General features: G+C 67.9%; 49 protein-coding genes and 1 other RNA gene (2 of these 50 running past the window's edge). 22 read left to right on the top strand and 28 right to left on the bottom strand.

The features are described 5' to 3' along the window. The 4 genes from MMG85_RS00775 to MMG85_RS00760 all read left to right on the top strand — a co-directional run. Positions 1–201, top strand: partial view of a GNAT family N-acetyltransferase gene (locus tag MMG85_RS00775; protein WP_241044113.1) — the 3' end only. It extends 936 nt beyond the left edge of the window; only the last 201 of its 1137 coding nucleotides appear in the window; its start codon lies off the left edge, out of view; its stop codon occupies positions 199–201. Between the two features lie 33 nt (positions 202–234). Then, positions 235–981, top strand: coding sequence for a leucyl/phenylalanyl-tRNA--protein transferase (gene aat, locus MMG85_RS00770; RefSeq protein WP_241044111.1), 747 nt, complete (start codon positions 235–237; stop codon positions 979–981). A gap of 86 nt (positions 982–1067) precedes the next feature. Next, positions 1068–1286 carry a translation initiation factor IF-1 gene (infA, locus tag MMG85_RS00765; RefSeq protein ID WP_055943174.1) on the top strand — a complete coding sequence of 73 codons (219 nt, stop codon included), beginning with the start codon at positions 1068–1070 and terminating at the stop codon, positions 1284–1286. Between the two features lie 186 nt (positions 1287–1472). Beyond that, entirely contained in the window at positions 1473–1841 is a 369-nt protein-coding gene (locus tag MMG85_RS00760; RefSeq protein WP_241044110.1) for a hypothetical protein, read from the top strand. A gap of 80 nt (positions 1842–1921) precedes the next feature. Here MMG85_RS00760 and clpA read toward each other — a convergent pair whose 3' ends face one another. Both clpA and clpS read right to left on the bottom strand, forming a co-directional pair. After that, entirely contained in the window at positions 1922–4201 is a 2280-nt protein-coding gene (clpA, locus tag MMG85_RS00755) for an ATP-dependent Clp protease ATP-binding subunit ClpA (protein ID WP_241044108.1), read from the bottom strand. A 151-nt stretch (positions 4202–4352) separates the two neighbouring features. Further along, entirely contained in the window at positions 4353–4673 is a 321-nt protein-coding gene (gene clpS / locus MMG85_RS00750) for an ATP-dependent Clp protease adapter ClpS (RefSeq protein ID WP_055943165.1), read from the bottom strand. Between the two features lie 90 nt (positions 4674–4763). Here clpS and MMG85_RS00745 point away from each other — a divergent pair, with 90 nt between their 5' ends. The 4 genes from MMG85_RS00745 to hflD are packed head-to-tail and all read left to right on the top strand — an operon-like array spanning position 4764 to position 7431. Next, the gene (locus MMG85_RS00745) at positions 4764–5246 is read left to right on the top strand and encodes a hypothetical protein (RefSeq protein WP_241044107.1); all 483 of its coding nucleotides are present in this window, start codon (positions 4764–4766) and stop codon (positions 5244–5246) included. Continuing rightward, entirely contained in the window at positions 5247–5708 is a 462-nt protein-coding gene (locus MMG85_RS00740; RefSeq protein ID WP_241044105.1) for an NUDIX hydrolase, read from the top strand. Next, the gene (mnmA, locus tag MMG85_RS00735) at positions 5705–6823 is read left to right on the top strand and encodes a tRNA 2-thiouridine(34) synthase MnmA (RefSeq protein ID WP_241044104.1); all 1119 of its coding nucleotides are present in this window, start codon (positions 5705–5707) and stop codon (positions 6821–6823) included. Before MMG85_RS00740 ends, mnmA begins: the two co-directional genes overlap by 4 nt. After that, positions 6820–7431: a high frequency lysogenization protein HflD gene (gene hflD, locus MMG85_RS00730; RefSeq protein ID WP_241044102.1), complete on the top strand. Its 612-nt coding sequence runs from the start codon at positions 6820–6822 to the stop codon at positions 7429–7431. The genes mnmA and hflD overlap by 4 nt, the downstream gene beginning before the upstream one ends. A 61-nt stretch (positions 7432–7492) precedes the next feature. Here hflD and acnB read toward each other — a convergent pair whose 3' ends face one another. From acnB to MMG85_RS00715, 3 genes are read right to left on the bottom strand one after another with little or no spacing between them, the layout of a single operon-like run. Beyond that, positions 7493–10084, bottom strand: a complete 2592-nt coding sequence (gene acnB, locus MMG85_RS00725; protein ID WP_241044101.1) for a bifunctional aconitate hydratase 2/2-methylisocitrate dehydratase — start codon at positions 10082–10084, stop codon at positions 7493–7495. Between the two features lie 52 nt (positions 10085–10136). After that, positions 10137–10538 carry a type II toxin-antitoxin system VapC family toxin gene (locus MMG85_RS00720; RefSeq protein WP_241044099.1) on the bottom strand — a complete coding sequence of 134 codons (402 nt, stop codon included), beginning with the start codon at positions 10536–10538 and terminating at the stop codon, positions 10137–10139. Further along, entirely contained in the window at positions 10535–10741 is a 207-nt protein-coding gene (locus MMG85_RS00715; RefSeq protein WP_241044284.1) for an AbrB/MazE/SpoVT family DNA-binding domain-containing protein, read from the bottom strand. The genes MMG85_RS00720 and MMG85_RS00715 overlap by 4 nt, the downstream gene beginning before the upstream one ends. Positions 10742–10946: 205 nt before the next feature. Here MMG85_RS00715 and acnA point away from each other — a divergent pair, with 205 nt between their 5' ends. Further along, entirely contained in the window at positions 10947–13712 is a 2766-nt protein-coding gene (gene acnA, locus MMG85_RS00710; protein ID WP_241044098.1) for an aconitate hydratase AcnA, read from the top strand. Between the two features lie 202 nt (positions 13713–13914). Here the strand turns inward: acnA and MMG85_RS00705 are convergent, their stop codons facing one another. Next, positions 13915–16371 (bottom strand): prolyl oligopeptidase family serine peptidase, encoded by a 2457-nt coding sequence (locus MMG85_RS00705; protein WP_241044096.1) that lies wholly within the window; start codon positions 16369–16371, stop codon positions 13915–13917. 189 nt (positions 16372–16560) lie between these two features. Between MMG85_RS00705 and MMG85_RS00700 the strand changes: the two genes are divergently transcribed. Further along, positions 16561–16992: a hypothetical protein gene (locus MMG85_RS00700; protein WP_241044095.1), complete on the top strand. Its 432-nt coding sequence runs from the start codon at positions 16561–16563 to the stop codon at positions 16990–16992. Here the strand turns inward: MMG85_RS00700 and MMG85_RS00695 are convergent, their stop codons facing one another. Further along, on the bottom strand, positions 16993–17412 hold the full coding sequence (locus MMG85_RS00695) for a nuclear transport factor 2 family protein (RefSeq protein WP_241044093.1): 420 nt from the start codon (positions 17410–17412) through the stop codon (positions 16993–16995). A 135-nt stretch (positions 17413–17547) separates the two neighbouring features. Here MMG85_RS00695 and MMG85_RS00690 point away from each other — a divergent pair, with 135 nt between their 5' ends. Both MMG85_RS00690 and MMG85_RS00685 read left to right on the top strand, forming a co-directional pair. Then, on the top strand, positions 17548–19227 hold the full coding sequence (locus MMG85_RS00690) for a long-chain fatty acid--CoA ligase (RefSeq protein ID WP_241044091.1): 1680 nt from the start codon (positions 17548–17550) through the stop codon (positions 19225–19227). Between the two features lie 269 nt (positions 19228–19496). Beyond that, positions 19497–20363 (top strand): crotonase/enoyl-CoA hydratase family protein, encoded by an 867-nt coding sequence (locus MMG85_RS00685; protein WP_055943130.1) that lies wholly within the window; start codon positions 19497–19499, stop codon positions 20361–20363. Positions 20364–20547: 184 nt separating this feature from the next. Here the strand turns inward: MMG85_RS00685 and MMG85_RS00680 are convergent, their stop codons facing one another. The 4 genes from MMG85_RS00680 to prfB all read right to left on the bottom strand — a co-directional run bounded on the left by MMG85_RS00680 (position 20548) and on the right by prfB (position 27007). Continuing rightward, complete coding sequence (locus tag MMG85_RS00680) at positions 20548–22740, bottom strand: ATP-binding protein (protein WP_241044089.1); 2193 nt, start codon at positions 22738–22740, stop codon at positions 20548–20550. Positions 22741–22743: 3 nt separating this feature from the next. Then, positions 22744–23877: a two-component system response regulator gene (locus MMG85_RS00675; RefSeq protein WP_241044088.1), complete on the bottom strand. Its 1134-nt coding sequence runs from the start codon at positions 23875–23877 to the stop codon at positions 22744–22746. A gap of 359 nt (positions 23878–24236) precedes the next feature. Further along, on the bottom strand, positions 24237–25760 hold the full coding sequence (gene lysS, locus MMG85_RS00670; RefSeq protein WP_241044087.1) for a lysine--tRNA ligase: 1524 nt from the start codon (positions 25758–25760) through the stop codon (positions 24237–24239). 121 nt (positions 25761–25881) lie between these two features. Continuing rightward, positions 25882–27007 (bottom strand): peptide chain release factor 2 gene (prfB, locus tag MMG85_RS00665; protein ID WP_241044086.1). Its coding sequence is split into 2 segments (ribosomal slippage): positions 25882–26931 and positions 26933–27007, totalling 1125 coding nucleotides; the frame shifts between segments, so codons are not numbered across the junction. A 128-nt stretch (positions 27008–27135) separates the two neighbouring features. Between prfB and MMG85_RS00660 the strand changes: the two genes are divergently transcribed. After that, positions 27136–29064, top strand: coding sequence for a GGDEF domain-containing protein (locus MMG85_RS00660; RefSeq protein ID WP_241044085.1), 1929 nt, complete (start codon positions 27136–27138; stop codon positions 29062–29064). Here the strand turns inward: MMG85_RS00660 and MMG85_RS00655 are convergent. Continuing rightward, a complete protein-coding gene (locus MMG85_RS00655) occupies positions 29061–29945 on the bottom strand; it encodes a LytTR family DNA-binding domain-containing protein (protein ID WP_241044084.1) in 885 nt (294 codons plus the stop codon). The genes MMG85_RS00660 and MMG85_RS00655 overlap by 4 nt on opposite strands. A gap of 153 nt (positions 29946–30098) precedes the next feature. Here MMG85_RS00655 and MMG85_RS00650 point away from each other — a divergent pair, with 153 nt between their 5' ends. Continuing rightward, on the top strand, positions 30099–31307 hold the full coding sequence (locus MMG85_RS00650; RefSeq protein WP_241044083.1) for an acyltransferase family protein: 1209 nt from the start codon (positions 30099–30101) through the stop codon (positions 31305–31307). Positions 31308–31314: 7 nt separating this feature from the next. Here MMG85_RS00650 and recJ read toward each other — a convergent pair whose 3' ends face one another. The 13 genes from recJ to hrcA form a co-directional block, all read right to left on the bottom strand. Further along, positions 31315–33042 carry a single-stranded-DNA-specific exonuclease RecJ gene (gene recJ / locus MMG85_RS00645; RefSeq protein WP_241044081.1) on the bottom strand — a complete coding sequence of 576 codons (1728 nt, stop codon included), beginning with the start codon at positions 33040–33042 and terminating at the stop codon, positions 31315–31317. Further along, the gene (locus tag MMG85_RS00640; protein WP_241044080.1) at positions 33039–33992 is read right to left on the bottom strand and encodes a phosphoglycerate mutase; all 954 of its coding nucleotides are present in this window, start codon (positions 33990–33992) and stop codon (positions 33039–33041) included. Before MMG85_RS00640 ends, recJ begins: the two co-directional genes overlap by 4 nt. A gap of 7 nt (positions 33993–33999) precedes the next feature. Then, positions 34000–34464: a transcription elongation factor GreA gene (gene greA, locus MMG85_RS00635; RefSeq protein ID WP_200947412.1), complete on the bottom strand. Its 465-nt coding sequence runs from the start codon at positions 34462–34464 to the stop codon at positions 34000–34002. Positions 34465–34472: 8 nt separating this feature from the next. Next, the gene (gene carB / locus MMG85_RS00630; protein WP_241044078.1) at positions 34473–37718 is read right to left on the bottom strand and encodes a carbamoyl-phosphate synthase large subunit; all 3246 of its coding nucleotides are present in this window, start codon (positions 37716–37718) and stop codon (positions 34473–34475) included. Positions 37719–37810: 92 nt separating this feature from the next. After that, entirely contained in the window at positions 37811–38938 is a 1128-nt protein-coding gene (carA, locus tag MMG85_RS00625; protein WP_241044076.1) for a glutamine-hydrolyzing carbamoyl-phosphate synthase small subunit, read from the bottom strand. A gap of 223 nt (positions 38939–39161) precedes the next feature. Then, positions 39162–39881, bottom strand: coding sequence for a 4-hydroxy-tetrahydrodipicolinate reductase (gene dapB / locus MMG85_RS00620; protein ID WP_055943092.1), 720 nt, complete (start codon positions 39879–39881; stop codon positions 39162–39164). A 53-nt stretch (positions 39882–39934) separates the two neighbouring features. Then, the gene (locus MMG85_RS00615; RefSeq protein ID WP_241044074.1) at positions 39935–41245 is read right to left on the bottom strand and encodes an EAL domain-containing protein; all 1311 of its coding nucleotides are present in this window, start codon (positions 41243–41245) and stop codon (positions 39935–39937) included. A 138-nt stretch (positions 41246–41383) separates the two neighbouring features. Then, positions 41384–42541 (bottom strand): prephenate dehydrogenase, encoded by a 1158-nt coding sequence (locus MMG85_RS00610; RefSeq protein ID WP_241044072.1) that lies wholly within the window; start codon positions 42539–42541, stop codon positions 41384–41386. After that, the gene (locus tag MMG85_RS00605) at positions 42531–44426 is read right to left on the bottom strand and encodes a DUF3857 domain-containing protein (protein WP_241044070.1); all 1896 of its coding nucleotides are present in this window, start codon (positions 44424–44426) and stop codon (positions 42531–42533) included. Before MMG85_RS00605 ends, MMG85_RS00610 begins: the two co-directional genes overlap by 11 nt. A 136-nt stretch (positions 44427–44562) precedes the next feature. Further along, positions 44563–45681 carry a molecular chaperone DnaJ gene (gene dnaJ / locus MMG85_RS00600; RefSeq protein ID WP_241044069.1) on the bottom strand — a complete coding sequence of 373 codons (1119 nt, stop codon included), beginning with the start codon at positions 45679–45681 and terminating at the stop codon, positions 44563–44565. A gap of 134 nt (positions 45682–45815) precedes the next feature. Further along, positions 45816–47738, bottom strand: coding sequence for a molecular chaperone DnaK (gene dnaK / locus MMG85_RS00595; protein ID WP_241044067.1), 1923 nt, complete (start codon positions 47736–47738; stop codon positions 45816–45818). A 110-nt stretch (positions 47739–47848) separates the two neighbouring features. Next, complete coding sequence (gene grpE, locus MMG85_RS00590; protein ID WP_241044065.1) at positions 47849–48370, bottom strand: nucleotide exchange factor GrpE; 522 nt, start codon at positions 48368–48370, stop codon at positions 47849–47851. Positions 48371–48411: 41 nt separating this feature from the next. Then, complete coding sequence (gene hrcA / locus MMG85_RS00585) at positions 48412–49461, bottom strand: heat-inducible transcriptional repressor HrcA (protein WP_241044064.1); 1050 nt, start codon at positions 49459–49461, stop codon at positions 48412–48414. A 90-nt stretch (positions 49462–49551) separates the two neighbouring features. Between hrcA and recN the strand changes: the two genes are divergently transcribed. Beyond that, on the top strand, positions 49552–51219 hold the full coding sequence (gene recN, locus MMG85_RS00580) for a DNA repair protein RecN (RefSeq protein WP_241044062.1): 1668 nt from the start codon (positions 49552–49554) through the stop codon (positions 51217–51219). 101 nt (positions 51220–51320) lie between these two features. Here the strand turns inward: recN and fur are convergent, their stop codons facing one another. Then, the gene (gene fur / locus MMG85_RS00575; protein WP_241044061.1) at positions 51321–51725 is read right to left on the bottom strand and encodes a ferric iron uptake transcriptional regulator; all 405 of its coding nucleotides are present in this window, start codon (positions 51723–51725) and stop codon (positions 51321–51323) included. A 103-nt stretch (positions 51726–51828) separates the two neighbouring features. Between fur and bamE the strand changes: the two genes are divergently transcribed. Further along, the gene (gene bamE / locus MMG85_RS00570) at positions 51829–52221 is read left to right on the top strand and encodes an outer membrane protein assembly factor BamE (RefSeq protein ID WP_055943060.1); all 393 of its coding nucleotides are present in this window, start codon (positions 51829–51831) and stop codon (positions 52219–52221) included. 15 nt (positions 52222–52236) lie between these two features. Here bamE and MMG85_RS00565 read toward each other — a convergent pair whose 3' ends face one another. Next, a complete protein-coding gene (locus tag MMG85_RS00565; RefSeq protein WP_241044059.1) occupies positions 52237–52485 on the bottom strand; it encodes an RnfH family protein in 249 nt (82 codons plus the stop codon). 1 nt (position 52486) lies between these two features. Beyond that, complete coding sequence (locus MMG85_RS00560) at positions 52487–52915, bottom strand: type II toxin-antitoxin system RatA family toxin (protein WP_241044058.1); 429 nt, start codon at positions 52913–52915, stop codon at positions 52487–52489. Positions 52916–52956: 41 nt separating this feature from the next. Here MMG85_RS00560 and smpB point away from each other — a divergent pair, with 41 nt between their 5' ends. From smpB to MMG85_RS00530, 6 genes are all read left to right on the top strand, one after another. Next, entirely contained in the window at positions 52957–53445 is a 489-nt protein-coding gene (gene smpB, locus MMG85_RS00555) for an SsrA-binding protein SmpB (RefSeq protein WP_055943054.1), read from the top strand. Positions 53446–53627: 182 nt separating this feature from the next. Next, positions 53628–53981, top strand: a transfer-messenger RNA (tmRNA) gene (gene ssrA / locus MMG85_RS00550). Between the two features lie 129 nt (positions 53982–54110). Further along, positions 54111–54791 carry a DUF3348 family protein gene (locus MMG85_RS00545; protein ID WP_241044057.1) on the top strand — a complete coding sequence of 227 codons (681 nt, stop codon included), beginning with the start codon at positions 54111–54113 and terminating at the stop codon, positions 54789–54791. Then, positions 54788–56875 (top strand): DUF802 domain-containing protein, encoded by a 2088-nt coding sequence (locus tag MMG85_RS00540; RefSeq protein WP_241044056.1) that lies wholly within the window; start codon positions 54788–54790, stop codon positions 56873–56875. Before MMG85_RS00545 ends, MMG85_RS00540 begins: the two co-directional genes overlap by 4 nt. Beyond that, positions 56872–57522 carry an OmpA family protein gene (locus tag MMG85_RS00535; RefSeq protein WP_241044055.1) on the top strand — a complete coding sequence of 217 codons (651 nt, stop codon included), beginning with the start codon at positions 56872–56874 and terminating at the stop codon, positions 57520–57522. The genes MMG85_RS00540 and MMG85_RS00535 overlap by 4 nt, the downstream gene beginning before the upstream one ends. Then, positions 57512–57671, top strand: the 5' end (the start) of a protein-coding gene (locus MMG85_RS00530; protein WP_241044054.1) for a DUF2894 domain-containing protein. It continues 485 nt past the right edge of the window; only the first 160 of its 645 coding nucleotides appear in the window; its start codon is at positions 57512–57514; its stop codon lies beyond the right edge, outside the window. The genes MMG85_RS00535 and MMG85_RS00530 overlap by 11 nt, the downstream gene beginning before the upstream one ends.

The following is a 57671-nucleotide window of genomic DNA, read 5'->3' as shown; positions in this document are numbered from 1 at the left end:
TTCGAGCCGGGCGCGCAGGGCGAGCACAAGATCGCGCGCGGGTTCCTGCCCACCTTCGTGCATTCGCGACACTGGATCGCCCATCCGGAGTTCTCGCAGGCACTGGCGCGCTGGTGCGGCGAGGAAGCCGTGGCCGTGCGTCGATATGCCCGCACCTTGCAAGCCCACACACCGTTCAAGCATCGCGACGGGATCGACTGATCCGCGCCGGGATAGCGCCCGTACAATCGCGACATGCGCCAACGGCCGTTCGTCCTGTCCCCCGACCCCCACGCGCCCTTCCCGCCCGCCGGCACCGCCATGCGCGATCCCGATGGCCTGCTCGCGATCGGCGGCGATCTTTCGCTGCCCCGCCTGCTCAACGCCTACCGGCACGGCATCTTCCCGTGGTTCTCCTCCGGCCAGCCGCCGCTATGGTGGTCGCCGGATCCGCGCATGGTGTTCCGCACCGACGGCGTGCGCCTGTCCTCGCGCTTCCGCCGCCAGTTGAAGCACAGCCATTGGCAGGCGCGCGCGGACACCTGCTTCGAACAGGTGATCACCGCCTGTGCGCAATCGCCGCGACCCGGTCAGCACGGCACGTGGATCACCTCCGGCATGCGCCAGGCGTACATCGACCTGCATCGGCAGGGACACGCGCATTCGATCGAAGTGTTTGAAGGCGACACGCTGGCCGGCGGCATCTACGGCGTCGCCATCGGCCGGATGTTCTTCGGCGAAAGCATGTTCAGTGGCCGCTCCGGCGGCTCCAAGGTGGCGCTGGCAGCGCTGGCGAGGCGCCTGTCCGAATGGGGATGGCCGCTGATCGATGCGCAGGTCGAGAACAGCCACCTGCATTCCCTCGGCGGTCGCCTGATGCCCCGCGAGGCCTTCCTGCAACAGGTCGCCGACCTCGTGGACCTGCCCTCTTCCGAGGGGAGCTGGACGCAGAGATTCGGCGTGCTGCCTGCCGCCTCGCTGTCGCAACCCGTGGTCGCATAACGGAATTTTTGCACCGGGGACCCATCTGACGTACAATGCCCGGCTTCATGGCACCCGCCATCCTTCGCGGCACAGCATAGGCTTACATGTCGAAAGACGATTCCATTGAATTCGAGGGCACCGTTGCTGAAACGCTGCCCAACACCATGTTCCGGGTCAAGCTGGAGAACGGGCACGAAATCATCGCCCACATCTCCGGCCGCATGCGCAAGAACTACATCCGCATCCTGACCGGCGACAAGGTGAAGGTCGAAATGACCCCCTACGACCTCACCAAGGGTCGAATCACCTATCGCATGAAGTAATCTTCATAAGTGGTTGATCGAAAAGCGGCCGATGGCCGCTTTTCGCGTTCTGGGCGTTCCCCCGCCTGCATGACCAAAGGCACCGGGCCGGTGGTCACGCCGACTTCAGGCAGATTCATCCTCGCGACCGCTGCCCCAGCATGGCGAGGCGTCCACTCCCGGGCGCAGACCCCGAAGAGAGCCGCCATGAACTCCCGTCGCCCCACCCGCCTGCTGCTTGCCATGGCATTGGCCAGTGCCCCCATCGCCGCCTTCGCGGGAGACGCCATCACCGGGTGCGTCGACCTGGGCGATGACCAGGAGATCGTGCGTGCCGGCGGAGGGCAGCAGTTCTTCCTCCGCAACGGCAGCGACCACTACCGGGTGTCGTTCCAGCACAGCTGCGACTCCATCCTGACCACGCCCCGCGTCGATATCAGCACCCAGGGCCAGGCCAACCGCCTGTGCGCCGCCGATACGCGCGTGAAGACCAAGCGCGATACCTGCCGCGTCGGGGCCGTGGAAACCATGACCGCCGACGAGTTCGCCGTCCGCAAGAAGCGCGCCTCGCGCTGACGGACAGACCCGGAGGGAAAAGAAAAAGGCGGCCCGCAGGCCGCCTTTTTCGTTGCAGGCGCGATGCCGTGCGCGCCGGGTCACACCGTCGCCGGCAGCAAGCGCTCCGGCTCGGCCTGCGCGTCCACCACCAGTTCGCCATCGCGCACGTCGATGCTGACCCGTCCGCCGTTGACCAGCTTGCCGAACAGCAGTTCGTCGGCCAGCGGGCGCTTGACCTTGTCCTGGATCAGGCGGGCCATCGGGCGGGCGCCCATCAGCGGATCGAAGCCGTGCTGCGCCAGCCAGTCGCGCGCCGCCAGCGTGGCCGACAGGCTGACGTGCTTTTCCTGCAGCAGCATCTCCAGTTCGATGACGAACTTGTCCACCACGCGCAGGATGTGGTCGAAGCCCAACCCCTGGAACTGCACGATGGCGTCCAGGCGGTTACGAAACTCCGGCGTGAAGCTGCGGCGGATCACTTCCATCGCGTCGGTGGAATGGTCCTGCTGCATGAAGCCGATGGTCCGCCGCGACGCCTGCGCCGCGCCCGCATTGGTGGTCATCACCAGGATGACGTTCTTGAAGTTCGCCTCGCGGCCGTTGGTATCGGTCAGCACGCCGCGGTCCATGACCTGCAGCAGGATGTTGAAGATGTCCGGGTGGGCTTTTTCCACTTCGTCCAGCAGCAACACGCAGTGCGGCGTCTTGACGATCTTCTCGGTCAGCAGGCCGCCCTGGTCGAAGCCCACGTAACCGGGGGGCGCACCGATCAGGCGGCTGACCGAATGCGGCTCCATGTACTCGGACATGTCGAAGCGCACCAGTTCGATGCCCAGCTGCAGCGCCAATTGCTTCGTCACTTCGGTCTTGCCCACGCCGGTGGGGCCGGCGAACAGGAAGTTGCCGATCGGCTTTTCCGGATTGGCCAGGCCGCTGCGCGCCAGCTTGATGGACGAAGCCAGCGTCTCGATGGCCGGATCCTGCCCGAAGATGACCATCTTCAGGTTGCGCTCCAGGTGCTGCAGCACGTCCTTGTCGGACGAGGACACCTGCTTGGCCGGAATGCGCGCCATCTTGGCGACGATGGTCTCGATCTCCTCGACGTCGATCAGCTCCTTGCGCGTGCCTTCCGGCAACAGGCGCTGGCGCGCACCGGCCTCGTCGATCACGTCGATCGCCTTGTCCGGCAGCAGGCGGTCGCCGATGTGCTTCACCGACAGGTCCACCGCCGCCTGCAGCGCATCGTCGGCGTACGTCACGCCGTGGTGCGATTCGTACTTGGGCTTGAGGCCCTGCAGGATCTCGTAGGTCTCGCCCACCGTCGGCTCGACGATGTCGATCTTCTGGAAACGGCGCGCCAGCGCCCGGTCCTTCTCGAAGATGCCGCGGTATTCCTGGAACGTGGTGGAGCCGATGCAGCGCAGCTCGCCCGACGCCAGCGCCGGCTTGATCAGGTTGGACGCATCCATCGTGCCGCCGCTGGCCGAGCCGGCGCCGATGATGGTGTGGATCTCGTCGACGAACAGGATGGCGCCGGGGATCTTCTTGATCGCCGCCAGCACGCCCTTCAGCCGCTTCTCGAAGTCGCCGCGGTACTTGGTGCCGGCCACCAGCGCGCCGAGGTCCAGCGAGTAGATGACGGCGTCCAGCAGCACGTCGGGCACTTCGCCCTCGACGATGCGCTTGGCCAGCCCCTCGGCCAGCGCCGTCTTGCCCACCCCGGCCTCGCCGACGTAGAGCGGATTGTTCTTGCGGCGCCGGCACAGGACCTGGATGGTGCGCTCGATCTCGTCGCCGCGGCCGACCAGCGGGTCGATCCGGCCCTGGCGCGCCATGTCGTTCAGGTTGCTGGCGAACTCGGTCAGGGCGTCGCCCTTGCCCTCGCCTTCCGGCCCCTCGGCCTTGCCCTCGCCCTCCGGCTGTCCGCCGGCCTCGTTCTCCTCACCCTGCTTGGCGATGCCGTGGGACAGGTAGTTGACGATGTCGAGGCGGGTGACGTCCTGCTGGTTGAGGAAGTACACCGCGTGCGAGTCCTTCTCGCCGAAGATCGCGACCAGCACGTTGGCGCCGGTGACCTCCTTCTTGCCCGAGGACTGCACGTGGTAGACGGCGCGCTGAAGCACTCGCTGGAAGCCCAGCGTCGGCTGGGTGTCGCGGCCGTCGTCCTCCGCCAGCCGCGAGACCGATGCCTCGATGGCCTGTTCCAGGTCCGCCCGCAGACGGTTGGCGTCCGCGCCGGTCGCCTTCAGGACGGCCTGTGCCGAGGGGTTTTCGAGCAGCGCGAGCAGCAGGTGCTCGACGGTCATGAATTCGTGCCGAGCTTCGCGGGCGCGCTTGTAGCACTGTCCGATGGTCTGCTCGAGGTCTTTGCTGAACATGGTTGCCTCCGGGGCCTATGCCGACAATATGCGGCTTGGCGGGCGGTTTTCCATCACCCTACCGGATTTCAGTGTTCAGGGATCGTTGCCTTGCACATCGCGGCGGCGCCCCCACTCCGTATCCGGCCCGGCATACCCGCGCCGGTCCCCGTCAGGATTTCTCCATCGTGCACAGCAGGGGATGCTGGTTCATACGGGAAAACTCGTTGACCTGGGCCACCTTGGACTCGGCCACCTCGCGGGTGTACACGCCGCAGACGCCGCGGCCGCGGGTATGCACGTGCAGCATCACCTGGGTGGCTTTTTCCAGGTCCATGACGAAGAACTGCTGCAGCACGGTCACCACGAAATCCATGGGCGTGTAGTCGTCGTTGAGCAGCAGCACCTGGTACAGCGGCGGTGGCGCGACCTCGGGCCGGCTGGTTTCCACCATCAGGCCATGGTCGCGTTCGTTTTCGTTCTTGCGGGGCATGCGCCAATTATAGGCGCCAGCCAGCGCCGGCCGCATGGACGCGATGCGTGACCCCGGCCACAATGCGCCATCCCGCCTGACGAGCCACCCATGAAACCGACGTTGTCCCGACTGCCCGCCGCCCTCCTGCTCTGCGCCGCCACCCTCGCAACCCCGGCGCTGGCCGCCGACGCCGCGGTCGAAGCCCGGCTGAAGGCGCGCGGCATCCAGTTCGAGGTAGACGGGGACGGCGACTACAAGGTCACCTACTCCTACAAGCAGGAGAACCGCACGCAGCTGGTCTTCGTGTCCGGCCGCACCGAGCAGGTCAACGGCATCAGCATCCGCGAAGTCTTCTCGCCGGCCGGCCGGGTGGCGGCGGACGGCATCGATGGCGCCAAGGCGCTGGCCCTGCTCGCCGACAGCCGCAGCAAGAAGCTCGGCAGCTGGGAGATCTCGGGCGACGTCCTGTACTTCGTCATCAAGCTGCCGGACAGCATCGACGGTGCCGCACTGGAGGCGGCCATGGACATCGCCTCCGAGACCGCGGACAACAAGGAAATCGAACTCTCCGGCGACAAGGACGAACTGTAAGTGAGCTACCGCGAGGGACGCTTCTGGCAGCCGGACGTCACCGTGGCCACGGTGGTGGTCCGCGACGGCAAGCTGTTGATGGTGGAAGAGCGTGCGCAGGGCCGCCTGGTGTTCAACCAGCCGGCCGGCCACCTTGAGCCCGACGAGAGCCTGCTGGAAGCCGCCCGCCGCGAGACGCTGGAGGAAACCGGCTGGGAGGTCGCGCCCACCGCCTTCATCGGGGCTTACCAGTGGAAGGCCGAGAGCGGACGCCACTACCTGCGCTTCGCGTTCGCGGCCGACCCCGTGCGCCACCTGCCGGACAGCCCGCTCGACGACGGCATCGTGCAGGCGCTGTGGCTGACGCCGGCCGAACTGCAGGCCCAGTCCGACCGCCACCGCAGCCCGCTGGTGTGGCAGGTGGTGCAGGACTTCCTGGCCGGGCGTCGTTCGCCGCTGTCGACGCTGCAGCAGATCGCATGAGCGTGCCGCGCGTCATCGTCGGGGTGTCCGGCGGCGTGGATTCGTCGGTGGCCGCATTGCAGCTGGTGCAGCAGGGCGAATCCGTCGCCGGCCTGTTCATGCAGAACTGGGCCGAGGATGGCAGCGGCGACTGCCGCGCCGAGGACGACCGCCGCGATGCCGTGGCGGTCTGCGGCCGGCTGGGCATCCCGTTCCACTTCCGCGATTTCTCCAGCGAGTACTGGGAGGGCGTGTTCGAGCACTTCCTCGCCGAGTACGCCGCCGGCCGCACGCCCAACCCGGACGTGCTGTGCAACCGCGAGGTGAAGTTCAAGCATTTCCTCGATGCCGCGCGCGAACTCGGCGCCGAGAAGATCGCCACCGGTCACTACGCGCGCGTCGATCGGCAAGGCGGCCGCTGGCGCCTGCTGCGCGGCGTGGACCGCAGCAAGGACCAGAGCTACTTCCTGCACCAGCTGGGCCAGGCGCAGCTGTCGGCGACCCTGTTCCCGATCGGCGAACTGCAGAAGACCGAGCTGCGCCGCATCGCACGGGAGGCCTGCCTGCAGACGCACGACAAGAAGGATTCCACCGGCATCTGTTTCATCGGCGAACGCGATTTCCGCGAGTTCCTCGGACGCTACCTGCCTGCGAAGAAGGGCGAGATGCGTGACCCGTCGGGCCAGGTGATCGGCGAGCATCCCGGCGTGTTCTATTTCACCCTGGGCCAGCGCGAGGGCCTGCAGATCGGCGGCGTGCGCGGCCGCCCACAGGCGCCGTGGTACGTGGTGGGCAAGGATGTCGCCGGCAACGTGCTGTACGTCGACCAGGACACGCAGAGCCAGTTCCTGATGTCCACGCGGCTGTGGACGGAAACCGCGCACTGGGTGGCCGGCAGTCCGCCTGCGGGCCGCTTCGCCTGCACCGCGCAGACGCGCTATCGCCAGCCGGACGAGGACTGCGAGGTGGAGGTGCGGGACGACGGCAGCGTGTCGGTGCGGTTCCTCCAGCCCCAGCGCGCCGTCACGCCCGGGCAGTCGCTGGTCCTTTACGCTGGCGATGAATGCCTGGGAGGCGCGGTGATCGCGCGTACGGACGCCCCCCTCGAAACGAAACTCGCGGAGCAAGCAGCTTGAGCAATCGATATTCCGACCGCGTACTGGCCCTCGCCGGGCTGGCGCAGGCCCTCCACCAGGTTCGACGCATCGCCGACACCGGCCAGTCGGAAGCTGCCGCCGTGCAGGCCGCGCTGGACAGCGTGTTCCGCATCGACGCGGCCACGCCGCTGGCCGTGTACGGCCGCGTCGGCGACATCACGCCGGGCCTGCGCGTGCTGCGTGGCTACCTGGCCAAGGAAACACAGGACAACGGCCTCTCGCGCCTGGCCATGGCCGTGCTGCAACTCGAGCGTCGCTTCGTGCAGGAAGACGATACGGTGCATGCGGTCACCCGCGGCCTGGCCGAGATCGCACCGCGCGCCGAGCAGCACGGCAGCACGCATCCCGACGTCCTGTCGGCGCTGGGCGGCCTGTACGCGGACACCATCAGCCATCTGCGCCCGCGCGTGATGGTCCAGGGCAATCCCCACTACCTGGGCCAACCCGGCGTGGTGGCGGAGATCCGCGCCATCCTGCTGGCGGCGGTCCGCTCGGCGGTGCTGTGGCGCCAGATGGGCGGCACGATGTGGGACTTCGTCTTCAGTCGTCGGCAGATGCTGGACGCCGTGGACGACTGGCTGCCCTGAGGCAAGCACGTTCCCGAAAAAAAGGCCCGGCAATGCCGGGCCTTTCCGTCTCCGTCCGACCTCAGGCCGCGACGGTCTTCGCCACGTCCTGGTACTCCTGGATCTGGTCGAAGTTCATGTAGCGGTAGATCTCGGCGCCGTTGTCGTTGATCACGCCGATGTCGGCCATGTACTCGGCCTTGGTCGGGATGCGGCCCAGACGCGAGCAGATCGCCGCCAGTTCGGCCGAGCCGAGGAACACGTTGGAATTGCGCCCCAGGCGGTTCGGGAAGTTGCGGGTGCTGGTGGAGAACACCGTCGCGCCCTCGCGCACCTGCGCCTGGTTGCCCATGCACAGCGAGCAGCCCGGCATTTCCATGCGTGCGCCGGCGGTGCCGAAGGTGCCGTAGACGCCCTCCTTGGTCAGCTCGGAGGCGTCCATCTTGGTCGGCGGCGCGACCCACAGGCGGGTCGGGATGTCGCGCTTGCCTTCCAGCAGCTTGGCCGCCGCGCGGAAGTGGCCGATGTTGGTCATGCACGAACCGATGAAGACCTCATCGATCGCGGTGCCGGCCACGTCGGACAGCGTCTTCACGTCGTCCGGATCGTTCGGGCAGGCCAGCAGCGGCTCGTGCACGTCGGCCAGGTCGATCTCGATGACGGCGGCGTACTCGGCGTCGGCATCCGGTTCCAGCAGCTGCGGGTCGGCCAGCCACTCCTCCATCTTCTTGATGCGGCGGGCCAGCGAACGGGCGTCGGCATAGCCTTCGGCGATCATCCACTTCAGCAGCGTGATGTTGCTGGTGAGGTACTCGATGATCGGCTCCTTGTTGAGGCGCACCGTGCAGCCGGCGGCGGAGCGCTCGGCCGAGGCGTCGGACAGCTCGAACGCCTGCTCCACCTTCAGGTCCGGCAGGCCTTCGATCTCGAGGATGCGGCCGGAGAAGATGTTCTTCTTGCCCTGCTTGGCGACGGTCAGCAGACCGGACTTCAGCGCGTAGTACGGGATGGCATTGACCAGATCACGCAGGGTCACGCCCGGCTGCATCTCGCCCTTGAAGCGCACCAGCACCGACTCCGGCATGTCCAGCGGCATCACGCCGGTGGCCGCGGCGAACGCGACCAGGCCCGAGCCGGCCGGGAACGAGATGCCCACCGGGAAGCGCGTATGCGAATCGCCACCGGTGCCGACGGTGTCGGGCATCAGCATGCGGTTGAGCCAGCTGTGGATGACGCCGTCGCCCGGACGCAGGGAGATGCCGCCGCGGGTGGAGATGAATTCCGGCAGCGTGTGGTGCGTCTTCACGTCGACCGGCTTCGGATACGCGGCGGTGTGGCAGAACGACTGCATCACCAGGTCGGCCGAGAAGCCCAGGCAGGCCAGGTCCTTCAGCTCATCGCGGGTCATCGGGCCGGTGGTGTCCTGCGAGCCCACCGAGGTCATCTTCGGTTCGCAGTAGGTGCCCGGGCGCACGCCCTCCCCTTCCGGCAGGCCGCAGGCGCGGCCGACCATCTTCTGCGCCAGCGAAAAACCCTTGCCGCTGTCGACCGGCTGCTGCGGCTGGCGGAACAGGTCCGTCGCCGGCAGCTTCAGCGCTTCGCGCGCCTTCGCGGTCAGACCGCGACCGATGATCAGCGGGATGCGGCCACCGGCGCGCACTTCGTCGAACAGTACGTCGGACTTCACCTGGAATTCGGCGATCACCTGCCCGTCCTTCAGCGCCTTGCCGTCGTACGGACGCAGCTCGACCACATCACCGTGGTTCATCTGCGACACGTCCAGCTCGATCGGCAGTGCGCCGGCGTCTTCCATGGTGTTGTAGAAGATCGGCGCGATCTTGCTGCCCAGGCAGACGCCGCCGAAGCGCTTGTTCGGGATGAACGGGATGTCCTGCCCGGTGAACCACAGCACGCTGTTGGTCGCCGACTTGCGCGAGGAACCGGTGCCGACCACGTCGCCGACGTAGGCGACCAGGTGACCCTTGTCCTTGAGCGACAGGATCTCGGCGATCGGACCACGCTTGCCGTCTTCCTCCGGCACAAACGGCGCGTCGGGGCGCTTGTTCTTCAGCATCGCCAGTGCGTGCAGCGGAATATCGGGACGGGTGGTGGCGTCGGGCGCCGGCGACAGGTCGTCGGTATTGGTCTCGCCCGGCACCTTGAACACGGTGACGGTCAGGCTCTGCGGCACTTCCGGCTTGCTGGTGAACCATTCGGCATCGGCCCAGCTCTGCAGCACGGCCTGCGCGTGGGCGTTGCCCTGCTCGGCCTTTTCCTGCACGTCGTGGAAGCTGTCGAACATCAGCAGCGTGTGCTTGAGGCCTTCGGCGGCGGTGGCGCCGAGGTCGGCGTTGTCCAGCAGGTCGATCAGCGGGTGGATGTTGTAGCCGCCCAGCATCGTGCCCAGCAGTTCGGTGGCGCGCTGCGGCGTGATCAGCGGGGTCTTCTCGGTGCCGAAGGCCACGGCGGCCAGGTAGGACGCCTTGACCTTGGCGGCGTCGTCCACGCCGGCGGGCACGCGGTGCGTGATCAGCTCGACCAGGGTCTCTTCTTCACCGGCCGGCGGGTTCTTCAGCAGCTCGATGACCTCGGCCGTCTGCTGGGCCGACAGCGGCAGCGGCGGGATGCCCAGCGCGGCGCGCTCGGCTACGTGGTGGCGATAGGCTTCCAACATGGATGGCTCCGGTCGTTCGGTGATGCGGTGGAATGGGAAAACGGGGTGATGCTTATTCGTTCGCGGGCACGATCAGTTTCAGGCCCTTGAAATAGTCGCGATGGAAGGCGGTGTCGAAGGTGATCAGGCCATCGCATTGCAGCAGCGCGTGCGCGCCGACCAGGAAGTCGGCGATCGGTCGCGCCTCGCCGTCGCGCTGCCGGTGCCGGCGCTGCATCTCGCCGGCCCGCAGTGCGGACTTGGCCTCGACGGCACTGAAATGCACGCCCATCTCTTCCAGAGCGGCCAGCGCGTCGGCGCCGTTGCGCAGCGAGGCGCAGAGCTGAGCCAGTGCGGCATCGCAGACCACCACCCGGCCGCTGCCCAGGCTCTGGCGCAGGCCGGCTTCGACGGCGTCGGCGCGCGGACCGTCGGTCAGCAGCTCGATCAGGACGGGGGCATCGACGGCGATCATTCGCCGGCGCCACCGGTCGGGCTGTCGGCATCGAGGGCGAACTTGCCGCGCACGCGCGAAATCGCGTCGTCGACGCTCTTCCGCAACACGATGCGGCTACCTTCAAGCTCGACCTTCAGCACGCTGCCCTTGGTCAGGCCCAGCGCATCGCGCACGGCCTTGGGCAGGGTGATCTGGCCGCGCTCGGCCACGGTGGCTTCCATCGTCACGCCCTCTTGAGTATGGATGAATTATACATACTTTCGTTGACGTACCCCATGACGACGGCGGTCCAGCGGCCCATCCCTTGGTCGGGTCACGGCCCACCCCGAGCTTGGCGGATAATCCGGGCAAGCCTCGACAAGACGCGCGGGACGGACGGTTTATGCTGCTCCCGCACCCCCTTCCCCAGCTACAGGAGCCTCCGCGATGAGCGATTCCTTCGCCACCCGCCGATCCCTGGACGTCAACGGCACGTCCTACGCGTACTACAGCCTGCCGGCGCTCGCCGAGCGGCTGGATCCGAAGGGAGGCTTCGCCCGCCTGCCCTACTCCCTGAAGATCCTGCTGGAGAACCTGCTGCGCTGCGAGGACGGGGTGACCGTGCTGCCGGAGCACATCCAGGCGGTCGCCGGCTGGGAGGCCACCAGGGAACCCGACACGGAGATCGCCTTCATGCCGGCCCGCGTGGTGCTGCAGGACTTCACCGGCGTGCCCTGCGTGGTCGACCTGGCCGCCATGCGCGATGCCGTGGTCAAGCTGGGCGGAAGCCCGGACCAGATCAATCCGCTGATCCCGTCCGAACTGGTGATCGACCACTCGGTGCAGGTGGACGTGTTCGGCAGCGCCGACGCGCTAGACCTCAACGGCAAGATCGAATTCGACCGCAACAAGGAGCGCTACGGCTTCCTGCGCTGGGGCCAGAAGGCGTTCGACAACTTCAAGGTGGTGCCGCCGAACACCGGCATCGTCCACCAGGTGAACCTGGAGAACCTGGCCCGCGTGGTGATGACCGGTGAGCAGGACGGACAGGCCATCGCCTATCCCGACACGGTGTTCGGCACCGACAGCCACACCACGATGATCAACGGCATCGGCGTGCTGGGCTGGGGCGTGGGCGGCATCGAGGCCGAAGCCGCGATGCTGGGCCAGCCCTCGTCGATGCTGATCCCGCAGGTGGTCGGCTTCAAGCTGACCGGCAAACTGCCCGAAGGCGCCACCGCCACCGACCTGGTGCTGACCGTGACCCAGATGCTGCGCAAGCTGGGTGTGGTGGGCAAGTTCGTCGAGTTCTACGGCGACGGCCTGCAGCACCTGCCGCTGGCCGACCGCGCCACCATCGGCAACATGGCGCCCGAGTACGGCGCCACCTGCGGCATCTTCCCGATCGACCACGAGTCGCTGACCTACCTGCGCCTGTCCGGCCGCAGCGAGGAGCAGATCGCGCTGGTCGAGGCCTATGCCAAGGCGCAGGGCCTGTGGCACGACGCCAACAGCCCGCACGCCGAGTACAGCGCCACGCTGCACCTGGACATGGGCGACGTGAAGCCCTCGCTGGCCGGCCCCAAGCGCCCGCAGGACCGCGTGCTGCTGCAGGACGTGAAGCAGAACTTCCGCGACAACCTGGTGCCGTTCGCCGATGCCCGCCGCAAGCGCATCGACCTGGTGCAGGAAGACCGCCTGAAGAACGAAGGCGGCGGCGGCACGGCCGTCGGTGCGCAGGAGGCGTCGCGCGAATCCGCACCCGACAGCGGCACCAAGAAACTGCGCGACGGCGACGTGGTGATCGCCGCCATCACCTCCTGCACCAACACCTCCAACCCGGCGGTGATGCTGGGCGCCGGCCTGCTCGCCCGCAACGCGGTGGCCAAGGGGCTGAAGGCGCAACCGTGGGTCAAGACCTCGCTCGGCCCGGGCTCGCGCGTGGTGACCGATTACCTCGAAAAGGCGGGCGTACTCGACGACCTGGAGAAGCTCGGCTTCTACGTGGTCGGCTACGGCTGCACCACCTGCATCGGCAACTCCGGACCACTGCCGGATGACGTGTCGGCGGCCATCGCCGCCGACGATCTGGTGGCCGCGTCGGTACTGTCGGGCAACCGCAACTTCGAGGGCCGCGTGCATCCCGAAGTGAAGATGAACTACCTGGCCAGCCCGCCGCTGGTGGTGGCGTACGCCATCGCCGGCACCACCGACATCGACATGACCACCGAGCCGCTGGGCACGGGCAGCGATGGGCAACCGGTCTACCTGAAGGACATCTGGCCGACGAACAAGGAAATCGGCGACTTCATCGCGCGCACCGTCGGACCGGAGATGTTCGCCAAGAACTACGCCGACGTGTTCAAGGGCGACGCGCGCTGGAACACCATCGCCTCACCCGATGGCGATCTGTACGCATGGGACGGCGACTCGACCTACATCAAGAATCCGCCCTACTTCGACGGCATGTCGATGGAGGTCGGCAGCATCGACGACGTGCACGGTGCGCGCGTGCTGGGCCTGTTCGGCGACTCCATCACCACCGACCACATCTCGCCGGCCGGCAACATCAAGAAGGATTCGCCCGCAGGCCGCTTCCTGATGTCGCGCGGCGTGCAGCCGGTCGACTTCAACAGCTACGGCAGCCGCCGCGGCAACGACGACGTCATGGTGCGCGGCACCTTCGCCAACATCCGCATCAAGAACCTGATGTTCGGTGGCGAGGAAGGCGGCAATACGCTGTACTTCGGCAGCACGCCGCCGGAGAAGATGTCGATCTACGACGCGTCGATGAAGTACCAGGCCGACGGCGTGCCGCTGGTAGTGATCGCCGGCAAGGAGTACGGCACCGGCTCCTCGCGCGACTGGGCGGCGAAGGGCACCAACCTGCTGGGCGTGAAGGCGGTGATCGCCGAGAGCTTCGAGCGCATCCACCGCTCCAACCTGGTCGGCATGGGGGTGCTGCCGCTGCAGTTCGTCGACGGCCAGAACGCACAATCGCTGGGCCTGGATGGCTCGGAGGTGTTCGACGTCACCGGCCTGCAGGACGGCGCGGCGAAGACCGCGACCGTGACCGCGCGCAAGGCCGACGGCACCACGGTCGCGTTCCAGGCCAAGGTCCTGCTGCTGACGCCGAAGGAAGTGGAATACTTCCGCCATGGTGGCCTGCTGCATTACGTGCTTCGCCAGTTGGCGGCGCGCAAGAACGCGTAATGCCTCGCGCCCGCCCACCGGAAACAGTGGGCGGGCTCAGTGCTGTAGGAGCGACGTGAGTCGCGACCGGAAACTGGATCGACCAGAACACGATCAGCCGAGCGCTTTCCCGGCCTGATCGACTGTCTGCAAATCGTTCGAACCGGTTGATCCTGCCGTGCGGTCGCGACTGACGTCGCTCCTGCAAGGTGAAGGCCTGGTGCTATTGCGGCGAAGTGTTGGAGGTTCCGCCCGCCGGCTTGCGCTGCTTCACATGGCGCTCCAGCCACTGGTCCTGCTCCCACAGCAGATGCAGGACCGACTCCTTTGCGGCATAGCCGTGGCTCTCCTTCGGCAGCAGCACCAGACGGGTCGGTGCGCCGAAGCCCTTCAGCGCATTGAAGTAGCGTTCGCTCTGCATGGTGAACGTGCCCGAGTTGTTGTCGGCCTCGCCATGCACCAGCAGCAGCGGCGTCTTCATCTTGTCCACGTGCATGAAGGGCGACATGCCGTTGTAGACCTCGGGCGCCTCCCAGTAGTTGCGCTCTTCCTGCTGGAAGCCGAACGGCGTCAACGTGCGGTTGTAGGCGCCGCTGCGGGCGATGCCGGCCGCGAACAGGTCCGAATGCGTCAGCAGGTTCGCGGTCATGAACGCGCCGTAGGAGTGCCCGCCCACCGCCACGCGCTTGCGGTCGATGTAGCCCAGCGCATCCACTGCATCGATCGCCGCCCTGGCGTTGGCCACGAGTTGCGGGACGAAGGTGTCGTTCGGTTCCGCCTTGCCTTCACCGACGATCGGGAACGCCGCGTCATCCAGCACCGCGTACCCGCGCGTCACCCAGTAGACCGGCGAGCCGTAGCTCGGGAAGATGAATTCGTTGGGATTGGTGGTGTTCTGGCCGGCACTGTTGCGGTCCTTGTACTCGGCGGGATAGGCCCACATCACCAGCGGCAGTTTCTCCGTCTTCGCCACGCGGTCGTAGCCGGCCGGCAGATAGAGCGTGCCGGTCAGCGGCAGGCCATCGGCACGCGTGTAGGTCAGCACTTCCTTGTGGACGCCCTGCAGGCCCTTGAACGGATTCTCGAAGTGCGTGACCGCCACCGGTGCGATGCGCTGCTTCAGGTGGCGGATGTAGTAGTTCGGGAATGCGATCGGTGATTCCAGCCGCACCAGCGCGGTGCCTGCATGCGGATCCAGCAAGGCCTGGATCGTCTCCTTCTGGCCGGTCAGGCGCGAGGTGTACAGACGCTCCTTGCTGCCGCTGGCCAGGTCCATGCGGTCGATGAAGGGGAACTGCCCCTCCGGCGTGAAGCCATCGCCGATCAGGTGCGCCTGGCCGTCGTCCAGCGCCAACACCCGCTCGCCCGCCGCATTGCGCCGGGTCTCGAACTCGCCCGGATCGCTGTACTGGTCCTGGTAGTTGCGGCTGGCCAGTTCGCGCAGCGGCGCGCCGGCCTGCGACGGATCGAACAGATAGGTGCGCGTGTTGCGCGTGTTCCACCAGTAATCGGTGACGATGGCGTGGCGATCATCGCCCCACAGCACGCCCCGCACGCGATCGACGGTCTTGAAGATCGAGCGCGGCGGCGCGGTGAACGGCGCTTCCCAGGCGAAGGCTTCATCCCGGAACGGCACCTCCACCGCCGGATCGCCCTTGTCCAGCGCCTCCGCCCAGATCAGCGTCGCCGGCTGGTCGGCACGCCAGTCGATGTCGCGGCGACCGGCACGCACGGCCATGAAGCCTTTCGGCAGGTTTTCCGCCAGCGGCGCATCGACCACCGTCACCACCGCCTTGCCGGTCGTCTCCACCACCTCGGCGCGATACGGGAACCGGCTGTATGGCACCAGGTAGGAGAACGGCGTGCGCAGTGTGCGCAGCAATACGTAGCGACCATCGGGCGAGAAGGATTCGCCCGTATACATGGCGGCGCCACGCCACCGCGTCGCGCGCCCCTTCAACGGCACGCGATGCAGTTCCGACGTGGCGAGCACGGTGAAGTTCGCCTCGTCCTGCGGGTTCTTCAGCAGATCCTGGGAGGTGCGGTTCTGCGCCTTGCTGCCGTCACTGACGGACACGATGGGGCCGGTCGGCACCTCGCGCGCGGTGTCGACCAGCGCGGGCCGTTGCACGGGCAGCATGCGCACCAGCAAGGCCTGGTTGTCGCGGAACCACGTCAACGGGTTGCCCACGTTGCCGTTCACGCGCGCCTCGGTCAGGCGCGTGGCGCGCGCGGACGCCAGGTCCAGCACCCATGCCTCCACGCCGACGCGGGTGGTGTGCGTGAAGGCCAGCCGCGCCTCGTCCGGCGACCACGTGAAGTTGGCCAGACGCGGCGCCGCCGGCAGGCCGGTCACCGGCCGTGGCGTGCCGCCCGCAAGCGCCTGCACCTGCAGGTTGTTGAAATAGGTGGTGGTGCTGGCGATGTTGGTGCGCGGATTCACCCGCAGACCACCCAGCCGCAGTTCCTCGTCCGAGAGTTCCGCCAGCGACTTGAACGCATCGCGGTAGAACAGCACGAGCCGGGTCTTGCGGCTGTCGGTGACCACGCTGGGCGGCCGTTGCACATCCGCCAACTGCAGGATCTCCGGTGGCGGCGTCTGGTAATGCAGCGCTTCCTGCGCGGAAGCATTGACGGCGGTCAGCCACAGGCACGCCAGGAACGTCCAGCGAATCGACATGAAGGTATTCCCCTGTTGTAGGCACCGATGATCCCGTCCCCACCGCTGCAGGGCAAGCCGACCCGTTGCCGGTTCCGCGCCTTCCCGGCGTTGCGGGTGTTGAAGGCCTTGCGATCGAGGCCACGGAGACCGGTGATGACGACACGCACTCCGGGTTGGACCGTGCGATACGCCTGCTTCTGCGTAGGCATGCTGGTGGCCGGCACATGTCTCGCCGCCGATCCCGAACCCGATAAGGAGCAGGCGCGGCGCATCGCCGAACAGTTCGTCGCCGGCAAGCAGGCGGCGGGCGGCAATCCGCAGGAGGGCCATGAAGCGGGCGACGTGGTAGTGGCCGACCTCGACAACGATGGCGAAGCGGAGATCGTCGTCCTCTGGACCCTGTACGGCCCCACCTACTGGCACCATGGCGTCGCCGTACTGGCGAAGCAGGGATCGCGCTATGCGCCAGCGGGCGAAACGCAGGATGCGCTTGGCCTGGTGGAAGGCATGAAGGTGGCCGGTGGCGTGATCGAGCTGAAAACGAAATGGCCCGCCGCCAACGATCCGCGCTGCTGTCCGAGCATTGCCAAGACGCTGCGTTACCGCTGGTCTGGCGGAGCGCTCACCCCGGTGAAGTGATCAGCGACCGCGTTCCCAGCGGGCGTGGTGGACGCGCCACTCGCCGTCCTCCTGCCGCCATGCCGTCACCACGCGATACGTGCCCGCCTGGTCCGGCAGCAGGCCACCGCTGCCGGCGGTCAGCAACAGGTCGAACGCGACCTCCGCGTTGTCGCCATCGACTGTCACATTCAGCGGTCCCGTAGTGGCACCGATGCGCGTGTTCGTCAGTGCACGCGCGCGCAGCAGGTTGTGCAACGCAGCACGATCCATCCCGTCTCCGCCGGTGAACGCCGGACTGACCCCATCGAGGAAATCCCCCGGCCGGCCGGCTTCCACCGCCGCCTGCATCTCGTCGAACTGCTGCCGCAACTGCGCCTCGGGCGTGCCGCCCGTGCAGGCGGCGAGTATCGACATCGCCGCCAGCAGCCATCCGCGCACGCTCACTCCACTGCTCGCCATCGAAACCTTCGCCTTTTCCATCCGGAACGGTATGCTCCCAGCAGGCGCCGTATCCGGCGTTTGCCCAATGAGCGCCGCAAGGCAACCCGAAGACCCTGGGGAGGGAGTGGAACGATGAGTCAGGAACGTCCGTGGTTCAAGAGCTATCCGCAAGGCGTGCCGCAGCAGGTGGACCTGGAGCAGTACCGCTCCATCGTGTCCGTCTTCGATGAGGCGATCAGCAAGTACCGCGACCGCCCCGCGTTCCGCAACTTCGGCAAGACGCTGACCTACGGCGAGATCGATACGCTCAGCCGCCAGTTCGCGGCCTACCTGCTCGGCGAGCTCAAGCTCAAGAAGGGCGACCGCGTCGCCATCATGATGCCGAACTGCCTGCAGTACCCCATCGCGATCTTCGGCGTGCTGCGCGCCGGCTTGACCGTAGTGAACGTCAATCCGATGTACACCCCGCGCGAACTCAAGCACCAGCTGGTCGATTCCGGCGCCAGCGTGCTGCTGGTGGTCGACAACTTCGGCAAGACCGCTCAGGAAGCGCTGGCCGGCACGCAGGTGAAGCAGGTCATCACCACCGCGCTGGGCGACCTGGTCGGTTTCCCCAAGGGCGCGATCGTCAACTTCGTGCTGAAGTACGTGAAGAAGATGGTGCCGGACTACGACATCCCGGGCACCGTGCGCTTCAAGGACACGCTGACGCTGGGCCAGCTGCATACCCTGCCTGACGTCGACATCGACTCCGGCGACATCGCCTTCCTGCAGTACACGGGCGGCACCACCGGCGTGGCCAAGGGCGCGATGCTGACGCACCGCAACCTGGTGGCGAACATGCAGCAGGCCGGCGTGTGGGTCGGCACCGGACTGGATTACGGCAACGAGGTGATCATCACCGCGTTGCCGCTGTACCACATCTTCGCACTGACGGCGAACTGCCTGGTCTTCATGAAGCTCGGCGGCCTGAACCACCTGATCACCAATCCGCGCGACATGCCGGGCTTCGTCAAGGAGCTGAAGGCCACGCGCTTCACCGCCATCACCGGCGTCAACACGCTGTTCAACGGTCTGCTCAACACACCGGGCTTCGACGAGGTGGATTTCTCCAACCTCAAGATGACCCTGGGCGGCGGCATGGCGGTGCAGCGCGCCGTCGCCGAGAAGTGGAAGAAGGTCACCGGCGTGACGCTGGTCGAAGCCTATGGCCTGACCGAAACCTCGCCGGCGGCGTGCATCAATCCGATGGACCTGCACGACTACAACGGCGCCATCGGCCTGCCGGTGCCGTCCACCGATGCCTGCCTGAAGGACGACGACGGCAACATCGTGCCGACGGGCGAAGTGGGCGAACTGTGCATCAAGGGCCCGCAGGTGATGAAGGGCTACTGGCAGCGGCCCGAGGAAACCGCCAACGTGATGGATGCCGATGGCTGGCTGCATACCGGCGACATGGCCAAGATGGACGAGAACGGCTTCTTCTACATCGTCGACCGCAAGAAGGACATGATCCTGGTGTCGGGTTTCAACGTGTACCCGAACGAAGTCGAAGATGTCATCGCCGGCCTGGACGGTGTGCTGGAAGTGGCCGCGATCGGTGTGCCGGACGACAAGTCGGGCGAGGCCGTGAAGGTCTTCATCGTGAAAAAGGACCCTGCCCTCACCGCCGAGCAGGTCAAGGCGTTCTGCCGCGACAACCTGACCGGCTACAAGCAGCCCCGCCACATCGAGTTCCGCACGGAACTGCCGAAAACCAATGTCGGCAAGATCCTGCGCAAGGAACTCCGGGAACCCGCCAAGCCAGTGTGACAGCGCTGTTCAGGCGCTCTGGAAAGGCCGGCCTTGTGCCGGCCTTTTTTCTTTTGGTTCAGGCCTTTAGGGGACGATTCTAGACGTCCGTCACAAATACAGAGGCCGATGGCGGGCAGACCGGGGCGACGTGGCACAAGCGCGCGCGTGCAATGGATTTTAATTATTCGTTCAGGTGTAGGATCGGCGCGTGATGCCACCTGCGTCACATTAATCCGTCACCCGCATCCCCTGCCGCGCGGGCAAGCAACCCCTCCAAGGAGCTCTCCATGAACAACGTCGAAAAACTGCAGCGTACCCGCGCCTTCCCGACCATCCGCGTCGAGTCCGAACCCAGCGGTGATGCCCACTGGATGTACATGCACTCGGATGCCGCGCCCGGCGTGCGTCCCTGCTTCCGCAGCCAGATGCTCGATGACGTGCTGAGCTTCATGAATTCGATCACCCTGCGCGAATCCCAGCGCCAGCCGGGCAAGCTGCGGCACCTGGTGGTCGCCTCCGACGCCAATGCCTTCAACCTCGGCGGCGACCTAGAGCTGTTCTCGCAGCTGATCCGCGAGAACAACCGCGACCGCCTGCTGAGCTACGCGCGCCGCTGCATCGATGGCGTCCACCACCTCAACACCGGGCTGGGCGGCGACGTGCGCACGATCGCGCTGATCCAGGGCGATGCGCTGGGCGGCGGCCTGGAGATCGCGCTGTCCTGCCACACCATCGTCGCCGAGGAAGGCGTGGACATGGGCCTGCCGGAAGTGCTGTTCGGGCTGTTCCCGGGCATGGGCGCCTACTCGTTCCTGTGCAAGCGCGTGTCGCCGCAGGTCGCCGAGAAGATCATCCTGGACGGCAACATCTACACCAGCGACGAACTGCATGCGATGGGTGTGGTCGACGTACTGGTGCCGAAGGGCCAGGGCGCCGCCGCCGTGCAGTCCATCATCGACAAGCAGCGCCGTTCGCCGCATGCGCACCTGGCACTGAATGCCTGCCGCAACCTCGCCCAGCCGGTCGGTTATGACGAGCTGATGGGCATCACCGAGGTGTGGGTCGACACCGCCCTGACGCTCGGCGACAAGTCGCTGAAGATGATGGAGCGCATCGTCCGCGCGCAGGAAAAGCGGTCCATCCGCGCAGCCTGATCACCTGCAGGTCTGCGTCCATCGCAGAAAACCACAGGGGAAAACCAGGGGGTTGAAGCGCGCATGGCGCCTTCAAGGGCGAGTCCGGGTCACCGTACTCGCCTCGGACCCTGCCTCGCGCAGCGGCGTACCCTCGGTCCCGATTCCTTCCCGTTCCCGCCGGCGCCGGTCCGACCCGCGGCGCTCAGGAAGACGAGTTCTCGTTGCCCTTCCCGCCGGCGTTGCGCACGCGCTGGCGCGCGTCGAGCGCGGCACGGCCATGGCTCAGGTGCGAGTTCAACGCCGCCAGGCGATGCCGCCATTCGCGCGTGATCTGCCAGTCGGCCAGGCTCATCATCTCGCCCGCCGCCGCCGCCAGCTTCACCAGGCCGAGGTTGCTGGCCACGCCCTTCAGCGCATGCGCATGCTCGCGCAGGTGTTCGCCATCGCCACGCTCCATCGCGTGGGCCATGGCGCCGATGCAGCCATCGGCGTCGTTGAGGCATTGCTCGATGAACTCGCGCTCGAAGGCCTCGCCCATGCCCAGCGCGGTGAGTTCGTCCAGCACGCTGACATCCAGCACGCCGTCCGAGACTTCCGCACGCACCGGCGCCGCACTGGTCGCCGTCGCCGTGACGCGGCCGGACGTCGCGATGTCGGCCAGCGCATCCAGCAGGCGCGTGGCGACCACCGGCTTGGCCAGGAATGCACGGGCGCCGGCCTGCTCGCACCGCTGGATGGATTCGGGCGTGACGTCCGCACTCAGGATGAGCACCGGCGTGCGGCTGCCGCTGCCGGCTTCCATCACCCGCAGTTGCTTCAGCAGGTCCAGGCCACTCAGGCCGGGCATGTGCAGGTCGCAGATGACGGCATCGTAGGACGCCGACTCCAGCGCATCGAGGACTTCTTCGCCGCCGTTGACGCAGGTGATGCGGTGGCCGGCCTTCTGCAGCAGGCGCTGCACCACCATGCGGTTCGCCTCGTGGTCGTCGGCCACGAGGATCTGCATGCTGCGCACGCGCGCACGATGACGCAGGAACGGGTCGGAGAACGCGATGATGTTCTCCGCGCTCGATGTCTCGGGTTCCTCCTGCAGCCATTCGGCGTGGCCGTGCACGGCCGGCACCATCACGCGCTCCGGCACCGCCTCGAACGGCAGTTCGACCCAGAAGCAGCTGCCGCGCTCCTCATGGCTCTCGAATCCGATGGTGCCGCCCATCGCCTCGGTCAGGCCCTTGGCGATGGTGGTGCCCAGGCCGGTGCCGCCGTAGCGGCGCGACAGGCTGCCGTCGGCCTGCTCGAAGGCCTCGAACAGCCGCTCGCGCAGCGCCATGGGAACACCGATGCCGGTGTCGGTCACGGTGAAACGCAGGCGCAGCTGGTTGCCGTCGGCCAGCGTCGGCACGACGACCATGCGCACTTCGCCCTCGTCGGTGAACTTCACCGCATTGCCCGCCAGGTTCAGCAGCACCTGGCGCAGATGGCCGGCGTCGCCGCGCAGCTTGAGCGGAATGGCGTCGTCCACCACGCCTTCGTAGCGGACCTGCTTGCCGCGGGCCTGCGGCATCAGGATCAGGCCGATGCTGTCGACCAGTTCGCGCGGCGAGAACTCCACCACGTTGAGCTTGACCTTGCCGGCTTCGATCGCGGAGATGTCCAGCACGTCCTCGACCAGGCCCAGCAGCGTGCGCGTCGACGCTTGGATGGTGGACAGGCATTCGCGCTGTTCGGCATCCAGCCGCGTGGTCGCCAGCAGTTCGGACATGCCCGCCAGGCCGTTGAGCGGCGTGCGGAATTCATGGCTCATGTTGGCCAGGAAGCGGCTCTTGGCTTCGTTCGCGCGGCGCGCTTCATCGGTGGCGCGGGTCAGGTCGCGCAGCAGGCCGGAGAGGTACATCGGCACCGCGATCAGGCCCAGCACCAGGCCCACGCCCAGCGTCAGGTTGCCACGCCAGTAATCGTTCATCGCGACCACGGTCGCGAAGGCGGTGCTGGCCATCGCCACAGCGATCACCAGGTAGCGGTTGCCGTAGCGCAGGCCGTTGCCGACAGTGATCCACATCAGCACCACGTAGGCCCACGACAGCGGCTCGCCCATGCCGTTCATTGCGGCGGCCAGCAGGCCGTAGTCGGCGACCATGCCCAGTCCGCGGCGCGCATGCGAGGTGCCCGGCTGCACCAGCAGCCACGCGAAGATACCCAGGCTGTTCACCAGCCCCGAGGTGATGATGGCCAGGACGATCGCGTACTCGCCCGACGGCAGCGCTTCGCGCGAGGACGGCAGCAGCGCGTAGACCAGGATGATGGAGATCAGCACGACGCGGATCAGCGCCTGGCCGTGCTCGCTGTCGCTGCGGTGCGCCAGGCGGGACTTGATCCAGCTGAGAGGGTTGCTCATGGCTTACTCCATCCCTGGACGGCTCTGCACCGTCGAGTAGCGTTCGCAGATGTCGTCCAGCCGCGCCCGCCCTCGGATCAGCGCGTCGACACATGCGGGGTCGAACAGGCGACCGCGCTGTGCGTACAGGTACGCCAGCGCGGCATCCTTCTCCCACGCCTTCTTGTACGGGCGTGGCGAAATCAGCGCATCGAACACATCCGCCACCGCCACTATCCTCGCTTCCAACGGGATCTGCTCACCGACGAGGCCATCGGGATAGCCGCTGCCGTCGTAGCGTTCGTGGTGGCGCAGCGCGATCAGCGCGCCGGTCTGGATGAAACGGTTCTGGCTGCCCGACAGCAGCTGGTGGCCGATCTTCGGGTGGCGGCGCATGACATCGGTCTCCTCGGCCGTCAGCGGGCCGGCCTTCATCAGCACCGAGTCGGGAATGGCGATCTTGCCCATGTCGTGCAGCGGCGCCGCCATCTCGATGGTGCGCACCTCGTCTTCCGGCAGGCCGAGCTGCTCGGCGATCAGGCCGGCCACGTGGGCCATGCGCTCCAGGTAGGCGCTGGTGCCGCTGTCGCGGTACTCGATGGCGCGGGCCAGGCGCGACAGGGTCTCCCGCTCGCGCTCCTCGACCTCGTGCATGCTGGACAACAGGCGCTGCTCCAGCGAGAGGGCGCGCTGCTTGACGTTCTCGGACTGCTGGCGCAGCTGCAGCAGGTTGCGGCAGCGGGCGCGCAGCTCGCGCGGGCGGACCGGCTTGACCAGGAAATCGATGACGCCGGCTTCCAGCGCGGCCTGGCGGATCGGCTCGTCGCCGACCACGGTGATCAGGATGATCGCGATGTCGCGATGCATGGGCAGGCGGCGGAAGCGGCGGGCGAACTCCAGCCCGTCCATCCCCGGCATGCGGTAATCGAGCAGCAGCAGGTCGGTGCGGTTCTTCTCGCACCATTGCAGGGCGGCCAGCGGATCGCCGAAATCGTGGACGGCCAGTTCGGACGCGATGTCCTCGATGACATGGCGCAGCATCGTGCGCGCGGACGTCTGATCGTCGACGATGACGATGTTCAAAGCGTTGCCCACCCCTTGTGGCCACGTCACGTGGCTATCGGGCAAGGATACTCCGGCGGCGCTCGCATCCAACATGTCGTCAGTCCTGTTCGGCGCCACGGGCCCGGGCGGGGTCCGTGATCCACGAAGGGAACCGATGCGAATCCCGGGGCCCCCTCCCCTGACTTCTATCGGCGCGGGCGGCGGAAAATTGACCGTCCTGCGTGTGAGTCGACGCAGGAAGCGTGCCAGCCGTCGCAAGGGCCTGTCGGGGCTGAGCAAATTGACCTCCGTCACGGAATTGCGGCCTTCCCGTCCCTCCGTGGCGGGTGGATGGCCGGGAAAACGAGGCCCGGCAACGGCATCGCCCAGCGCCAATGGACCCGCCGCGTCATGCCGGCGAGCGCCCATTCTGCCCCGGAGCGTCACCCGATTGACGTGCCGGGCCTGTTCTTTCAGCCCTGGCTTTCCGGGCGCATGTAGGGGAACAGCAGGACGTCGCGGATCGACTCGGACCCGGTCAGCAGCATCACCAGCCGGTCGATGCCGATGCCCAGGCCGCCGGTGGGCGGCAGGCCGACCTCCAGCGCACGGATGTAATCGGCATCGAAATGCATGGCCTCGTCGTCGCCGCCTTCCTTGGCCTGGACCTGGGCCATGAAGCGCGCAGCCTGGTCCTCGGGGTCGTTCAGCTCGGAGAAGCCGTTGGCGATCTCCTTGCCGTTGATGAACAGCTCGAAGCGGTCGGTGTAGCCGGGCTGGTCGTCGTTGGCGCGCGCCAGCGGCGACACCTCCACCGGGTGGTCGGTGATGAAGGTCGGCTGCACCAGGGTGTGCTCGACCGTCTTCTCGAAGATCTCCAGCAGCAGCTTGCCCCAGCCGTAGGACGGCTTGACGTGGATCTTCAAGCGCTCGCAGTGGCGCACCAGCGCGTCGCGGTCGGTGCAGTCGGCGGCGCTGATCTCGGGATTGTGGTGGCGCACGGCCTCGTCCATGCGCCAGCGGCGGAACGCCGGCTCCAGGTCGATGTCCTGGCCGTCCCAGGCCACCTGCCCGGTGCCCAGCACCTCGTGCGCCACGTCGCGGATGACGCCCTCGGTCAGGTCCATGATCTCGGTGTACGTGGCGTAGGCCTCGTACAGCTCCAGCATGGTGAATTCCGGGTTGTGGCGGGTGCTGACGCCTTCGTTGCGGAAATTGCGGTTGATCTCATAGACGCGTTCCAGGCCGCCGACCACGAGGCGCTTGAGGTACAGCTCCGGCGCCACGCGCAGGTAGAGGTCCAGGTCCAGCGCATTGTGGTGGGTGGTGAACGGCTTGGCCGCGGCGCCGCCGGGGATGTAATGCATCATCGGCGTCTCGACCTCAAGGAAGCGCCGGGCATCCAGCCACTCGCGGATCGCGCGGATGATGCGCGAGCGCTTGATGAACACCGCACGCGCTTCCGGCGTGACGATCAGGTCGACGTAGCGCTGGCGGTAACGCTGCTCCACGTCCGACAGGCCGTGCCACTTGTCCGGCAGCGGACGCAGCGACTTGGTGAGCAGGCGGAACACCTCGGCCTTCACCGACAGTTCGCCGGTGCGGGTGCGGGTCAGCCCGCCCTCCACGCCGACGATGTCGCCGATGTCCCAGCCCTTAAAGGCCTCGTAGGTCTCGCCCAGCGTATTGGCCTGCAGGAACAGCTGGATGCGGCCGGACTCGTCCTGGATCTGCACGAAACTGGCCTTGCCCATCACCCGCTTGGCCATCAGGCGCCCGGCCAGCTTGACCTGCCGGCCACTGCCTTCCAGCGCCTCGCCGGTCCACAACTCGGCATCCTCGTACTGCGTCTGCAGGTCGCCGGCGTAATCGCTGCGCCGGAAGTCGTTGGGGAACGCGATGCCCTGCCCGCGCAGTGCGGTCAGTTTGGCGCGACGCTCGGCGATGAGGCTGTTCTCGTCGGCGGAGGGCTGCGTCGCTGAGGTCTGATCGGTCATGTTGTCGGGAATCGAAGAAGGCGATGTAGGAGCGGCCCATGGCCGCGATGCTCTTGCAGGATTATCGTTCAAAGCATCGCGGCCATGGGCCGCTCCTACAAAAGGCGGTTGCGCTCGCGGATCAGGCGTCGATGCGTTTGGAGCCCGCTTCCAGGCCGGATTTCAGGCTGGCCTCGACGAACTCGTCCAGGTCGCCGTCCAGCACCTTCTGCGTATCGGAGCGCTCCACGCCGGTGCGCAGGTCCTTGATGCGGCTCTGGTCCAGCACGTAGTTGCGGATCTGGCTGCCCCAGCCGATGTCGGACTTGGTGGCCTCCACCGCATCGCGCTCGGCGTTGCGCTTCTGGATCTCCAGCTCGTACAGCTTGGCAGCCAGCATCTTCATCGCGTTGTCGCGGTTCTGGTGCTGGCTGCGGCCGGTCTGGCAGGCCACGACTATTCCGGTCGGCACATGGGTGATGCGCACCGCGGATTCGGTCTTGTTGACGTGCTGGCCGCCGGCGCCGGACGAACGGTACACATCGGTCCTGAGGTCGGCGGGGTTGATGTCGATGTCGATGTTGTCGTCGACTTCCGGCGACACGAACACCGAGGTGAAGCTGGTGTGGCGGCGGTTGTCCGAATCGAACGGCGACTTGCGCACCAGCCGGTGCACGCCGGTCTCGGTCTTCAGCCAGCCGTAGGCGAAGTCGCCTTCCACCCGCAACGTGGCCGACTTGATGCCGGCGACGTCGCCGCCGCTGGCTTCCATCAGCTCGGTCTTCCAGCCGCGCGACTCGCACCAGCGCAGGTACATGCGCAGCAGGATTTCCGCCCAGTCCTGCGCCTCGGTACCGCCGGCACCGGCCTGGATGTCGACGAAGGCGTTGGAACTGTCCATCTTGCCGGAGAACATGCGCTGGAACTCCAGCTTGTCCACGTGCGCGGCATAGCGTTCGACATCGGCCACCACGGCATGCGCAGTGTCCTCGTCGTCCTCCATCTCGGCCAGTTCCAGCAGTTCGTTGGCCCCCGTCAGGCCTTCCTCGATGTCGCGGATGCCGTTGACCGTCTTGTCCAGCAGCGACCGCTCGCGGCCGAGCTGCTGGGCGTATTCGGCGTTGTTCCAGATGTCCGGGCTTTCCAGCTCGCGGTTTACTTCTTCCAGGCGCTCGCGCTTGGCATCGTAGTCAAAGATACCCCCGGAGCGAGGCCAGCCTGTCCTGCAGGTCGGCGATGCGCTGGCGGATGGGATTGAGCTCGATCATGGGATGCAAGGTGGGGGACGGAATCGGTCGGCAAGGATACCAGAGGCGCAGCGGCGGCCGTGCCGGCGCAACCAGCGGGAACGGGAATTGCATCATCGTGCGTGCGACCTTCCAGGAGCCGTCCGTCCATGCCGCCTCGCGCTGCCCTGCCCGCCTCGCTGCTGCCCTGCCTGCTGGGGCTGGCGCTGTTGCTGGGCCTGCCTTCATCGCGCGCCCAGGGCACGCCGCCAGCGGTGAGCCAGGACCGTGCCGGTGACGTCAAGCGCTGCCTGCAGTTGCGGCGCGACGCACCTCCGGTGGCGGTGGCACTGGCGGAATCGCTGCTGCGCGAACCCGACCTGTCGGTCGAGGACGAGGTCAAGACCCTCAGCTGCCTCGGCATCGCGGCCGGCCTGGCCGGCGACAGGACGCGTGCGGTGGAGGCGGGAGAAATGATGGAGCGACGCGTGCAGGAGCATCCCGGCCTGCCGTCGGCGTTCCGGGCGCGCGCGTTCTCGCAGGCCGGCTCGATCTTCCATGGCGCCGGCCAGATCCATCGTGCCGAAGCAGCCTACCTGCGCGTGCAGGACCTTGCCGCCGCCTTGCCGGCCGACGACGCCGCGCTGTTCCAGGCCACCACGCTGAGCAACATCGGCCTGATCCATGCCGACTACCTCGACTCCCCGGAGGTCGCCGATGGCTACCACCGCAAGGCGCTGACAATCGCGGCGACGGTGAAGCTGGAAGACCCGCTGATCCTGCACAACCATGCGCTCAACCTGGTCCGACTGGGCCGTACCGACGAAGCACAGGCCGTGATCGACGCCGGTGAAGCCGCGGCGCGCCGCAAGCAGGCGCAATCGGTGGTGGAGCGCCTGCAGGCCGAACGCGCCGGCCTGTGGATCGCGCAGGGCCGGCTGGCGCAGGCGCGGCACGTGCTGGACGCCGTCATCGCCGCCCAGCAGGCCAGCGCGGACGCGCCGGGGCTGGCCGGTTCGCTGGCCAAGCGCTCGACCCTGCAGCGCCTGTCCGGCGATTCCACCGGCGCGCTGGCCACCGCGCAACGCGCGTGGTCGCACGTGGACGGCACGCCCCAGCCGCAGAAGCAGCGCGAAGTGCTGCGCGCGTGGATGGCCGCGCATGCCGCGCTGGGACAGGCCGACGAGGCCATGGCCGTCGGCGCGCGCCTGCATGCGCTGGAGATGCAGACCCTCAAGGAACAACGGCTGGAACTGCTGGCGGACCTGCAGGCGCGCAGCGAAAGCGCCGCCGCCCAGCGCGAACTGGAGACCCTGCGCCACCAGGCGCAGATCGGGCGGCTGAAGGAAGAGAAGTCGACCTTGCTGCGTCGCGCGGGCGCCGGCCTGATGCTGCTGCTGGTGCTCGGCGGCGTCGGCTTCGGCCTGCTGCAGCGTCGCAGGAACCGGCAACTGCGCAAGGTCAGCGCCACCGATCCGCTCACCGGCCTGCGCAACCGGCGGGCCGCGACCGAGGCGTTGAAGGCGATGTCGCTGCAGCGCCCCGGTGCGGGCACGCGGCACGTGCTGTTCCTGGTCGATATCGACCACTTCAAGCAGGTCAACGATGGCTTCGGCCACCATGCCGGCGACCAGGTGCTGACCGCCTTGGCCAGCCGCCTGCGCGACATCGGACGCGTCGACGATGTCATCGCGCGCTGGGGTGGCGAGGAATTCCTGATGGCCTGCGCCGACCTCACCGAGGCGCAGGCCTGCACCGTCGCCTCGCGCGTGCACGAGGCGCTGTGCGAAGTGCATGAAGTCGCCCCGCAGCAACGCTGGCCGCTGACCGTGTCGCTGGGCTTCGCCCCGTTCCCGTTCTTCGACAACGCGGCCGGCGGCTGGGACTACGCCCTGCGCATGGCGGACCGCGCCCTGTACGCCGCCAAGGACCGCCGCAACGCCTGGGCCGGCCTCTGGGGCCGCGCGTTGCCTGCCGGCGTCACCCCGCAGCAGTTGCTGGACGCGCCCGAGGACGCCGTGCGCAGCGGCGCGATCGGCCTGGTGGCCAGTTACGCGGTGGAGCGGCTGCCGCAGGTGCCGGCCACGCGCGCAGCCTAGGAAACGTCCGCGCCGGTGCGCTGGCGCAGTTCCTGGCGGTAGCGGCGGCTGCAGGGCAGCACGCCGCCGTCCTTCAGGTGCACGCGCGCGTCGCCGGTGTCCAGCGGCTCGATCGAGGCCACCTGCTCCAGGCTGACGATGTAGCTGCGATGGATGCGGGCGAAGCGGCGGCGATCCAGGCGCGATTCGATGCCGGCGATGGTGCTGCGCAACGGATAGTCGTGGCCGCGCACGCGCAGGTTGACGTAGTTGCCTGCCGCCTGGGCCCACTCGATGTCGTTGGCCGCCACCAGGAACTCGCGGCCAAGCTTGCGCACCAGGAAACGTTCCGGCTGGTCCACCGGCTCCAGCGGCGGGCCCTCGTCCGGCTCCGCGAGCAGGCTGGCTTCGCCCTGCCAGCGGCGCAGCAGGAAACGGTAGCTCTCCAGCACCACCACGATGGTGGCGAAGCTGCGTACGTCCTTCAGGTATTCGTAGGCCAGTTCGCGCGGCCAGGGGCCGAACTCGTAGGCCATTCCCTGCGTGCGGTACGCCAGCACCCGCAAGGCCACCATCGCCACCACGTGCACCAGACAGACCAGCAGACTGACCCCCACGTACTCGGCCAGCCGCCGCCGCCAGTTGTCCCAATGCACGGGACGCCACCGCGTGTAACCGACGATGGCGGGGATCAGCACCAGCAGCCAGACCAGCGCGCTGCTCGCTTCCCAGACCACCGGCTCCCAGGCCTGTACGCCGGAGTCGCCGCGCCGGAGTTCCATCAGCGTGGTCAGGCTGTTGGCGATGCAGTTGGCGGCCGTCACCGCGACCCAGAATCCCGCCTCCACCCAGCGCTTCCACGGCAGGTAGCGTTCGTAGGCCAATGCATCCTTGTCGTTCATGCGCGCAGTGTAGCGACCGCCCCCCGGATGCGCGCCGCGATTCGTCCCTGGGGGCCCGCAATTCGTCACCGGCCGCCTGGCGTTCGTCACTCTGCGATGGCCGGCAGCGCCCGCCGCCGCGAGTCTGCCGCCTTCATCGAGACGGAGAACGCCATGCAACGTCGCCACGACCTGGACTGGGTGCGGGTCTGCGCCTTCGCGCTGCTGGTCCTGTACCACGTCGGCATGTATTACGTGACCTGGGACTGGCACGTGAAGAGTCCGGCCGCCAGCGATGCGCTGGAGCCGTTCATGCTGCTCAGCTCGCCGTGGCGGCTGTCGCTGCTGTTCCTGGTATCGGGCACCGCTACCGCCTTCCTGCTCGGCAAGGCGCAGCGGAGCGCGGAGGCGGCGGGGAACCGCGCGCGTTTCCTGGGCGGCCGCTCATGGCGGCTGTTGCTGCCGCTGATCTTCGGCATGCTGGTGATCGTGCCGCCGCAGGCCTATTACGAAGTGGTGGAACAGCTGCCGGGCGGCTACCACGATGGCTACCTGGCGTTCTACGCGCGCTACCTGACCGCCTACGACGGCTTCTGCGATGCGGACGGCTGCCTGGACGTCCCCACGTGGAACCATCTGTGGTTCGTCGCCTACCTGTGGGTCTACACCGTACTGGTGTGGCTGTTGTGGCGGCTGGCGCCACGGGCCCTCGACGCCGCGGGCGGTCTGCTCGCCCGCGCGATGTCCGGGCTGGGCGTGCTGGTCTGGCCCGTCCTGTTCCTGGGGGTGGCGCGGGTCCTGCTGGTCGGCCGTTTCGAGCAGACGCACGCGCTGGTCGACGACTGGTACAACCATGCGCAGTACTTCGGCGTGTTCCTGTTCGGCTTCCTGATCGCCCGTGCGGACGGCGTATGGCAGGCGATCGAACGGCTGCGCTGGCCGGCGCTGGTGGCGTGGCTCGCCAGCTGGGCGGCGCTGATCGCCTATTTCACCCGTTTCGCCGATGCCGATCCGCCGGAGGCGCTGCGCATGGCGATGCGGCTGGGCTGGGCGCTGAACCAGTGGTGCGCCATCGTCGCCGTGCTCGGCTTCGCGCATCACTGGCGGCCCGGCGACAGTCGCGTACTGCGCTATCTGGTGGCGGCGGTGTTTCCGGTCTACATCCTGCACCAGACCGTCATCGTGGTGGTGGCGCACCACCTGAAGCCGCTGGCGATCCCGCCGCTGGTGGAGGGTCCGCTGCTGGTCGCGATCACCTTCGCCGCCTGCTTCGGCGGTTATGAAGTGATCCGGCGCGTGCGGTGGCTGCGGCCCTTGTTCGGGTTGCGGACGACCGGGTACCCCACCCCAGACGCGCCCGCACTGGCGTCGGAGCCGCGCTGACGCCGGCTCAGTCCGCTGCCTGCCAATGGCGCAACAGCAACTGGATGCCGCGACGGTCGCGCCAGTCGTCGGTGTCCAGCTGGTAGGCGGCCTGGATGCGCGTGGGCGGCGGCACGTCGTGCCAGCCGTTGAACTGGATGGCGTTCAACGGCGCGGCATGGCCACCCGCGCGCAGCGAGAATTTCAGGTGCTTCTCGCCGACCACGCGCCAGTCCAGCACGTCGAACACGCCATCGAATACCGGCTCGGGAAAACCCTGCCCCCACGGTCCCGCACCGCGCAGGACGTCGGCGTGCGCACGATCGAGCTCGTCGGAGGCCAGTTCGCCATCGCTCAGCACTTCCTCGCGGAGCAGGTCGTCGTCGAGCATCGCGCGGACGTGCTGATGGAACGCGTCGCGGAACGACGGCAGATCGCATTCGTCCAGCGACAGTCCCGCCGCCATCGCATGACCACCGAAACGCTGGATCAGGCCGGGGTGTGCGGTGTCGACCGCGGCCAGCGCGTCGCGGATGTGGAATCCCGGAATCGAGCGCGCCGAACCGCGCAGGGTGGTGCTGCCCGGTTCCGCCGGCGCGAACGCGATGACCGGCCGGTGCAGGCGCTCCTTGATCTTGGAGGCCACCAGGCCCACCACGCCCGGATGCCATTCCGGGTCGAACAGGCACGGCGCCAGCGGCACCGGGCCGCCGTCGGTGCTGTCGATGCGCGCGATCGCCGCATGCGCTTCGTCGACCATCTGCTGCTGCACGCCGCGGCGCTCGGCATTGATGCCCTCCAGCACGCGCGCCATCTCGTCGGCCTGGGTGGCGTCGTCGGTCAACAGGCAGGCGATGCCCAGCGCCATGTCCTCCAGCCGTCCCGCCGCGTTGAGGCGCGGCGCGATGGCGAAGCCGATGTCGGCGGCGGTCAGGCGTGCGGGATCGCGGCCGGCCACGCGCATCAGCGCCTGCAGGCCCGCGCATCCCTGCCCCGCACGCAGGCGACGCAGTCCGGCGCCGACCAGGGCACGGTTGTTCGCGTCCAGCGGCACCAGGTCGGCGACGGTGCCGATGGCGACCAGGTCGAGCAGCGTGGACAGGTCCGGCTCCGCGCCGGCGAACGCGCCGCGCTCGCGCAGTACGCGCCGCAACGCCAGCAGCACGTAGAACATCACGCCGACGCCGGCCAGCATCTTGCTGGGGAACGGATCGCCGCGCAGGTTCGGATTGACGATGACATCGGCCGACGGCAGCTGCTCGCCCGGCAGGTGGTGATCGGTGACGAGCACCTGCCAGCCCCGCGCCTTCGCCGCGGCGATACCGGCGTGGCAGGCGATGCCGTGGTCCACGGTGACCAGCAAGTCCGGCTGCAGCGCGGCCAGTTCGTCCACCAGCGACGGCGACAGGCCGTAGCCGTGCACCATGCGGTTGGGCACCGCGGGCGTGACGCGCCGGGCACCGAGCAGGCACAACCCGCGCACGCCGACCGCGCAGGCGGTGGCACCGTCGCAGTCGAAGTCGCCGACGATGACGATATGCCGGTCCTGCGCGATCGCATCCGCCAGCAAGGCGGTGGCTTCGCCCAGTCCACCCAGCAGATCGGGCGGCAGCAGCTGCGCCAGCCGCGGCTGCGCCTGTTCCATCGACAGCGCACCGCGCGCCTCGTAGATGCGTCGCAGCAGCGGCGGCACGCTGTCCGGCCAATCTCCGCCGGCGGCGATGGCGCGACGGCGGATCCGTGGGGACGGCGTCATGCGGGAACGTGGTCCGGGCGTGCCGTATCCAGACGTTGCAACGGACCGCGCCACAGGCGCCAGCGCTGTTCGCGGCGCAGCGAGAACAGCGCGCCATCCTCGAAGTCGAGGTTCAGCGCGTCGAGTTCGCGCTTGCGCAGCGCCTCCAGCAGCGGCCGCAGCGCATCGCGGCACAGCAGGTCGAGGTTGCGCAGGTGGCGCAGGTCGATCAGCGCGTCGACGCCGCCTTCGCCATTGGCGTGCGTCTCCTCCACGCCGGCGACCTGCGCCAGCGACTGCAGCAGCACGTCGTGGCTCTTCACCTGGCGGAACCCCGTGCGCACGGCATCCGGCAACACGCCGCCGCCCCAGAACCACAGCGAGTTCACCGGCGGTTTGCCCTGCGCCACGCGCTGCGCATTCCATGGATGGTTGTGCAGCAGCACCTGCGCCTCGCTGAGCAGCGCACGCCAGCGCCGTCCGGCATCGCCCTCGGGCAGGTGCGCGAACAGGTCGTCGCCCAGCACCTCGCTGGCCGGTGCGAACGTCGGCAGCTTCGCCTCCACCGGCAGACGCAGGTACCAGCGCGCCGGCTGCGGCGCATCGAGCAGCATGCCGGCATCGCCGAACAACGGCTTCAACGCGGGCAGCAACTGCGCGGTGTCCTCGTCGGTCAGCGCGAGCGCTTCGCCGTAGGCCAGCATGCGGGCGCCGGTCATGTCGGGAGAGACGCGCGCCGGATCCGCGCGCAGCCATCTGGCACCCGCCGCATCCCGTGCATCGCGCTGGCGCGTCAGCGCGGCGACCGGCCAGTGGTCCGGCACCAGCTGGAACTGACGCCGCAGCTGCGCGCGCTCGCCGGCCTCGCCTTCGCTGCGGTCGGCGCGGCCCAGCGCCTTGGCGACGTCGGGCGGCAGCAGCTGCCCGACCAGCCGGGTGCGTGCGGGCAGCAGCAGGGTGGCCTGGGCCATCGGTCCGTCAGTCGACGTAGGAAACGCTGACGATTTCGTACTCGCGCTGGCCGGCGGGCGCATCGATGGTGACGCTGTCGCCCTCGTGCTTGCCGATCAGGGCGCGGGCCAGCGGCGAGGAGATCGCGATCAGGCCCAGCTTGATGTCGGCTTCAAGATCACCGACCACCTGGTAGCGCTTCTCTTCGTCAGTATCCACGTCGGCCAGCACCACCTTGGCGCCGAACACGATGCGCGAACCGGCATTGAGCTTGCTGACGTCGATGATCTCGGCGTGCGACAGCTCGCCCTCCAGCTGCTTGATGCGGCCTTCGATGAAGCCCTGCTGCTCGCGCGCGGCGTGGTACTCGGCGTTCTCCTTCAGGTCGCCGTGCGCCCGCGCTTCGGCGATGGCGGCGATCACTTCGGGGCGCTTGACCGTCTTCAGCAGGTCCAGTTCCTGGCGCAGGCGCTGCGCGCCTTCCATCGTCAATGGGGCTCTCACCCTTGAAGCTCCTTGTGCAGTTCCTGCAACGCCAGCACCGGGCCCGTGCCGCGGTATTCCAGCGAATGCACCAGCGCCTTGGCGCCGGCGACAGTGGTTGAATAGGTGACGCGGTGCTGCAGGGCCTCGCGCCGGATCGAGAAGGAGTCGGCGATGGCCTGGCGTCCTTCCGTGGTGTTGACGATATACACGATTTCGCCGTTCTTGATCAGGTCGACCACGTGCGGACGGCCTTCGAGCACCTTGTTGATCTGCTCGCAGGCGATGCCGTGCTCGCCCAGCCAGGCCGCCGTGCCCGCCGTGGCGACGATGCTGTAGCCGCGGCTGACCAGCTGCTGCGCCACCGGCAGCACGCGCTTCTTGTCCGGGTCACGTACGGAGATGAACACCTTGCCGACCGGCGGCGCCTTGATGCCACCGGCTTCCTGCGCACGCGCCATGGCGGCACCGAAGCTGCGGCCCACGCCCATCACCTCGCCGGTGGAGCGCATCTCCGGGCCGAGGATCGGGTCCACGCCCTGGAACTTGGCGAACGGGAAGATCGCTTCCTTGACCGAGTAGTAGTCCGGCACGATTTCCTTGGTGGCGCCCTGCCCGGCCAGCGTCTTGCCGGCCATGCAACGGGCGGCGATCTTGGCCAGCGGCATGCCGGTGGCCTTGGACACGAACGGCACGGTGCGCGAGGCGCGCGGGTTCACTTCCAGCAGGTAGACGATGTCGTCGCTGCCGTCTTCGCCGGCCTGGATGGCGAACTGGGTGTTCATCAGGCCGACCACCTTCAGCGCCTTGGCCAGCTCGACCACCTGGCGGCGCAGCTCGTCCTGCGTCCTGGCCGACAGCGAGTACGGCGGCAGCGAGCACGAGGAATCGCCCGAATGCACGCCGGCCTCCTCGATGTGCTCCATCACGCCGCCGATCAGCACGTGGCCCTCGGCGTCGGCGATGATGTCCACGTCCACTTCCACCGCGTTGTCGAGGAAGCGGTCCAGCAGCACCGGCGAATCGTTGGAGACCTTGACCGCGTCACGCACGTAGCGGGCCAGGTCGGATTCGCCGTACACGATTTCCATCGCGCGGCCACCCAGCACGTACGACGGGCGCACGACCAGCGGATAGCCGATCTCGCGCGCCAGCAGCAGGGCTTCCTGGTCGTTGCGGGCGATGCGGTTGGGCGGCTGCTTCAGGCCCAGCGCGTCGACCAGTTTCTGGAAGCGCTCGCGGTCTTCGGCCAGGTCGATGGAGTCCGGACTGGTGCCGATCACCGGCACGCCATTGGCTTCCAGCGCACGCGCCAGCTTCAGCGGGGTCTGACCGCCGTACTGCACGATCACGCCCTTCGGCTGCTCCAGCTCGACGATCTCCAGCACGTCTTCCAGCGTCAGCGGCTCGAAGTACAGGCGGTCGGAGGTGTCGTAGTCGGTGGAGACGGTTTCCGGGTTGCAGTTGACCATGATGGTCTCGAACCCGTCCTCGCGCAGCGCCAGCGCCGCGTGCACGCAGCAGTAGTCGAACTCGATGCCCTGGCCGATGCGGTTGGGGCCACCGCCCAGGATCATGATCTTGTCGCGGTTGGTCGGCTGCGCTTCGCACTCGTCCTCGTAGGTCGAGTACAGGTAGGCGGTGCTGGTGGCGAACTCGGCCGCGCACGAGTCGACGCGCTTGTACACCGGCTTCACGCCCAGCGCCTTGCGCAGCACGCGCACGGCGGTCTCGTTGGTGTTGGCCAGCTGCGCCAGGCGCGCATCGGAAAAGCCCATGCGCTTGAGGCGGCGCATGCGCGTCTTGTCCAGCGACCCCAGGCCATCGGCGGCCAGTTGCTGCTCGGCGGCGATGATCTCTTCCATCTGGTCGAGGAACCACGGATCGATGAACGACAGCGCGTGCACCTGCTCGACGCTCATGCCGGCACGGAACGCGTCGGCCACGTAGAACAGGCGCTCCGGACCGGGCGCCTTCAGTTCGCGGCGCAGCGCGGCCAGATCGTCCTCGTCGGCCAGGTCCAGGCCGGTGGGGTCCAGGCCGACCTTGCCGGTTTCCAGCCCGCGCAGCGCCTTCTGCAGCGATTCCTGGAAGGTGCGGCCCATCGCCATCACCTCGCCCACGGATTTCATCTGCGTGGTCAGGCGGGCGTCGGCCTGCGGGAACTTCTCGAAGGCGAAGCGCGGGATCTTGGTCACCACGTAGTCGATCGCCGGCTCGAACGAGGCCGGGGTCAGGCCGCCGGTGATCTCGTTCTTCAGCTCGTCCAGCGTGTAGCCCACGGCCAGCTTGGCCGCGACCTTGGCGATCGGGAAGCCGGTGGCCTTGGACGCCAGCGCCGACGAGCGCGACACGCGCGGGTTCATCTCGATGACCACCACGCGGCCGGTCTGCGCATTGATGCCGAACTGCACGTTCGAGCCGCCGGTGTCCACGCCGATCTTGCGCAGCACCGCGATGGAGGCATCGCGCAGGCGCTGGTACTCCTTGTCGGTCAGGGTCTGCGCCGGCGCGACGGTGATGCTGTCGCCGGTGTGCACGCCCATCGGGTCGAGGTTTTCGATCGAGCAGACGATGATGCAGTTGTCCGCGGTGTCGCGGACCACTTCCATCTCGAATTCCTTCCAGCCGAGCACCGACTCTTCCACCAGCACTTCGGTGGTCGGCGACAGCTCCAAGCCGCGGGTGACGATGTCGACCAGTTCCTCGCGGTTGTAGGCGATGCCGCCGCCACTGCCACCCAGGGTGAAGCTGGGGCGGATGATGGTGGGATAGCCGACGCGGGTCTGGATCTCCAGCGCTTCTTCCAGCGTGTGGGCGACGGCGGCCTTGGGGCATTCCAGCCCGATCTCGCCCATCGCCACGCGGAACAGCTCGCGGTCCTCGGCCATGCGGATGGCGTCGCGCTTGGCGCCGATCAGCTCCACGCCGTACTTGTCCAGCACGCCGTTGTCGGCCAGGTCCAGCGCGCAGTTCAGCGCGGTCTGTCCGCCCATCGTCGGCAGCAGCGCGTCGGGCTTTTCCTTGGCGATGATCTTCTCGACCGTCTGCCAGTTGATCGGCTCGATGTACACCGCGTCCGCCATCTCCGGGTCGGTCATGATGGTCGCGGGGTTGCTGTTGACCAGCACCACCCGGTACCCCTCCTCGCGCAGCGCCTTGCAGGCCTGGGCGCCGGAGTAGTCGAACTCGCAGGCCTGGCCGATGACGATCGGGCCTGCGCCGATGATCAGGATGGTTTTAAGGTCGTTGCGCTTGGGCATGCTGTCCTCGGTTCTTCGCGTGGCCGTCGCGCGCTGTGCGCGGCGTGCGGCCGGTAAACAAATGTGGGGCGGATGGTCGGCGGCGTGCCGGCTTAACGCCCTGAGCCCATCGACTGGACGAACCGGTCGAACAGCGGCGCCACGTCGTGCGGCCCCGGCGACGCTTCCGGATGGCCCTGGAAGGAAAACGCCGGGGCGTCGGTCAGTTCGATGCCCTGGTTGGTGCCGTCGAACAGCGAGCGGTGGATCACGCGCACGTTGGCCGGCAGCGTCGCTTCGTCGACGGCAAAGCCGTGGTTCTGCGAGGTGATCATCACGCGACCACTGTCGAGGTCCTGCACCGGGTGGTTGGCACCGTGGTGGCCGTGTCCCATCTTCATGGTCTGCGCGCCGGCGGCGAGCGCCAGCAACTGGTGGCCCAGGCAGATGCCGAAGGTGGGGATCTTCTTGGCGATGAATTCGCGGATGGCGGTGATGGCGTAATCGCACGGCGCCGGATCGCCCGGACCGTTGGACAGGAACACGCCATCGGGCTGCATCGCCAGCACGTCCGCCGCGCTGGTCTGCGCCGGCACCACGGTCACTTCGCAGCCTCGCTCGGCCAGCATGCGCAGGATGTTGTGCTTCACGCCGAAGTCGTAGGCCACGACCTTGAACTTCGCCGGCGCCTGCACGAAGGCATTGCGGTCCAGGTCGAGCTGGCCATCGCGCCAGGGGTACGGCTTGTCGGTGGTCACCACCTTGGCCAGGTCCATGCCCTTCAGGCCGGGGAACTTGCGTGCGGCTTCCAGCGCCTGGTCGGCATCGAGGCCGTCGCCGGCCATCAGGGCGCCGTTCTGGGCGCCGCGCTCGCGCAGGATGCGGGTCAGCTTGCGGGTATCGATGCCGGCAATGGCCACGATGCCGCGCGTGGACAGCCATTCCGGCAGCGCCTGCTGGTTGCGCCAGCTGCTGGGACGGCGCGGCACGTCGCGCACGATCAGGCCGGCGCACCAGACCTTCGACGCTTCATCGTCCTGGTCGGTGCAGCCGGTGTTGCCGATGTGGGGATACGTCAGGGTGACGAGCTGGCGGGCGTACGACGGGTCGGTCAGGATTTCCTGATAGCCGGTCATGGCGGTGTTGAACACCACTTCGCCGACGGAAAGGCCGTCTGCGCCTACGGATTCGCCCTCGAATACGGTGCCGTCTTCGAGTACGAGAATTGCGGGTCGTGTCACGGGGTTCGCCTTGGGGTGGAGGAACCCTGTCCCACCGGCTTGCGGCTGCAAGAAACCGCAGACGCGGCGTTGATCCGGTCCGTGGCGATGGGTAACAGGCGAGCGGGAATTGTACGGAAACGGCCTGTTCAGCGCCACCGTTTTTTTGCCCGGCAGACCATTGGCAGACCGCCAGAGCACGGCGTATTCAGGTTGGCGCGAGCGTGCGGCGCTCGCCCGGCCTTCAATCCAGCAGGTCGCGCACGCGGTAATTGCCGGCGGGTCGACCGGCGAGTTTCCGCGCCGCATGCAAGGCGCCGCGTGCGAATACGTCGCGATGCGTGGCGCGATGGACCAGTTCGACGCGCTCGCCCAGGCCGGTGAACTGCACGGTGTGCTCGCCGACGATGTCGCCCGCGCGCAGACTGGCGTAATGCACCTGTGCGCCCGCGCTGCCCGCCGCCTGTCCCAACGTCAGCGCGGTGCCTGAAGGGGCGTCCTTCTTGTGCACGTGATGCGATTCCACGACATCCACGTCCCATCCGGACAAGGCTGCAGCGGCACGCTCGACCAGTTCGGCCAGCACGGCGACGCCCAGGCTGAAGTTCGTTGCCCAGACCAACGGGATGGTGGCGGCCGCGCGCGAAACCGCGTCGATCTGCTCAGCGGAGATGCCGGTCGTGCCCGACACCAGCGGCGCGCCACGCTCCACGCACAGGGCGAGGATGGGATCGAATCCATCGGGCAGGCTGAAGTCGATGGCAACATCGAATGCCGGCACGCCGCCCAGCTCGCTGGCGGCGAAATGCGGCACGCCATCGACCACGCGCGGCGAGGGCGTGCGTCGCGTCACCGCCGCGACGACCTGGTACCGATCGGGCTGTTCGGCGGCCAGGCGGAGCAGCGACTGGCCCATGCGGCCGGAAGCACCATGGATGAGGAGGCGGGTGGCGGTGGCGTTCATGCCTGCATGGTAGCGGGCGCCCGTGAAGCTGGCGACAGGATGCGGTGAAGGCCTCAGGGTACTTGCGGATGTCCTAGGTGGTAGCCCTGCGCATACGGCACGCCAAGCTGTCGCAACGTGGCGAGCTGCTGCGCCGTTTCCACGCCTTCCGCCACCAGCTCGGCGCGGGTCCCATGTGCGAACGTCAGCAGTGCGGCGATCAGCGCCTGCATGCGCGGGCGTTGGTCCACGTCACGCACCAGCGTGACGTCGAGCTTGATGATGTCCGGCGCCAGGCGCAGCACATGGCGGAGGGTGGAGAATCCCGCGCCGGTATCGTCCACCGCGATGCGCGTGCCCAGCGCCTGCAGGGCGGCCAGGCGGAGATTGAGTTGCCCGTAGTCCTCCACGGGGGTGTGCTCGGTGATCTCCAGCACCAGGCGATGCGGATGGTGCGCTTGCAGCAACGATGTCAGCGCATCGCTGCAGGCGGTTTCCGGTGACACGTTGAGGGCGAGGTAGGCATCGTTCGGGACCTTTCCCAGATGGGCGAGTGCAATTCGCACCGCCGCCAGTTCGAGCTGGATGCTCATGCCATGGCGAGCGGCCTCCTCGAACCATCGCACGGTGGACATGTCGTACTCCACTGGAAAACGCGCCAACGCTTCGTAGCCGACGATCGCGCCGTCGCTGAGCCGCACGATGGGCTGCAGCGCGGCGCTCATCTGCCCTGCTTCCAGCACCGCCTCCAGGCGCGTGCGCGCTTCCTGCGACTGCTGGCGCTCGCGCTCGCCCTGCCCCTTCCTGTGTTCGAGCGCCGCGCGCATCTGCGCGTGCTCGATCGCCTTGTAGAGGCTGGCCGCGACCAACGCGCTCAACTGTTCGAGCGTGCGCTGATCGGTGTCGCCGTACGCACCGGGCACGGTCGAGACCACCTTGAGCACGCCCACGGCCTGGCGACGGAAGTACAGCGGCGCCACCAGCATCGAGCGCAGGCCCACGTTGCGACAGGCCTCGCGATTGACACGCGGGTCGGTCTCGCTGTCGTCGCAGCGCAATACGCGTCCTTCCTCCAGGCAACGCCCGGAAAGACTGCCCTTTGCCGGCATCAGCAGGCCGACCTGGTTGGCCGCGATGCCGCTGGCCGACCAGTAGCGCATCTGATCGCCGTCGCGTATCTCCAGCACGGCACCGGCCGATCGCGTCAGTTCCTGTGCGCGGTACGTGATGGCATCGACGACGTCCTGCGGGTCGGGGCCAGCGGCCGCAATCTCGCTCTGCGCCGCCACAATGCGCGTCAACAGCGCGACCGCGTCCGCTTCGGCCATCGCGGGCACCGGCGAACGAGCCGACGAAAGTGGGACCAGTCTGTTGTCGCGGGCCATCTCCGTCACTCCTTGAGGATGATGATGGGGAGCGTCAGCGCGCGCGCCCCGATGGATCCGATGCTAGGCCCGTCATGTCACAGTTGTCGAGTAAACGGGTTTACCTTCATTTCCCCGACCCTGCGCGCGACGCACGCATCAGGCCAGAACACGCCCCAGCTGCCGTGCGGCAATCTCCTCCACCGCGCGTCGCAGCGCCTCCAGGTCCACGCCGGCATCGAATCCGATCCGGAAATGCACCTCGCCTTCGGGCGTGCGCGAGGAGTGGATCGATGACAGGCTCACCGCATGCCGCTCGAACACGTGCAGCAGCGCGCGCAACGAGCCCGGCCGGTCCTCGGGCAGGTGCACGCTGAGCGCCTCGCCGGCCGCGAGATCGGCCAGCAGATACCCGATCCGCTCGTAGCTGTAGTTGCCCTCGGCCAACGCCACCTCGCCGATGGCGACGCGGTTGTCGCGCAGGAATTCGTCGCGGAAGGCGGCACGCGCGGCGTCGCTGCCGTCGCGCACCAGCGCCGCCATCCGGCTGATCTGCCCACCCAGCGCCTGCAGCACGGCGCCCGAATGCGGATTGCCGAACTGGATGTCTTCGTAGATCGCCGGATTGAGCGACAGGATGCGCGCGATGATCGCGGCGTCCATCTCGAAGGAGGCCGACCGGAACGGCATCACCGCGGCCAGGTCGCCGACCTGCAGGGCCTGCCCGCGCAGGACGCCGGCCTGCGCCAGGTGCGTCGCGTGCACCATCGCCTGCACCAAGGCCATCACCCTGTCGTGCTGTTCGGGCGTGGCATGCACGCATTCGGCTTCAAGCGCCGCGAGCAGTTCGGCCACCCACGGACGCCAGCGCTGCAGCCGTGCCTCGCTGACCACCATCACCCTGCCCTTCAGGGTCGGCGCCTTCGGGGGCGCGGTCATCGGGTGCAGGCCGACGACCTCCGCCTGCGAACGCAGCATGGCGGCCACCGGCGTGGTCTTGATGGAGGTGACGTCAAGCCAGAGCTTGCCGGCCTCGTGGCCGTCCGCCAGACCGATGTAGCGGTCGATCAGCGCGGCGGTATGGCAGATCGGCGCAGAGAACACCAGCACGTCCGCGCGCCGGACCAGTTCAAGTTCGTCGACGGACTGCGCATCCGCCGGGTCGTGGCCGATGACCGTCAGCCCCATCCGGGTACGGAAGAACGACTGCAGCCAGCGGCCATAGGCGCCGGCGCTGCCGACGATGCCGACCAACGGGCGCCGCGGTACGTTCAATGCCGCAGCGCCGTCCTGCGGAACGGCAGGCTCAGTCGGCACGGACATCCGCAGCCAGATAGACGATCTGCTCGCGCAGGCCGGGGAGGATCTTCTGCATCGTCCGTGTGTAGGCAGTGTTGTACTCCGGCGAGCAGACCGGGCCTGGCGTGCGATCGTCCAGCCGGCGCTTGATGTGGATGCGGTTGCCTTCGCGCCGGTAGGTCGCGCGGAAAGCGACGTTGCCCTCCTCGACATCGACGTTGCCGGGCAGCGAGGCGATGCGCATCCCGGGGGCCAGTTCGATCGTGTACTCCTCCTCCGAGTAGATGCCACCGCAGCCGCTCTCACCCTCCGGCTGATCGACGCTCCCGAGGTTGCGTGCCACGATGCTCGCTATCGGCGCGTAGCTGATGAACCAGGGCTGCGTTTGCAGCCCACCCGACGCCGGCAGCATCCGCGCGACCTCGAAGTCCGCGTCGATGCTGAAGTCGTCCTGCAGCGGACGGGCGTCGGGATAGCGCACCGTGCCGTCGGCGCGCAGCGCCATGCGCTCGAAGTAACGGCGCACCATCCTGTCCGCCTCGGCCGCGGGCAGCTCGCGGAACTGGTCGCGCGCCATCACCGCCAGCCTGCCGCTCAGCTCCACCTGCTGGCTGCCCTTGACCGAGCCGTCGGCGGCGATCCGCACCGTCGTGCGCAGCTTCTGGCCATCGCGGCCGGCTTCACGCAACGGCGTCGATGCGCCTTCGTGATGGCCCTCCACCAGCAGCACCGGCTTGCCCGCCGATCCGTTCGGCAGAGACCCGAAAGGCACGGTGGCTGCGGTGGAATCGGCGTACAGGTCCAGGCTTGGGATGTAGGTGATGACGTGGTTGACCACCGATGCCACCGGTATCCTGGGCAGCGTGTAGGTGCCACCGGCGTTGATCAGGGCCTGCGTGCTCGGGATACCCCTGGCGGCCAGCAACGCCTGCAACAGCGTAGCGTGGTCCTTGCAGTCTCCCATGCGGTTGTCCAGCACCTGGTCCAGGTCGCGCGGCACGACGGCACCCAGGCCGATGCAGTTGCCCGCGTAGGTGATGTTGCGCGACACCCATTCGTAAAGACGCTTGGCGGTCTCGCGTGGTTCGCGCGCGTCGCCGGCGATCTCGTCGGCCAGCGCGCGGATGCGCGGCGTGGGCACCGCCTTCGCGTTCGCCGGACCGCCGTACGCCTGCGCGATCTGCGCATAGTCGCGAAACGTGGAATATGCGTAGCCGGGATAGCGCTCGGGGTTGTACACGCTGTCGCGCAAGCTTTCGCGGGGCACCGGCGTGCGGTTGCGCCAGCGCCACTCGATCACGCGACGGCCGTCGCGCTCGCGCTTGCTTTCCTGCATCTGCCAGGACTGGTGGCCGGCCTGCACCGTGGCCGGCGCGTCCAGCGTGATCTTCACGTCGCCGTAGTACTGGGCGGGGTTGAAGTTCTCGATCACCGAGAACTGACCCGGAAACATCGGCTGCAGGGCGGTCAACCTGTAGGCGAACACGGTGGTGTCGCCGACGGCCAGATCGGGGAACACCACCGTCAGCGTGGTGTTGTCGGAGTACACGGGCGAGTCGCCTTCGTGCCCGGCTGCGGACTGCACCTGATAGTTGCCGGGCGGCACCACGACCTTGCGACCGTCCGCCTTGAGGGTGTAGGCCGCCACCACCTCGGCCTTCTGGATACTGGTGCTGTAACCGACCGACGCGGTCTTGGCCGCTTCCAGCGCAGCCTCCTTCAACACCTTGGTCGCTGTCTCGCGCGTCTCCACGTAGCGGCCGTCGGCGTCGACAACATAAGCGACATGCTCATGCTCGACCTGCAGCGGACGCTCCTCGGCTGCCTGCGCCGATGTCGCGCCGGCCAGTGCCGATGCCGCGACCAGGCAGACCCCGGCCATCTTCCCCAAGTGCTTGCGCATTCCCCATGTCCTCCCTGTCCATATGCGTAGGCCGCCGGCTGGCGACGCACCATCCTAGCAATGGTTCGGCGGCGCCATAACGCAGGACGCCCGGCAGGGACCGGGCGTCGGCGGGAGGACAGGCCCCGGCAGGACCTCAGGACGTCATGCGATCCCAGAACCCCTTGACGCCATCGAGGAACGTCGCCGACTTCGGGGAATGCTTGCGCGCCTCGTCGCCGCTGAAGGTGGCTTCGAACTTTTCCAGCAGCTCGCGCTGTTCGGGGGTCAGGTTGACCGGCGTCTCCACCACCACGCGGCAGTACAGGTCGCCCTCGCTGCGGCTGCGCACCGACTTGACGCCCTTGCCGCGCAGGCGGAACAGCTTGCCGGTCTGGGTTTCGGCCGGGATGCGGATCTCGGCTTCGCCGCGCAGCGTGGGCACGCGCACGGTGTCGCCGAGCGCCGCCTGCGAGATGCGGATGGGCACTTCGCAGTGCAGGTCGTCGCCGTCGCGCTGGAAGATGTCGTGCTCGCGCACGCGCACCTCCACGTACAGGTCGCCGGGCGGCGTGCCGGGCGGGCCGGCCTCGCCTTCGCCGGTCAGGCGGATACGGTCGCCGTTGTCCACGCCGGCCGGAATCTTGACCGACAGCACCTTCTCTTCTTCCACGCGACCGGCGCCATGGCACTCGGTGCAGGGGTTCTTGATAGTCTGGCCGCGACCGCCGCAGGCCGGGCACGCCTGCTGCATGGCGAAGATGCCGCGCTGCATGCGCACGTTGCCTCGACCGCCGCAGGTGCCGCAGGTCTCGACCCTGCCGTCCGCCGAGCCCGAGCCCTTGCAGGGTTCGCAGGCGACCAGCGACGGAATCTCGATCCGCTTCTCGGCGCCGGCAACGGCTTCTTCCAGGTCCAGCTCCATCACGTAGCCGACATCGGCGCCGCGACGCGCAGCACGCGCACCGCCGCCCCCGAAGATGTTGCCGAAGATGTCGCCGAAGATGTCGCCCATGTCCGGGCCACCGGGTCCGCCGCCGCCCATGCCGTGCTCGAACGCGGCATGGCCGTGGGCGTCGTAGGTACGGCGCTTGGCACCGTCCGACAGGACCTCGTAGGCCTCCTTGCACTCCTTGAACGCCGCCTCGGCCGCGGCGTCACCGGGATTGCGGTCCGGGTGGTGTTTCATCGCGCAGCGGCGATAGGCCTTCTTCAGGTCTTCGTCGCTGGCGTCGCGGGCCACGCCCAGGACTTCGTAGTAATCGCGTTTGCTCATGGGGCGGGAATGGAGAATGGAGAATCGGGAATGGTCAAAGCGACCAATGCGAGCGCTTCATGGCGAAATGGGTAACAAGGAAGGGAGGAGCGGAGTTGATCCGTTCCTCCCATTCCCGAATCCCTATTCCCGATTCACGACTTCTTGTCATCCTTCACTTCGGTGAACTCCGCGTCGACCACGTCGTCGGCCGCTGCGGAGCCGCCGCCGGCCGGACCGGCACCCGGCTGATCGGTCGACGCCGCCGCTGCGTACAGCGACTGGGCGGCCTCTTCCAGCGCCTTCGCCTTGGCTTCGATCTGCGCCTTCTCGTCGCCCTTCATCGCCGTTTCCAGCTCGGCGATGGCGGCCTCGACGCGGCCGATCACATCACCCGGCACCTTGCTGCCGTGCTCGGTGATGGCGCTGCGGGTGGCGTGCAGCAGGCCGTCGGCCTGGTTGCGCGTCTGCACCAGCTCCTGGAACTTCTTGTCTTCCTCGCGATGCGCCTCGGCGTCGGCCACCATGCGCGCGATCTCGTCCTCGGACAGGCCCGAACCGGCCTTGATCTCGACCTTCTGTTCCTTGTTGGTCTTCTTGTCCTTGGCGCTGACATGCAGGATGCCGTTGGCGTCGATGTCGAACGACACTTCCACCTGCGGCATGCCGCGCGGCGCCGGCTCGATGCCGGACAGGTCGAACTTGGCCAGCGACTTGTTGAAGCGGGCCTGTTCGCGCTCGCCCTGCAGCACGTGCACGGTCACCGCGGACTGGTTGTCCTCGGCGGTAGAGAAGGTCTGCGAGGCCTTGGTCGGGATGGTGGTGTTCTTCTCGATGATCTTGGTGAACACGCCACCCAGCGTTTCGATGCCCAGCGACAGCGGGGTCACGTCGAGCAGCAGCACGTCCTTGACGTCGCCGGCCAGCACGCCGCCCTGGATCGCGGCACCCAGCGCCACGGCTTCGTCCGGGTTGACGTCCTTGCGCGGCTCCTTGCCGAAGAACTCGGCCACCGCCTGCTGCACCTTCGGCATGCGGGTCTGGCCACCGACCAGGATCACCTCGCCGATGTCGCTGGCACGCAGGCCGGCGTCGTTCAGCGCGATGCGGCACGGCTCGATGGTCTTCTTCACCAGGTCTTCCACCAGCGCTTCCAGCTTGGCGCGGGTCAGCTTGATGTTGAGGTGCTTGGGACCGAAGGCGTCGGCGGTCACGTACGGCAGGTTCACTTCGGTCTGCTGCGAGCTGGACAGCTCGATCTTGGCGCGCTCGGCGGCGTCCTTCAGGCGCTGCAGGGCCAGCGGGTCCTTGCGCAGGTCGATGCCCTGATCCTTCTGGAATTCCTCGACGAGGTAGTCGATGACGCGCTTGTCGAAGTCCTCGCCACCCAGGAAGGTGTCGCCGTTGGTCGCCAGCACTTCGAACTGCTTCTCGCCGTCGACGTTGGCGATCTCGATGATCGACACGTCGAACGTGCCGCCGCCCAGGTCATAGACGACGATCTTGCGGTCGGCGCCGCCGTCGCCCTTGTCCAGGCCGTAGGCCAGCGCGGCCGCGGTCGGCTCGTTGATGATGCGCTTGACGTCCAGGCCGGCGATCTTGCCGGCGTCCTTGGTGGCCTGGCGCTGGCTGTCGTTGAAGTAGGCCGGCACGGTGATGACGGCTTCGGTGACGGTCTCGCCCAGGAAGGCTTCGGCCGTCTTCTTCATCTTCTCCAGGATGCGCGCGGAGATTTCCTGCGCCGACAGCTTCTTGCCGTCGGAGGTCTGCACCCAGGCGTCGCCGTTCTCGTGCGGGATGATGGCGTACGGGACCAGGTCCAGGTCCTTCTTCACTTCCGCGTCGGTGAACTTGCGGCCGATCAGGCGCTTCACCGCATAGAAGGTGTTCTTCGGGTTGGTCACGGCCTGGCGCTTGGCCGAGGCACCGACCAGCACTTCGCCGTCCTTCGTGTAGGCCACGATGGAGGGCGTGGTGCGGTCGCCTTCCGAATTCTCGATGACGCGGGCCTTGCCGCCGTCCATGATCGCCACGCACGAGTTGGTCGTGCCCAGGTCGATGCCGATGATCTTGCCCATGATGGATCTCGCTCCCTAGCAAATTCTGATGTTGGACCCGGCGCCCGGCCGGGTGGATGGTCCCGATATAGGGATGCGATGGCGCGGTTCAAGCGCCATCGCGGCGGTGTTCAGTCGTGCCTGGCCACCACGACCAGCGCCGGACGCAGCAGGCGGCCGTTGAGCACGTAGCCCTTCTGGAACACCTGCACCACGCTGCCGGGCGCCGCGTCGGGCGCGTCGGCCTGGCTGATGGCCTGGTGGTGATCGGGGTTGAAGGCTTCGCCGGTGGGGTCGAGCAGCACCAGGCCGTTGTCGCCGGCGACCTTGAGCAGCTGCTTGAAGGTCAGTTCCAGGCCGTCCTTCAACGGACTGGGCTCCGTGCCCGCGGCCGCCAGGCCGGCGTCGAGGCTGTCGAACACCGGCAGCAGGTCGCCCAGCAGGCGCTCGTTGGCGAACTTGCGGGCCTGCTCGATGTCGCGGGCCACGCGCTTGCGCTGGTTTTCCAGGTCGGCGCGCTCCAGCAGCGTGGTGGCGCGCAGCTGGTCCAGCTCGTTGCGCAGCGTTTCCAGCTCGGCCAGCAGCGCGGCATCGGCCTCGGGGGACTCGGGCGCCTGGCCCTGAGCGTCGTCGTAATCGTGTTGTTCGTTCATTTCGGTTCCCTGGCGGCAGGTCCAGCCGCCCGACCGGGAACCTATGGGGCCGTGGATTCCGGATTCAAGGCCGCGCCCAGGACATCGGCCGCGGCCTGCACCACCGGGATGACCCGGTCGTAGGCCATGCGCGTGGGCCCGATCACGCCCAGCACGCCGAGTACCTGCCCGCCCGCCATGTACGGCGCGGTCACCACCGACACGCCGTCGTGCGGCGCCAGCCCGGTGTCCTCGCCGATGAAGATGCGCACGCCCGGGGCGCGGATCGTGCGTTCCAGCAGCTGCAGGATCTCGCGCTTGCGGGCGAAGGCCTCGAACAGGTCGCGCAGCCGTTCCAGGTCGGACAGCTCCTGCACGCCCATCAACCGGGTCTGCCCGGCCAGCACCACGTCGTCGCCGGGTGGCGTGAGGGCCTGTTCGGCCAGCTCGATGGATTCGGCCAGCAGGCCTTCCATTTCGGTCTGTGCCCGGCGCAGGTCGTGCAGCAGGTTGGCGCGGATCTCCGACAGCGGCCGGCCGGCGAACTGGGTGTTCAGATAGTTGGCGATACGCTCCAGCTCCGACCGCTCGTAGACGCGACGGGTCTCGATGACCCGGTTCTGCACGTCGTTGTCGGCGAACACCAGGATCGCCATCACCCGCTGGCCATCCAGCGGCACGAAGTCGATGTAGCGGAAGGCGAACTGTTCCCGCCGCGGCACGCTGACCACGCCGACGAAGTGGGTCATCGCCGACAGCAGCTCGGAGGCGTTGCCCAGCAGGGCCTGGGTGCCGGCGCCGGCCGACAGTTCGGCACGCAGGCGCGCCACCTCGCCCTCGCCCAGCGACTTCACCTGCACCAGGCTGTCGACGAACACCCGGTAGCCCTGCGCGGTCGGGATACGCCCGGCGGACGTGTGCGGCGAACTCAACAGCCCGACCTCTTCCAGTTCCGACAGGATGTTGCGGATGGTCGCCGGGCTGACCTCCAGCCCGGCGTGCCGGGCCAGCGTCTGCGACCCTACCGGCTCGCCGTCGCGGATGTAGCGCGAGATCAGCGTGCGCAGCAACTGGCGGGCGCGCGGATCCAGCGGGGGCGATGGCGAATGCATACCCGTTAGATAACGTCGCACCGCCCCCTTTGCAAGCGGACCGTCGCCGCTGTCTCAGTACGTGAGCCGGCTCCGCTTACAATCCGCCGCATGCTCAGACACCTCGCCCTCAAGGATTTCGCCGTCGTCCGTGCCGCCGAACTGGAATTCGGCGATGGCATGACCGTCATTTCCGGTGAAACCGGCGCCGGCAAGTCGCTGCTGGTGGACGCGCTGGGTTTCCTGTCCGGCCTGCGGGCCGACAGCGGTGTGGTCCGCCACGGCGCCGAGCGCGCGGAACTCTCGGCCGAATTTGCCGCTGCCGCGGGATCGCCGGCGCAGGCGTGGCTGGCCGACAACGCGCTGGACGACGACGGCCAGTGCCAGTTGCGCCGGGTGATCCGGGCCGATGGCGGTTCGCGCGCCTGGATCAACGGCCGCAGCGTCACGCTGTCGCAGCTGACCGAACTGGCGAGCCGGCTGGTGGAAATCCATGGCCAGCACGAACATCAGGCCCTGCTCGCCCGCAACAGCCAGCTGGACCTGCTGGACGCCTTCGCCCGCAATGAGGGCGAACGGACCGCCGTCCGCGACGCCGCCCGCCGCTGGACCTCGCTGCTGCGCGAGCGCGAACAACTGTCCAGCCAGGGTGATGTCTCCGACCGGATCAACTATCTGGAACACCAACTGGCGGAACTGCAGCGCGAGGACCTGGCGCCCGCCGCGCTGGAGACACTGGTGGCCAGCCACCGCCGGCAGGCGCACGCCGCCGGCCTGATCCAGGCCTGCGATGCCGCCCTGGGCGAACTGGCCAGCGACGATGCGCCCTCGCTGACGCGCCAACTGCAACAGGTCCGCGCCGAGCTTGCCCGGCAGGCCGAACACGAGCCCCGCCTGCGCGACGTGGACGCATTGTTGGAGGGCGCCGCGATCCAGATCGAGGAGGCCGTGTCGCTGCTGGGCCAGGTGCGCGACGACCTCGACGGCGAACCACTGCAGTTCGACGCGCTGGAGCGCAAGCTCGCCCGCGTGCACGACCTGGCCCGCAAGCACCGGGTGCCGCTGGACGGCCTGCAGGAGCAGCACGACCGCCTGGCCGCCGAACTCGAATCGCTGCGCGGGGCCGGCGAGCGCCTGCTCCAGCTCAACAGCGAGATCGACACGACCCGGGCGCAGTGGCGCGATGCCGCCGCCGCCCTGACCCGCACCCGCCAGCGCGCCGCCAAGGCACTGGGCGAGACCACCACCGCGCTGATCGCCGAGCTGGGCATGGGCGGCGGCCGCTTCGAGATCGCACTGGAAGCCCAGGACAGCGAGCGCCCCGACCCGACCGGCGCCGAACGGGTCGAATTCCTGGTCTCCGCCAACGCCGGGCAGCCGCCACGCCCGCTGCGCAAGGTCGCCTCCGGCGGCGAGCTCGCACGCATTTCGCTGGCGATCGAAGTCGCCGCGCTGGGCCTGGATGCCGTGCCGACCATGATCTTCGACGAAGTGGACACCGGCATCGGCGGCGCCGTGGCCGAGATCGTCGGCCAGAAGCTGCGCGCCCTCGGCGCCCAGCGGCAGGTGTTGTGCGTCACCCACCTGCCGCAGGTGGCCGCCCAGGGCCACGCGCACTACCGCGTCAGCAAGGCGCCGGTGGACGGCATGACCCAGAGCGCGGTCGAAAAGCTCGGCGCGAAGCAGCGCGAGGAAGAACTCGCCCGCATGCTGGGCGGCGTGGAAGTCAGCAAGGAAGCACATGCCGCGGCGAAGCGGCTGCTGGCCAACGCGGTCTGACCAAACCTTGTTTTATCTGTGGGAGCGACGTCAGTCGCGATGATGGGTCGCGGCGCCTCATCGCGACTGACGTCGCTCCCACAGTAGGGGTTCTCAGGGCGTCAGCGCTTCTTGCGCACGTACAAAACCAGCGAGTGCTCTTCCAGCTCGTAACCGTGTTTGGCGGCGATCTCGCGCTGCAGCTTCTCGATCTCGACGCTCTCGAACTCGATGATCTTGCCCGTGTCCACGTCGACCATGTGGTCGTGGTGGCCGCCACGATCCAGCTCGTAGACGGCCTGGCCGCCCTCGAAGTTGTGCTTCAGCACCAGGCCCGCGGCTTCGAACTGCGTCAGCACGCGGTACACCGTGGCCAGGCCGATCTCGTCGCCGTGGTCCAGCAACTGGCGATAGATGTCTTCCGCGCTCAAATGGTGCTGGGCGTTCTTCTGCTCCAGCAGTTCCAGGATGCGCATGCGCGGGTGGGTGACCTTGAGGCCGACTTTGCGAAGGTCCTGCGATTCCATGGCGTCTCCGTTCACTCTCGGTTTAGCGCCAGCTGCCTGAAGCTCGGTTGCGGCGGTCCGCGGGAGTGTATCATCGGCCCGGTTTCCCACTGTACTTGTCCCAATGCGCAAATTCCTGCTGGCTGCCGTCCTCGCTTCCGCCACCGCTGGCTGCGGCATCCTCTACAAGCAGCCGATCTACCAGGGCAACCTGATCGAAAAGACGGCCGTGGACCAACTGCAGGCGGGACAGAGCAAGCAGCAGGTGCAGTCGTTGCTCGGCAGCCCGTCGATCGCCGATCCGTTCCACGCCAATCGCTGGGACTACACCGCGAGCAACCGCACCAACCGCCGCGGCACGACCGAAATCAAGAACCTCACCCTGATCTTCGACGGCGACACGCTCGCCAGCTGGGAAGGCGAGTACTTCCCCGAGGCCGACCTGCAGCTGTCGCGCGATGTGCGCAAGTTCGGTCCCAACCTCGCCAAGGAAAAGAAGAAGGGCGGCCGCCGCTGAGGCGCGGCGCGTCCCTTACCTGAGCGCGCGCCGTCGGCGCGCCTCCTTCGGATCGATCAGCAACGGCCGCAGCACTTCCACGCGGTCGTTTTCGTTCAATACCGTTTCCAACGTGGCATTGACGCCATGGATCGCCACGGCCGGATGCCCGGCATCGATGAAGCCGCTTGCCGCCAGCGCGTCGCTGACGGTGGCGCCCTCGGGCAGGTCGAACACCACCGACTCGAACCGGTGCGGCCAGGCGCGGATCACCTCCACGCGCACGTCATTCTCCGCGGTCGGCGGCGCGCACGAAGTCGTCCACCATGCGATCCGCAAGGCCCTGGAACCCCAGCGCCATCGCCGGCGCCAGCAGACGGCTGGTCGGCTCGAACTCCAGCGTCAGGGTGACCTTGCAGGCCGATTCGTCCAGCGCGTGGAAGTCCCAGCGCCCGTGCAGCTTGCGGAAGGGACCATCGACCAGGTTCATGTCGATGCGGTACGGACGGTCCAGCACGTTCTCGGTGGTGAACCAGGTGCGCAGCGACCCGAATCCCAAGTCCAGCCGCGCCACCAGCCTCGCCTCGCCCTGCTCGATCAGTTCGGCGGCGCTGCACCAGTCGAACCGGCGCGGATAGGCCGCCACGTCGTTGACCAGGTCGAACATCCGGGTGGCCGAGTGTTCGACCAGGGCGCTGCGGCGGATCGTATGCATGTGGCTCGCGTAGGGTTCCGCCTTCGGCGACAATAGGACGGATGGCAAAGAAACCGGACAAGAATAAAGCAACGGGCACGATCGCGCTTAACAAGCGCGCTCGGCACGAATACCACTTCGAGGAACGCTACGAGGCGGGCCTTGCCCTGCAGGGATGGGAGCTGAAGGCGATCCGCGCCGGCCGCGCCAACATCACCGAGGCGTACGCGATTGTCCGCCATGGCGAGATCTTCCTGTTCGGTGCGCAGATCACGCCGCTGATCCAGGCCTCCAGCCATGTGGTGGCCGACGACCGTCGCACCCGCAAGCTGCTGCTGCACCGGAACGAGATCGACAGCCTGGTCGGCAAGGTCGAGCGCGACGGCTACACGCTGGTGCCCACCTCGCTGTACTGGAAGGGCAACAAGGTCAAGGCCGAGATCGCCCTGGCCAAGGGCAAGCAGACCCACGACAAGCGCGCCACCGAGAAGGACCGCGACTGGGCCCGCGAGAAGTCGCGCGTCATGCGCCGGCACAACAAGAACGCGTGATGCCCGGTGTGGGTGTGGGAGCGATGTAAGTCGCGATCAGGCCATCCGGACACCCTTTCGCGACTTACGTCGCTCCCACAGCCGGTTTCCACGATGTGAAGGCTGAATACTCACGCCGTCGCGCCTTGTGAAGCGGGGTGCCCGCCCCTACACTTGCCCTCGTCAGGAAGTTCCTGGCTCCCGGGGGTGCACTGGCTTCGACGGGGGTTGCGAAGTTACCTGGTGCATGCCGAGGGGGCAGCTTTCCTCGTAAATCCAGCGGCAAAACTCTAGTTGCCAACGACGACAACTACGCTCTCGCCGCTTAAGGCGTAAGCCCCGAAACTGCTTGTGTCCGTGCTCGCAGCGTAGGGTCATCATCACGGAATCGCCGGGAGTGGCTGCCTGTCAGCACCCGGTCAACCTAAAACAGGCTGGTCCTGCGGTGCGCTTTGCCCACCGTGCTGTCGCAGGATGAGATCCAACGGGGGGATAAGCATGTAGTACCGGGGATGGAGTGCCTTCGGACGGCGGTTCAATTCCGCCCACCTCCACCATCTTGAAGAAAAGCCGGAACCGCGAGGTTCCGGCTTTTTCTTTGTCTGCGCGCCTCTCGACTCAGATTGCGTCCCTAACCCGGGATTGGCAGCCAGCCGGCTTGGCGCTTCCTGTAAAATCGCCGTCTTTTGAGCGTCATCGTGGCTTTACCGCAGCAACGGGCGGCCGTCTCGGCCCCCGCCTTCGTCCGTCGGCTCGCCCGGCTGGGCGACCTCGACCAGCCCTCCGCCGGCCCTGCCCTGTCCGAACGGCTGGGGCAGTGGATCGACTGGAACCGGGCCATCGCGCTGTCCCGCGCGCTCGACGGCACGCCGGCGTCCGCCTCGCATCCGATCCAGGTCGACAGCGAAGCGGCGGCCTGCGCCCGCGTGCGCGCAACGCTGCACGCCGCCATCCTGCGCAGCGACAAGCTCGACGCGTTGCCCGGTGACGATACCTCCCCGTTCCGTCGCCATTGCGTGGACCTGCAACGGTCGATGCAGGCATCGACGGGCCAGTTGCGCGGACGGCTGCGCGATGCCTTGGCCACCGGCACGGCGGACCAGGCGCGCCTGGCCGAGGTCGACGCGGTCATGGAGATGACGCTCAGCCCGCGCGAGCAGGCCCTGCTGGCGGCCACGCCCGCCCTGCTCGTCCGCCACTTCGACCGGCTGAAGCTGGCCCATGCCGACACACCCGGCGACGCCTGGCGGGTCACCTTCCGCCGCGACCTGCAGGACCTGCTGCTCGCCGAGCTGGAGGTCCGCTTCCATCCCATCGACGCGCTGCTGGCCGCGCTTCGCTCTTCGCCCGTTTCCGGAACACCATGAACCGACATCTGCTCCCCACCGCCCTGTTCCTGCTGGGCCTTGCCATCGTCACCTGGATCGGCCTCGGCTATGTCGGCACGCATGCGCTGGGCGTGGTGGTCACCCTGGTGATCGGCGCGTGCTACATCGCCGGTGCGGTGGAACTGCATCGCTACCGGCAGGCCACCGCGACGCTGCGGCATGCGGTCGCGGACACGTCCACCGCACGCGAAGGCCTGTCGGCATGGCTGTCGTCGCTGCATGCAAGCCTGCGTCCCTCGGTGCGCCAGCGCATCGAAGGCGAACGCGTCGCCCTGCCCGCGCCCGCACTGACGCCGTACCTGGTCGGGTTGCTGGTGCTGCTGGGCATGCTCGGCACGCTGCTCGGCATGATGGCCACGCTGCGTGGCACCGGACTGGCGCTGGAAAGCGCCACGGATCTGGACGCGATCCGCGGTTCGCTGGCCGCGCCGGTCAAGGGCCTGGGCTTCGCCTTCGGCACGTCGATCGCGGGCGTGGCCACGTCGGCCGTGCTTGGCCTGCTGGCGGCGCTGTGCCGCCGTGAACGCCTGCAAGCCGTACACCTGCTGGACGCCGAGATCACGACCTCGCTGCATGTGCATTCGCAGTCGTTCCAGCGCGAGGAATCCTTCCGCCTGCTGCAACAGCAGGCCGCCCTGATGCCGGGCCTGGTGGAACGACTGCAGGCCATGGTGGCCGCGATCGAGCACCAGAACACCGCCGCCGGCGAGCGCCTGGTGGCCAGCCAGGCCACGTTCCACGAACGCAGCGAGGCGGCGCAGGCCCAGTTGGCGGCCTCGCTTGAAAGCGTGCTGAAGAGCGGCGTCGACGCGAGTGCGCGCGCCGTCGTGGCCGCGCTGCAGCCGGCCACCGAAGCGACCCTGGCCGGTCTGGCGCGCGAAAGCGCCGCGATGCACGACACCGTCAGCCAGGCCGTGCAACGGCAGCTGGACGGGCTGAACACCGGCTTCGGTGCCGCCGCCACCGCCGCCGCTACCAGTTGGACTGCTGCCATCGACCAGCAGCAGCGCTCGAATGCCGCGCTGGCCGGCGACATGCAGGTGCTGACCGAGCGTCTGGCCGGTGCATTCGAATCACGCTCGTCCGCGCTGATCGACGGTGTCGCGTCGCGGCTGGAACACAATGCCACCACGCTGGCGGAGCGCTGGGACCAGGCGCTGGCGCAGCAGGAAGCCACCAGCGGCTCCATCGCCGCCCGCAACGAACAGGCCCTGACCGCCACCGCGGCCGACATGCAGCGTCATGCCAGCGAACTTCTCGACGCGCTGCGCACGTCGCAGACCGAAGCGCAACGCGCACTGGCCGCGCAGGACGAACAGCGACTCGCCGCCTGGGCCGAGCGGCTGGCAGCGACGGGCGCAACCCTGCAGGCGCAGTGGGAACAGGCCGGCGCGCAGACCGCCCGCCTGCAACAGGACATCTGCGACGCGCTCGCGCGGACTGCGCAGGCGATCACCACGCAGGCGCAGGCACACTCCACCCAGACCATCGCCGAGATTTCGCAGCTCGTGCAGGTTGCGTCCGAAGCGCCCCGCGCGGCGGCCGACGTCATCGCCGAACTGCGCCAGAAGCTGTCCGACAGCATGGTGCGCGACACCGCCATGCTGGAGGAGCGCAACCAGCTGATGGAGACCCTGCAGACCCTGCTCGATGCGGTGAACCACGCCTCGAGCGAGCAACGCGGCGCCATCGATGCGCTGGTCGCCACCTCGGCCGACCTGCTGGAGCGCGTCGGCACCCGCTTCACCGACCATGTCGAAACCGAAACCGGCAAGCTCGGCGGCATCGCCGCGCAGGTCGCCGCCGGCGCCACCGAGGTCGCCAGCCTCGGCGATGCGCTGGGCACCGCGGTGCAGCTGTTCGGCAAGTCGAACGAGGAACTGCTGGTGCGCCTGCAAGGCATCGAGGGCGCGCTGGACCGTTCGCTGGCGCGCAGCGATGACCAGTTGGCGTACTACGTGGCGCAGGCACGCGAGGTCATCGACCTGAGCCTGTCGGCGCAGCGGCAGATCACCCTCGACCTGCAGCAGCTGGCGGGTGCAACGCCGGCGGAGGCCGCGTGAGCGTCGAGACCGGCGACGACGCCGATCTCGGCGCACCCGTCTGGGCCAGCTTCGGCGACCTGATGTCGGTGCTGCTGGGCGCCTTCGTGCTGGTGCTGGTCGGGGTGATCGCCGTGCAGGCGCAGCTGTCGCAGCGGTTGGACGAAGAAGTGCGCCGGCGCGAGCTGGAAACGCAGCAGCGCACCGCGCTGGAAAAGGCCCTTGCCGTGCCGCTGGCCGAAGGCCGGGTGACGCTGGTCGACGGCCGCATCGGCATCCGCGGCAACGTGCTGTTCGCGCTGAACTCGGACCAGTTGGAACCGGAGGGCCGCGAGTTGCTGAAGGGCCTTGCCGCGCCGCTGGCCGGCTACCTGCGTACGCGCGACGAGATCCTGATGGTCAGCGGCTTCACCGACGACCGCCAGGTCAGCGGCAACAACCGCCAGTTCGCCGACAACTGGGAACTGTCGGCGCAGCGCGCGCTCACCGTCACCCGCACGCTGATCGCCGATGGCGTGCCGTCGTCGTCGGTGTTCGCCGCCGCCTTCGGCGCCGAGCAGCCGGTCAGTGCGAACGACAGCGAAGACGGACGCGCACGCAATCGCCGCGTCGAGATCGCGCCGGTTCCACGCCCCGCCAAACGCGACGCCAGCACGCATGGACGGTGACGCCCTGCCCGCCAGCGCCCAGTTGCAGGCCTGGCGCACGCGCGGCGCCGAGCGCATGGATCCCTTGCGCTTCGCCTTCCTCGATGCGCTGGCGACGCGCATGCAGGCGCATGCGGGAGAAGCACGGCACCTGCTCGACGCCCGCCTGA

This window comes from Pseudoxanthomonas sp. LH2527, from assembly GCF_022539275.1.
GTDB lineage: Bacteria > Pseudomonadota > Gammaproteobacteria > Xanthomonadales > Xanthomonadaceae > Pseudoxanthomonas_A.
The sequence above is the reverse complement of the archived record's forward strand: the minus strand, read 5'-3'. Positions and strand labels throughout refer to the sequence as shown.

Bases quoted from the DNA above. Each gene is read 5' to 3' on its own strand.
- aat (WP_241044111.1), top strand. From the start codon at position 235: ATGCGCCAACGGCCGTTCGTCCTGTCCCCCGACCCCCACGCGCCCTTC.
- infA (WP_055943174.1), top strand. From the start codon at position 1,068: ATGTCGAAAGACGATTCCATTGAATTCGAGGGCACCGTTGCTGAAACG.
- MMG85_RS00760 (WP_241044110.1), top strand. From the start codon at position 1,473: ATGAACTCCCGTCGCCCCACCCGCCTGCTGCTTGCCATGGCATTGGCC.
- clpA (WP_241044108.1), bottom strand. From the start codon at position 4,201: ATGTTCAGCAAAGACCTCGAGCAGACCATCGGACAGTGCTACAAGCGC.
- clpS (WP_055943165.1), bottom strand. From the start codon at position 4,673: ATGCCCCGCAAGAACGAAAACGAACGCGACCATGGCCTGATGGTGGAA.
- MMG85_RS00745 (WP_241044107.1), top strand. From the start codon at position 4,764: ATGAAACCGACGTTGTCCCGACTGCCCGCCGCCCTCCTGCTCTGCGCC.
- mnmA (WP_241044104.1), top strand. From the start codon at position 5,705: ATGAGCGTGCCGCGCGTCATCGTCGGGGTGTCCGGCGGCGTGGATTCG.
- acnB (WP_241044101.1), bottom strand. From the start codon at position 10,084: ATGTTGGAAGCCTATCGCCACCACGTAGCCGAGCGCGCCGCGCTGGGC.
- MMG85_RS00720 (WP_241044099.1), bottom strand. From the start codon at position 10,538: ATGATCGCCGTCGATGCCCCCGTCCTGATCGAGCTGCTGACCGACGGT.
- MMG85_RS00715 (WP_241044284.1), bottom strand. From the start codon at position 10,741: ATGGAAGCCACCGTGGCCGAGCGCGGCCAGATCACCCTGCCCAAGGCC.
- acnA (WP_241044098.1), top strand. From the start codon at position 10,947: ATGAGCGATTCCTTCGCCACCCGCCGATCCCTGGACGTCAACGGCACG.
- MMG85_RS00705 (WP_241044096.1), bottom strand. From the start codon at position 16,371: ATGTCGATTCGCTGGACGTTCCTGGCGTGCCTGTGGCTGACCGCCGTC.
- MMG85_RS00700 (WP_241044095.1), top strand. From the start codon at position 16,561: ATGCTGGTGGCCGGCACATGTCTCGCCGCCGATCCCGAACCCGATAAG.
- MMG85_RS00690 (WP_241044091.1), top strand. From the start codon at position 17,548: ATGAGTCAGGAACGTCCGTGGTTCAAGAGCTATCCGCAAGGCGTGCCG.
- MMG85_RS00685 (WP_055943130.1), top strand. From the start codon at position 19,497: ATGAACAACGTCGAAAAACTGCAGCGTACCCGCGCCTTCCCGACCATC.
- MMG85_RS00680 (WP_241044089.1), bottom strand. From the start codon at position 22,740: ATGAGCAACCCTCTCAGCTGGATCAAGTCCCGCCTGGCGCACCGCAGC.
- MMG85_RS00675 (WP_241044088.1), bottom strand. From the start codon at position 23,877: ATGTTGGATGCGAGCGCCGCCGGAGTATCCTTGCCCGATAGCCACGTG.
- lysS (WP_241044087.1), bottom strand. From the start codon at position 25,760: ATGACCGATCAGACCTCAGCGACGCAGCCCTCCGCCGACGAGAACAGC.
- MMG85_RS00660 (WP_241044085.1), top strand. From the start codon at position 27,136: ATGCCGCCTCGCGCTGCCCTGCCCGCCTCGCTGCTGCCCTGCCTGCTG.
- MMG85_RS00655 (WP_241044084.1), bottom strand. From the start codon at position 29,945: ATGAACGACAAGGATGCATTGGCCTACGAACGCTACCTGCCGTGGAAG.
- MMG85_RS00650 (WP_241044083.1), top strand. From the start codon at position 30,099: ATGCAACGTCGCCACGACCTGGACTGGGTGCGGGTCTGCGCCTTCGCG.
- recJ (WP_241044081.1), bottom strand. From the start codon at position 33,042: ATGACGCCGTCCCCACGGATCCGCCGTCGCGCCATCGCCGCCGGCGGA.
- MMG85_RS00640 (WP_241044080.1), bottom strand. From the start codon at position 33,992: ATGGCCCAGGCCACCCTGCTGCTGCCCGCACGCACCCGGCTGGTCGGG.
- carB (WP_241044078.1), bottom strand. From the start codon at position 37,718: ATGCCCAAGCGCAACGACCTTAAAACCATCCTGATCATCGGCGCAGGC.
- dapB (WP_055943092.1), bottom strand. From the start codon at position 39,881: ATGAACGCCACCGCCACCCGCCTCCTCATCCATGGTGCTTCCGGCCGC.
- MMG85_RS00615 (WP_241044074.1), bottom strand. From the start codon at position 41,245: ATGGCCCGCGACAACAGACTGGTCCCACTTTCGTCGGCTCGTTCGCCG.
- MMG85_RS00605 (WP_241044070.1), bottom strand. From the start codon at position 44,426: ATGCGCAAGCACTTGGGGAAGATGGCCGGGGTCTGCCTGGTCGCGGCA.
- dnaJ (WP_241044069.1), bottom strand. From the start codon at position 45,681: ATGAGCAAACGCGATTACTACGAAGTCCTGGGCGTGGCCCGCGACGCC.
- dnaK (WP_241044067.1), bottom strand. From the start codon at position 47,738: ATGGGCAAGATCATCGGCATCGACCTGGGCACGACCAACTCGTGCGTG.
- grpE (WP_241044065.1), bottom strand. From the start codon at position 48,370: ATGAACGAACAACACGATTACGACGACGCTCAGGGCCAGGCGCCCGAG.
- hrcA (WP_241044064.1), bottom strand. From the start codon at position 49,461: ATGCATTCGCCATCGCCCCCGCTGGATCCGCGCGCCCGCCAGTTGCTG.
- recN (WP_241044062.1), top strand. From the start codon at position 49,552: ATGCTCAGACACCTCGCCCTCAAGGATTTCGCCGTCGTCCGTGCCGCC.
- fur (WP_241044061.1), bottom strand. From the start codon at position 51,725: ATGGAATCGCAGGACCTTCGCAAAGTCGGCCTCAAGGTCACCCACCCG.
- bamE (WP_055943060.1), top strand. From the start codon at position 51,829: ATGCGCAAATTCCTGCTGGCTGCCGTCCTCGCTTCCGCCACCGCTGGC.
- MMG85_RS00560 (WP_241044058.1), bottom strand. From the start codon at position 52,915: ATGCATACGATCCGCCGCAGCGCCCTGGTCGAACACTCGGCCACCCGG.
- smpB (WP_055943054.1), top strand. From the start codon at position 52,957: ATGGCAAAGAAACCGGACAAGAATAAAGCAACGGGCACGATCGCGCTT.
- MMG85_RS00540 (WP_241044056.1), top strand. From the start codon at position 54,788: ATGAACCGACATCTGCTCCCCACCGCCCTGTTCCTGCTGGGCCTTGCC.